Source organism: Arthrobacter sp. JUb115, from assembly GCF_004365035.1.
Classification (GTDB): Bacteria; Actinomycetota; Actinomycetes; order Actinomycetales; family Micrococcaceae; genus Glutamicibacter.
This window is the reverse complement of sequence record NZ_SOBS01000003.1, coordinates 340,969-396,401: the sequence shown is the minus strand read 5'-3', so window position 1 is coordinate 396,401 and position 55,433 is coordinate 340,969. Positions and strand designations below refer to the sequence as shown.

The window sequence follows — 55,433 nt, the reverse complement described above, 5'->3', positions numbered from 1 at the left end:
GGAATACCCGCCATGGCAGCGTACCCCACGGAGGGTCCAGTTCCTTGCCGCCCAATGCGCAGATGATCCCCAACGCGTCCTCCATGCTCTCGGCCTGTTCTAGACGCAGGTCCAGATGGATCGCATTCTTCCCCGCAGTCTTGGGCGAAGCTTCCCGGACAAGGACCAGCCGCGGGCCCGCGCCTGATGGATGAGCCAGAACCGCTGGAGACCGCGCAACGATGTCCCAGCCCAGCAGCTGCTTCCAGAATTCTGCATCTCCAGCCGGGTCAATGCAGGCCAGTTGCAGGGCTTCAAGCACCAAGCCGCTTGCGTCCTGGTCGTGGGCACGGAGCAGAAATTCGTTACCTGCGGCATCGAGCCTGGACTCCATGGCATCCGGGTGCCCGTCGCCAAGGCGTTCGCTGAAATGGGTGCCGGATCCGAGGATCAGGTGCACGCGCTGTTGAGCACGGTCCGGGTCCCGGACAGCGGGGAAGCACAAATCCAGGTATCTCGGTCCGGCCAACTGCAGCCGGGTTTCATAGCCGTCGGCGTTATCGGTCAGCATCTGGCATTTGAGCAGGACCTCCCAGAATTCCCCTTGCTGTTTCGGGCTTTCGGCATCGAAGACGATATTTTCCCAGTACATGTTTCCAGCCTACCGCTGGGGTGATGCCGGTCACTTCGCGCATTCGTTGAACCGGTCAATAATATCCACATATGGAAATTGATTATCGTTGACTTAGGCAATAGAAACAGGAATTCTTTTCGCAGGATTTTCACTAGAATTAGTTGCAATGCCATTTTCTAACACTATGATGACATGCTCGAATTTGAACAAGTCGTTTATTTTAGTGGCATTAATTGCAATTCCAAGATCCTCCTGGCGGAAATTGGAGCATTTTCCGCCGGCATTATGTTGCCATGAGCAACACGGATTTTCCCCACCTGATGTCAGAAGGCCGGATCGGGCCTATGAGCACCGCCAACCGCATTGTCCTTCCCGCTATGGACATGAACGTTTCCGAAGGCGGTGAAATCGAGCAGTCGGAAATCGACCACTATGTCGCGCGTGCCGCCGGCGGAGCCGGACTTGTCATCACCGGCGCATGCGCTATCGCCTTCCCTTACGGAGCGGCCTCGATGAAAGAACCGGGACTGTCAGAGGACAAATACGTCCCGGGCATCAAGGCACTGGCCGACGCCATCCACGCTGCAGGCTCCAAGCTGTGCATCCAGTCCACCCACCATGGCAAGGTAGCGCGCGTAGACACCGCCAACGGACGTCCAGTCATGGCGCCGAACAAGCCGGACTACAGCTACTCCATGAGCGCGCTGGCCGACTGCACCCCCGAGGAACTCGCGAAGATGGGTGCTGCCACCAAGGGCAAGCAAGCCAGCTACCACGAGATGGCCCAAGAGGACATCGACTGGCTGATCGCCGCATGGGCCGACGCGGCAGAACGCGTAGCCAAGGGCGGAGCAGACGCCATCGAGATCCACGCGGCGCACGGATACATCCTTGGCGTCTTCTTGAACCAGCGCGATAATCTGCGCACCGACCAGTACGGCGGCTCGCTGGAGAACCGTGCCCGCCTGGCCTGCCAGGTCATCGCCGCCGTCAAGGAACGTGTGGGAGATTCCTTGGCGATCCTGGTGCGCGTAGCCGGAGAGGAATACGGCCAGGAAGGCGCGTTGAGCCTTGCCGAATCCATCGAGGCGTCCAAGATGTTCGAAGCCGCAGGCGCTGACGGCATCCACGTGACCGGTTGGGGACGCAACCCCTTCGACAACTTCACCGACGGGCCGCTGCCGAACAAGGTCGGGGCCTACCTGGAGAATGCCGCAGAGATCAAGAAGCATGTTTCCATTCCGGTGATCGCCGCGGGCCGCATGCTCCCGGACATTTCCGAGAAGGCGATCGCCCAGAACAAGGTGGACTTCGCTGCCATGGGACGCCAGCTGCTGGCCGACCCGGAGCTTCCCAACAAGCTGCGCGACGGAAAGCTTGACCAGGTGCGCCCATGCATCAATTGCTACCTGTGCGTGGCGGAGAACTTCTTCGATGACACCCCGTTCTGCGCAGTGAACCCGGCACTGGGTAACGAGAAGCTGCTGCCGTTGAAGCCGGCAAGCGCCTCGAAGCATGTGGTTGTCGTTGGCGCGGGCCCTGCGGGCATGGAGAGCGCACGCGTGCTCACCGAGCGCGGGCACCGGGTGACCATCGTCGACAAGGCCGACCGCTTGGGCGGAACCATGTGGTTCTCCACCATGACCACCCCGGATAACGAGCGCCTGCTGCGCTGGTTGAAATCCGAGCTCAAGCGCCTGCGGGTTGCGGTGAAGCTCAATACCCCAGCCACCGCGGAAACCATCCGCGAGCTGAACCCCGACCACGTCATTGTCGCTACCGGCGCCGTGCGCCCGAAGCCGGACATGCCAGGCGGCGACCTGCCCAACGTGCAGACCGGCGACACCCTGCGCGCCATGATGCTGGGTACCGCTACAGCCGAGGAAGCCGGACTGGTGCTGAGCACCATGGGCAAGCTCGGACGGCTCTCGGGCTTGACCAAGTCCCCGGAATTCGTCCGCCAGTTCACCAAGTTCTGGCTGCCGATGGGCAAGGACGTTGTAGTCATCGGCGGCTCGCTGGTGGGACTGGAACTGGCCGAGTTCCTGGCCGAGCGCGGCCGCAACGTCACTCTGGTCCATGAGAGCCAGCAGCTGGGCTTGCCGCTGGCCATGCCGCGCCGCTGGACCGCCGTCAAGGAGAATCTCGCGCATGGCGTCAAGATCCACCGCAATGTCTCGGTCACCCGCATCACCGAGAAGACCGTGGAATGGACCGAAGGCGAAGAGCAGTTCAGCGCCCCGGCCGACATGGTCATCTACGCCGATGGCACCACCAGTGCCGCGCCGGTAGCCGATCAGTTGCGCGGTGCCGGATTCAGCGTCGATGTCATCGGCGATGCCAGTGCGGTCAACTACATCCACGGTGCCGTGCATTCGGCGTGGAAGGCCACCGCCAACCTGTAGTCCGATGCAACTTGCACGCCCATAGGCAGCGGGCCAGCAGCATCCGGCGGATGCTGCTGGCCCGCTGCCTGTCGCGAACCCTTGTCCCATGGCAGGCCCAGTGCTTGAATGGGGCAATGGGCCTTAGAATGCTTACCCCCGCCGCGGCGCAGGTTGCCGACCTCGTCGATGAGCTCGCCCGCTGGCAACGCGATGGCCTGCCCCTGCAGCTGCATCCCGGGGATGTGGGCTGGTACGCAATGCGGGGACTGGAAATCACTGCGCAAAGCCTGCGGGTCTGGGCGGATCGCGAATCGATTTATGCCATTGGCCTGCTCGATGGCCCGGATCTCATGCGAATGGCCCTGCATCCGGACTACGTCGGCATCCAGCCGCTGGCCGAGCAGATCCACACCGACCTCCTCTCGCCGCAACAGCGGATCTTCCCTTCCTCATCCGCCAGCATCGAAGCCCGCGGCGCGACGGCCTTGGGCCAGGTCCTGCAGGCCAACGGGTGGGTTCCGGGCGAAGCATGGACTCCCTTGCGCCGTTCGCTGGACACTCCGGTGCATCTGCCGGAGCTTACCTTTCGGCGGGTCGATTCCGCCCAAGCCAGCCAATGGATGGAAGTCCACCTCAATGCCTTTCGCGGCGCCGATTTCTCAGCAGAAGACTTGGCGCGTGCGGTGCAGCGCTGGCATACCATGGCCAGTACTCCCATCTATGCCCAGGGGCAATGCCTGACCGCCTATGACAGCGACATGAACCCGCTGGCTGTCGCAGCGGTCTGGTCTGCTGGTCCCGGACGGCCAGGGCTGCTGGAGCCCATAGCGGTGCATCCGGCATCCCGCGGCCAAGGGTACGGCACGGCGATCAGCCTGGCGGCCGCTGCAGAGCTGCGATCCATGGGAGCATCCAGCGCCTTGGTATGCACTGCCAGCGACAACACTGCCGCCGTTGCCACCTATCTCGCCGCCGAATTCATTGCCGATAACGAATCCTGCGACTGGCATCGCGGGAAGAACGAGGAATCATGAAAGTCTCCGAGCTCCTGTCAGACTTGGCCCAGCGGACAATTGACGCGGTACGCGCGCTTCCGCAGCTGGGCAGTGAACAGCTCAACGCGCACCCGGGCAACCACCCCAACTCCATTGCATGGCTTCTATGGCATTCAGGGCGCGAAGCAGATATCCAGCTCTCGGCGCTGAGCGGTCAGCCTGAACTCTGGGAGCAGTTCCGGGACCGCTTCAATTTGGGCGAGCTCGGCGATTCGATGGGCTTCGGGCACAGCGCCGAGCAGGCTCGCTCGATCATCGTCAACGACCAGCAGCTGCTCCTGGACTATTTGGAGGCGTGCTTTTCCGCGCTCGGCGGCTACGCCTCAAGACTGCGCGAGGAAGAACTCGACGAAATCATTGATCGAAGCTGGGACCCGGCGGTTACCCGTGGGGTGCGCTTGGTATCGATCATTGACGACGCCTCGGTCCATGTCGGGCAGGCTGCCTATGCCGCTGGCGCCTTGGGCTAGGCTGCAGGCAGGCTTTTGGCCCTCTTGGCGATCCACCAGAAGATCACCAGCTGGAGCACCAGTACGATAGCCGAGATGCCGGCATCGCCCCATCCCATCGAATACCCAGCCTGCAAGGTCCCGATTCCACTGGCTACTGGGTAGAACAGCGGCCACAACACCGCGAGGTTGCGCATCATGGCAAAGGCAATCGCGAACAAGATCGCGAAAGCACCGAATCCTGCTGCAGCTGCCGCCGGAACCGAACCGAGGTGCTGAACCATAAAGCCGAGGCCAGTCAGCGCAATAGCTGGCAACCATCCGAAAGCGCGTTCCCACCGCAGATACAACCATCCAAAGACAAAGAACGGTTCCCACAAGGCCAAGAAGTTCGCCGCCAGATGGCTTGCGATATCGGCGCCACTGGCGTTGGCCAAGGTGACCAGCTGGTAGGCGGACCCGGCACCCAGCACCAGGGAAATAGCGAGGGATGCCAGCAGGAGTTTTCTCGTGATCCCCACCCCTGCAAGAGTCTCTCGGCGCCGGTGCAGCACCGTCCAGAGAGGGACAAAGGTTCCGAAGACCAAGATGCCGAGCCATAGAAAAAGGCTATTAATCGCGGTCCCCGCGTAGTAGCACAGGGAAAACGCCAGCAACGTGGCCAAGGCAATGAGCGTATCGGCTTCAGGTCGCCACGCGAATGCACTCCGACGGTGGCCCATGGCTGTTTCAGATCGAGCAGAAAAAGCATTCATGTTGACGTGCCTCGGTGCCGTGGGTTGGTTTAGCTGGCTCCGTCCGAGAATAGCAGTTCCTCAACCGTCCGATCATAAAAAGCATGAACAGATACGGAATTGAAACAAAATACTACTTGCAAATATTGCAACTAGTTGCAAAGATTGAGGCATGAGCCAAGATTCCAGTTCATCCACCCCGCTATCGCCCGGCAAGGCGCAGCAACTGCTAGGCTCGGTCCCCCACCGCCCCCGCCGAGAACTCAAGGCCGTCGATCATGCGATAGCGATCTTGGTCGTTGCCGCATCATTGGCGGCAGGACTGCTGGCGCTGTCCGGATACGGATGGATCGCCGTAGCGCCAGCAATCATTGCCTTATTGTCAGCGAATCACTGGTTCTCTGCGCGGCAACGCCGCATCAATGAACCGCGTTATCGCGGTGCCCGCACGATCCTGGTCCTTTTTGCCACCTGGTTGTTCCTGCCTATTTGGCGAAGCATCGTCCATCATGAAACCGCACCTTGGCCTGAAGCACTGCTGCTGGCAGGCCTCGCACCGGTGCTGTGGCTTGGCTACTACCTCTTCCTGTTAATTCGGCGCTGAGCTCCATGAATTACCAAGAACTTGATCCCTTGCTTCTGGCGCCCAAAAGATTCGTTACGCTGGCGCATCTGAGCCAGGTCGAACGGGCGGATTTCGCTGGACTCCAAGCAGCCACGGGGCTGTCCACCGCCGACCTTTCAAAGATCCTCAAGGATCTGGAAAATCGTGAACTAATCCACCTGTCAAAGGAACGCAAAGACCGCTACGGCATCACCCTCGTGTGCCTGTCGGAGACTGGCCAGCGCACCTTCAAGAAACTGATGAAAACTCTCAACCGTATTGCGGGAGAATAGTGCAGGGCACCTGATGCCTTCACGCTTCAAGGAAAGAACTCATGAAACTCGTTATTATCGGTGGCAACAGCGGAACCGGCGCTGCGCTGGCTGAACTCGCGCGCCAGGCATCCCATGAAGTTACCGTCGTCTCGCGAAGCGGTTCCCGCACCGCGCATGGGCAAATAATTCAGCTCAACGGCGATGCTTCTGATCCTGAATTCGCGGTGCAGGCGATTGCCGGCGCCGACGCCGTAGCTATCACCGTGGGTGGCAGCAAGGGAAAGAAAAATGCCCGCACTAGCGTGACTCGCAGTGTTGTCCACGCGATGCAGGCGAACGGTCCCCAGCGCCGGTTGATCCAGTCTTCCCTGGGCGCCGGAAACTCCGGTTCGCAACTTCCCGGCGTCATCGGTTTCCTCTCCAAAATGCTATTGGCCAAGCCTTTGGCCGACCACACCGAGCAGGAAAAGCTAGTGGAAGATTCTGGCTTGGATTGGAGCATTGTGCGCCCCACCGGATTGGGCAGCAAGCCTGCCCTCGGCAAGTGGACCGCACTGCAAGTTGGTGAACCAGGCCGGCTGGGTGGAAGCATTACGCGTGATGATCTTGCCGCGTTCATGCTCGAAACACTTCAAAGCAACCAGAGCATCAGCAAGGCCTACGGCATCAGCAACTAGTTCGGCTGCGGAAAGCCAGGGGCCCTTGACACCCGTTTGGTGCGGGCCAGTCCCGGCAATGCCGGAGCCTGCCGCCAAGGCGAAATGCCCTGGCGGCAGATTTTCCAACTATTCACAGAACACAAATGTCCTGAGAGGTACCGGGCTGTGCCCGGGTTGCCGTTCCTTGATGCAACCCGCGTGTGGCCGTCGCCCGCCTGGCGCGCACTGCCTGATCCGCGGAAGGCCTAGAGCCAAGCTCCGAGCTGCTTGCCGGACATCTCCGCCAACCACATTTGCCACAGCGGTCCGAAGCTCACGCGACGAACCCCTAGCTCACGCAAGGCTCCGAGGTCACCGGCGGGGTGCGCGTTGACTGGGTGGGCCGTCACGTTCACCGGAATGCTGACTGCTCGCACGGCCTGAGCAACCTGATCGGCATTGGCCAGGGCCACCGGATACACGCTACGCGCACCAGCCTGCTCCATCAGCTTGATGCGCTCGATTGCCTCGCCCAGCGGGTCTGCGAACTTATCGGCCAGCTTCACTGCATCGGTGCGTCCGTTGATCACGAATTCGATGCCTGCTGCATCTGCTGCTTGGCGGACGCCGTTAATGTAGTCCGCATGCTCATGGCGTTCACGGACACGGCCGCCTTCACGGTGGAGAACATCTTCGATATTCACGCCGACAGCGCCCGCTGCCGCAACGCGTTCGAAGAGTTCCTTCGGATCCAGGCCGTAGCCGGATTCAACGTCAGCGCTGACCGGCACATCGACACTGCTGGTGATTCGCTGAACCGCGGCCAGATAGTCTGCGAAGTCCATCTTCTCGCCATCTTCACTGCCCAAGGCATCGGCGACGGGGTGGCTTCCGACAGTCAGCGAGGCGAAGCCAGCGGATGCCGCGATGTTGGCGCTGAAGGCATCCCACACGGTTGGCATGACCAGCAGTTCACCTGAGGCGTGCTGCTTGGCGAGGTTCTGGGCGAGAGCTGAAATTTCAGTCAAGGATATCTCCTAGAGTCGTGACGGGATCCACCCAGTCTACGGCTCGGAGTCCACGATGGAAACAACTGGAAGATGAACTCCCAGGATTCGGCATGAGCGCTGGAACCAGGCATCATTTCAATCCTATTGCTACTTGCCAGGTAGCGGTTTAACCATGATCAAGCAGGGCGTCCCAGCTCCCCAGAGGCTAGTTTCCTCCAGGGGAAGGAAGCCCTGCTTTTCATAGAATCGCCGAGTTTTCGCGTAGCCGGCATCCGGGTGCGAAGGACCCAGGGTCTTGACCTGCAAGAGCTGCACTCCGCCGGCGAGCGCCTCGGCTTCAATGGCTGCGCACAAAGCCGAACCGATTCCACCGCCGTGGTATCCACGGTCGACCACCATCAGATGGATCTCAACGGAGTGGTGGTAGTGCCGTTCTGCCAAGAGCACACCGAGCACTGCGCCTTGGGCATTGCGAACGGTCCAGGTTTCCTTGGTCCGCGCGGACTGGATGTACTCTGCGTTTGATTCAGGTTGGCCAAACCATTCAGGAACGGTGGCAAGCAACCGCGCAACGTCGTCTGGCACGGGATGGTCCCTGGTTGCTGCAAAGCTGGATTGTTCCACGATGGCTCCTGACCGGATAGTACTTGCGCTAGCTAGATGGGGTCATGATTTCCAGACGATTCCCGAAACCGTCGCGGGCATGGAACCGCAGATATCCTTCAAAGGTTTCGCGCTCTGCCCAAGACAGTTCATAGCCCATGGAATCGATACGGCCAGCGAGGGTTTCCCACTCCTCTACCGAGTTGCAGACCATTCCAGGATGCGCTTTCTTGGCTGGAATGAATGGATCGTCTATGCCCAGATGGATTTCCGCCACAACGGCATCTGCGTTGAAAGCGCGGAACCAGCAACCTCCCCTGCCGGCAAGGGAAGGCGGCTTGGGGACTTCGCTTAGGCCCAGGGCTTCGCCGTAGAACCGGCGGGCTTCAGCTTCCTGGCCGCGTGGCATCGGCAACTGAACGTGATGGAGTCTCATCTGGGCCTTCCTCGTCGCTGTTGCTGCCAATATACCTGCAAGGAGACTGCCCAGGGCTAGGTTCGGCCAATATTGAAGATCAGGGTTTCAGCCCGTGCTGCGTCACTGTCTGGATCTTCAACCCGGCGTCCTTCCAGCTTGAATCCGGTCTTTTCAAGGACTCGGATGGAAGCTGCGTTTCTCGCATCGCAGGTTGCACTGATCCGTTCCAAACCAAGATCCTCGAATCCCCGACGGAGCAGGAGTCCAGCGGTTTCGGTGGCGTATCCGTTTCCCCAGTATTCTCGATTCAGGGTGTAGCCGATCTCCCCTGCCTTGGCTTTCCGGTCGGTGACCCACACCGACGCTGAACCGATGAGAACATCACCGAGCATGACCGCCTGCAGGACCCTATGCGGTTGCTCGAGCAGTGCATCGGCGAGAAATTCCCGGGTGTCGGCCAGTTGGTTGGGTCCCCATGTCGAGTACTGGCACACCACTGGGTCAGCGGCAAAGGCATGGATTGCAGGCAAGTCCTGCGGTTGAAAATCAGCCAAGCGTATTCCGTGCCCAGCGGCACTCCTGCCGCTGGCTGCCTGAGCATCGCGCATTATTTCTCCTTTGCAGGGCAACGCCAGTCTATGTGTTGGGGCGGACCCTATCGGGCTGGCGGGGTTCAAGTCCAAGCATGTTGCGCAGCTGTTAAGCGGTGTTGAGATTCGTTGCGTTTTTTGGAATCGTGGCACCCACATGCCCTGAACTTGGTATGTCCTCAACCGGAAGGAGAGCCTCGTGCTCGCACTGACCGACCAAGCAGCATCGATCGTGACCGCGATCGTCACCAACCAGGCCGAGGAAGAAACCGCTGGTCTGCGCATCATGCAGGCAGACAGCACCCACCCGGAAGATGCCGCTTTCGGCCTGCAGATTGTCCCCGCTCCCGAAAGCACCGACGGCGTCGTGGCTTCCGAAGGCAGCCCAGTCTACGTGGATGAAGCGATTGCCGACGCTTTGGAGGGCAAAGTACTCGACGCGGCGGTGGATGAGCAGGGTGGCGTAAGCTTCCAGCTCCTTGAGCAGGGCTAATTCTGCACCCTGCCCTTTAACTTTGGCTGCGGGGGCCGTCCTTCGGGACGGCCCCCGCAGTTCGTTAACAATCTCCCTGCACCGGTACGCTGGACGGATCATATTTGCAGGCCAGATGCCCCGCACCCTTGTATATTGCGACGCAGTGCGTCATCGTTCAACTAAGGGAAAGGGGAAAGCAGTGGAAACGCGCGCGGTACGCAAACATGAGTGGGCGACGATTCCGAACGCCATCACGATTATTCGCTTTCTCCTGGTGGTTCCCATCGTCGGCTATTTGCTGGCCGATACCGAACCGGCACTGACAGCGGTTCTGCTTCTCGCCTTCGGCCTGAGCGACTGGGTTGACGGGTTTATTGCCCGCAAGTTCAATCAGGTTTCGCATCTGGGCGTCCTGCTGGATCCCATAGCTGATCGTTTGGGCATCGTGGCTATCGCGATCGCCCTGGTGGCCAATGGGGCGATCCCCTTATGGGTTGGCCTGGCCATTTTCATCACCGACCTGATCCTGCTGTGCACCTATTTCTTCTTGCGCCTGGGCTCCCCGCCAGCTTCCACGTGGCTGGGAAAGATCCGCACCGCCATCATGATGCTGGGGCTGGCCTGCGTGGCGTGTGGCAGGATCCCCGATTTTTCGGTGCTGGCAACACCGGGCGTAGCCATTTTGACTGCCGGTACGGTGCTGCATTTATTTGTCGGGTTCGGCTATCTGCGCATCATGCGTGCTTCTGCCAAAGAGCAAGCTGCATCGGCCAGCTAGTCGCGGTTTTCCTGCTGCATTGCTCCGGCCAGGAGCGTCAGTTCGGGTATTCGCGGCTTCCACAAGGCTGCCCGGCAGGCAGTCAGTTCCCTGAGCTGCGTTGAGGCCAGCTCTTCAAGTGCCCGGATATAGTCGGGAACAATTTCGCGTGGCAGCCGCAACCCCATGGTCAGGTGCGGGGTCCACCGCGGTCCCCGCCCATCGGGATTCAGCGCGCTGATTTCCCGGGCTGCCATTTCCAAGGCATCCGTGGTTTCCAGCAGCCACGCAACCGTCTGCTTGCGCTTCGTGCCAAAGACAATAGTGCCCACCCGTTGGAAGCTCGCGGGGATGAGCGCAGGCAGTAATTCTGCCGCCCGCTGCGTCACGACCTCGCTCATGCTGGGCGAAAAGGTAATGGTGATATGCGGAGTCTGGTGTTGCGCGGGGAAGCCGCGCATCTCCAACTGGGCAAAGACCTCCTGTACTTGCTGCTCCTGCTCTGCTGGAAGGTGCAGCAAAATGTTGTCCGGGGACCTACTCATCAAGGTTCTCCTTCCTCATGCTGGTGATCGGGCGCGACCACGTGCGCGCCCATGACTGCTTGTCCCCCACCGCGTAGGTGCTGATTTCTCCGGTCGGCGCATAACCAAGGCTCTTCCAGAACGGTTCAACTTCAGCAGCATTGGCATCGACTATCGAAATCCGGCAGGCGGTGATCAACGGATGATCCTGGATCACATCGAGCACCGCTTCATGGATCTGCTTCCCCAGGCCCCGTCCGTGCCTGGCACCATCGACCATGAGCAATCCGATGTGGACCGTATCTGGTCTGGGCCAGCCGACGATCAGATCCGCGAATCCGGCCAGTTCTTCGCCTTCCCATAGGCCAAGATCAATTTTCTGCTCGGATTGCGCCTTCGGCGGCAGGGCGCTCAATGCCTGAATTGCGGCATCGGATGCAGGCCCGGCACCGGTGACACGTTGCGAATATCCCGGGTTGCTTTCCATCAGCCGTTGCAGGCAAGCTGAATGCTCGATGGAAAGCACGGTAACCGGCAACTTGGAAGGTTGCCTATCCATGAGCAGTCTCCCCGGCCACTTTCCTGATCGCTTCCGCTTCGAAGATCATCAGGGGTTGTTCTCCGTTGAAGCGGTTCTTCTGCCAGTCACCCCAAATTGCGCGAACTTTGAACCCTGCGGCAACTAGATCTGCACTGATCTGCTCGGCGCTGCGGAAAGCCAGGTCCAGCTTTTCGACCAGTACTTCCTGCGAGTGCTCAATCTTGGCATAGGATGTCAAGCGCACGAGTCCCGCACTGGTTTCTTCCGCATCGCTCCACTCGGTCAGCGGACCGAATTGCGTGTCCCGGGTTGCGGTTTCTTCGTCATTCCATTGCTCCCAGGCGCGAGTCGACGGGTTCCTGCTTTCAAAGGCCAGCACGGCCCCGGTCGCCGCGGCAGCGCGGAGTTGTTTCAGGGTTTGCGCCCACTGCGGATCCGGGATGTGCTGGGCTACGTTGCCGGTCATCACCATCAGGTCAAACGGCCCGCCGTCGATTGCCGAAGCGTCGCCGTCAATCCATGTGACTCGCTCAGCGTTGGGCCGTTGTCTGGCGTAGTCCATCATTACCGGTGAGGGGTCAACTCCAACGACAGTTCTTTGCGCAATGGCAAGCGTAACCGTCAAAAGGCCGGTGCCGGAGCCGAGATCCAGAATCCGGTGCGCTTTGGTTTCAGCCGCTAAGGCACGGTAATAGTCATGATCCGGTCCGTCGGGATTATCCGTATCGTAGAGCGCAATGATTCGTGGATCGTAGTCAGCGAAGCTCACTTGGGCCTGTTCCGTTCTCAAAATTTCCGTCGAGGTGCAGTGTGCTCCATCAATTCTTGCATTGCCTAGGTGCAGCCCGCCCATTGGCAAGTACTTCCATCAGGCGTGTTCAATTCGCCGGACACCACGCCGAGTACTCGCGCCAACACCGAGGGCACCGCGCTCCTGCTTTGACCTTCCAGGACTCCAGCCTTGGCAAAGCGCGGAACCGAATTGGCTGCCTTCTATGCCCTGTCTCCACCTGGCAGCACCCGGAATCACGCCACGAGTTGACCGCGGCCTTGGGCACCGCAGGTCCAGCGGAGGCCGGATGAGTCCCGGCAATGGTTGCAGGCTTCCCGAAGCAAAAACGATCAGACGGTCTTGTGCCCGTGACTCGGCGACGTTTAGCAGGTCCGGGTTGGGGTCGCTGAACCTGGACTGGGCGCTAATCCGGTCGCAGGCAATTTCCCGGCTCGCTTCGCCCGCGCATCCGTTTTCCATTCTGGAGCATATTCTCCAGCCAAGCCGCGCCTATCGGTAGCGAATTTGGAGCTAGTGGCATTTTCCCAAGCCAAGCGTGGCAATTGTGACCTAGACAACCGTTGATGAATTGGGCATTGTTGGTTCAGCAGACGTTTCCTGTCAAAAACTTCCTGGAGGAGCCCATGCCCGAGGCCTACATCATCGATGCGCTGCGTACACCTGTCGGACGCCGGGGAAAGTCTCTGGCGCATATGCATCCGCTGGACCTCGCCGCCGCGCCGCTGGCCGAACTGGTGAACCGCAACAACATTGATTCCGAGCAATACGACGAGATCATCCTCGGCTGCATCGACCAGCTGGGACCCCAGGCCATGGACATCGCCCGCAACGCATGGTTGGCCGCCGGCCTTTCCGAACACGTCCCCGGGACAACGGTAGAACGCCAGTGCGGCTCCGGGCAGCAGGCGATCTCCTACGCGGCCCAAGCAGTCATGAGCGGAAGCAGCGACCTCGTGGTTGCCGGTGGCGTCCAGTCCATGTCGAGCATTCCCCTGTCCTATTCCAACTCCGCCGCCAAGGACTTCGGCTTCCCCGATCCCTACACCGGCTCCACGCTGTGGGCGTCCCGCTACGGCGAGCAGGAAATCTCGCAGTTCCGCGGCGCAGAGATGATGGCAGAACGCTGGAGCCTCACCCGCACCCAGCTAGAGGACTTCGCTGCGGCCTCCCATGAGCGGGCATTGAACGCCCAGGCGCAAGGATACTTCGACCGCGAGATCCTTGCTTTGGATTCCCTGGCTGCAGATGAGGGGCCACGCCCCGTGGACCGTGCCAAGATGCAGTCATTGGCACCGATTGCCGAAGGCGGCGCGCATACGGCAGCCACAGCATCGCAGATGTCTGACGGCGCCGCGATGCTGCTCATTGCTTCCGAGGCCGCGGTCAAACGCTATGGGCTGAAACCCCGCGCCCGCATCCACCACATCTCGGCCCGAGGCGATGACCCGGTCATGATGCTTTCGGCCCCGATCCGCGCCACCAAGCATGCCCTGGCACGCGCCGGGATGGGCATCGAAGACATGGACCGCATTGAAATCAATGAGGCCTTCGCCGCGGTAGTGCTTGCCTGGCAGCAGGAAACCGGCGCCGACATGTCCAAGGTCAACGTCAATGGCGGCGCCATCGCCCTGGGCCACCCCATCGGTGCCACCGGTGCACGGCTGATGACCTCCTTGCTCCATGAGCTGGAACGCAGCGATACCCGCTTCGGCCTGCAGACCATGTGCGAGGGCGGCGGCCAAGCCAACGTCACCATCATCGAACGCCTCTAGCTACCCGCACCCGCCGCAAAGGAAACTACCATGAGTGCATTGCGAGCCACCTCGGCGATGAATTCCGATGACCAGAACACCATTGGCGCGCTGCTGCGCCGCTCGGTGGCCCGCTGCCCCGCGGACAATGCTCTGGCCTTCGGGGAACGGAACTGGACCTACAGCCAGCTGGCCGACGGGGTGAATCGGGTGACTGCCCGGTTGCGGCAGGCCTGCCGGCCGGTTCGCGAGTTGCTGCCTATGCAGCGACCAGCGACGCCTATGCCATCTTGTTCCTCGCCTGCGCCAGTGCCGGGTTGGTCCACGTGCCGGTGAACTTCGCACTCAGGGGCGACGAGTTGCGCTACCTGCTGCACGATTCCGGGGCCGCACTGGTCATCGCCGATGAGTCCCGCCTCGAACTGGTCCAGGAACTGCGCGATGCCGGCGGCCTGCAGGCAGTCAAGGATGTTTGGCCGCTGCTGCCCGGAACCGGAAACAGCACCAGCGTGCTGGAAACGGCGATGGATGAAAGCGTGGAGGCCGCGCCGCCTGGAGCTGCGGTGGCCGGCACGGATCTGGCCCAGCTGCTCTATACCTCCGGAACCACCTCGGCACCCAAGGGCGCAATGATGACCCATTCGGCGCTGGTGGCCCAGTACGTCTCAGCCATTATCGCCCTGGATCTGGAGGGCACGGACCGGCCCCTGATCGCGATGCCGCTCTACCACTCGGCGGCCATGCACGTGTTCCTGCTTCCCTATCTGTCATTGGGTGCCAGCATCCGCTTGCTCGCCAAACCCGATATCGGCGAAATCCTGGAACGCGTCGAATCCGAACGCATCGGCTCGCTGTTCTTGGCGCCCACCGTCTGGGTGCCTCTGAGCAATCACCCGGATCTGGACACCCGCGACCTGGGCTCGCTGGCCAAGGCGCAGTACGGTGCCTCGATCATGCCGGTAACCGTGCTGGCCCGCTTGCGCGACCGCTATCCGCAGATCGGGTTCTACAACTGCTTTGGCCAGTCCGAGCTCGGCCCGTTGTGCACGGTGCTGCGCCCCGAGGAGCACGATGCACGCCCCGCGTCCTGCGGCCGCCCGGTGTTCTTCATCGAAGCGCGCGTGATGACCGCCGAGGGGAAGCTCGCCGATGCCGGTGAGCCCGGAGAGATCCAATACCGTTCTGCACAGGTCATGAGCGGCTACTGGAACAAGCCGGCGGAAACCGAGCAGGCATTTGCCGACGGCTGGTTCCGCTCCGGGGACCAAGTGGTCAAGGACCAGGGCGGCTACATCCAGGTGGTGGATCGCATCAAGGACGTCATCAATACCGGTGGGGTGCTGGTAGCCCCGCGCGAAGTGGAGGACTGCATCTACGAATTGCCCGAAATTGCGGAAGTCGCGGTGGTGGGCATCGATGATGAACGCTGGATCGAGGCGGTGACCGCGGTCATTGTGCTCAAGGCCGGCGCCACGCTCACCGCCGAAGAGGTGCGCGAGCACGTCAAGTCCAAGCTGGCGCACTACAAGGTTCCCAAGCGGGTGGACTTTGCCGCACAGCTGCCCCGCAACCAATCGGGCAAATTGCTCAAGCGCCAGCTGCGTGCCGAACGCAACAAGACTTCGGGCGGCACCCATTGACCCGGGACCCATGGGCACCCTACGACCTGGCCTCGGCTTTGGACATCGATTATCTATCCGCTTTCGATGCTGCCACCGACGAGGATCGCAAGCATTGGGCCCGCGCCCGGCACTACGGAGTAGAGATCCTGCCCAGCATCAACCAGCATTGGGAGAACGCGCATTATCCGCTGGATCTGGTTCGCCGCATGGGCGAACTCGATTTGTTCACCGACGGTCTTCGGATTCCAGGCCACGCCCACTTCTCCCCGCTGGCCGCGGGCCTAGTGGCCATGGAGCTTTCGCGCGCAGACGGTTCGATGGCCGCGGCCGCCGCGGTGCAGGGCGGCCTGGTGCTGCGCAGCCTGAAATTCTTCGGCAGCCCCGAACAGCAGGAGAAGTATCTGGAACCCGTGGCCTCCGGTGAGCTGCTCGGTGGTTTCGCCCTCAGCGAGCCGCATCATGGCTCGGACTCTGTTGGCCTGGATTCCAGTGCCCGGCGCGACGGGGATCACTGGATCATCAATGGCCATAAGAAATGGATCGGCAATGGAGCCGCCGGAGGCATCACCATTGTGTGGGCACGCGACGTCGCCGACTCCCGGGTCAAGGGGTTCATTCTCGACCAGCAGGCCCCTGGCTACGAGGCTTCCCCGGTGCGCGGCAAGGGCGTGCTTCGCGCGATCGAACAGGCAGAGATCCGGCTCACGGACGTTCGCGTTCCTGAATCCGCCAGGCTCACCGGGGCCGGCGCATTCAAGGATGTCTCGCGGGCACTGGTTGAAACCCGGGTGAATGTTGGCTGGTCGGCGCTAGGCCATGCCCAGTTCGTCTTCGAAGCGGCCCTGCAGTACGCCAAGCAGCGCACGCAGTTCGGCAAACCCCTGGGCGCGCACCAGATGGTGCAGGAACGGCTGGCGCAGATGCTCGCCGAAATCACCAATATGCAGTTGCAGTGCATGGCCGTGGCCGGTGCCCAGGCTGCCGGCCGGTTGAAAGACACGCAAGCTTCGCTGCTGAAGTACCACAACACCCGGGCTGCCCGCCGGGTGGCAGCCACCGCCCGCGACCTGCTCGGCGGCAATGGAATCTTGCTGGAAAATCACGTGATTCGCCATTTCGGCGATATCGAAGCCTTGCATACTTATGAGGGAACCGAGTCTGTGCAGGCATTGATCCTCGGCAGGGATCTGACCGGATTCAGTGCCTTCGGCTAGTTTCGCGGAGTACGATAACAACGAATTACCGAATCCACGGGGCCAACGCCCGAAGGGATGCCCATGCCATACCTTGTTGATTTCAAAGACGTATCCACCCAGGGTCTTGAGACTTCGCCTGTTGCTGACGCGCTGGCAGGCTTGCGCGCCAACGAAGCGCGCTATCTGAAGAACAAGTTCAACCACGACTTTGCCGTGGAGCAAGCAGACGACGCTAGGGAAGCCATAGCTTGGGTGCACACGATTCTGGCGCAGGAACGCGACTTGCACATCGCATCGAAGCCATTGCAGGCAGCTGTGTTCGAGGCGGATGGCGCCAAGCGCGCCTATGTCTTCTACGAGTCCGGCTTATCCATCAATGTTCTCTACGGCCTGGATCCCGGCGAGAAGCGCGCAGTGGGCTTCAAGCTTTCCGATGGCATGGCTGTGCCCAGCGAGCTGGAAGGGAAGTTCAAGTTCGCTCGCCAGAAGTCCAAGCTTGCAGGGACCATCCGCGGCTCGTACTTCGTGATCAAGAACGAATACTGACATTTCGCCCATTCCGCCGCTGCCCTCAGTCACGTGCCGGCCATGAGGTCATTTAGTGCTCTGGCTTCATGCGCCGCGTTTTCCTGGTTCCTTCGCGTTATCCGGCAGCTGCGCGTAGGCATCCTTGGCAGCTTCGAGAAGGAAATCGGCAGGCCACAGTTCTTGCAGTTCTGCAGGGAACGCAATGTCCTTGATTGCCGCACCGTTCCCATGAGCCGAACCCAGGGTCGCGGCGAGCAGCTCGAAGCAGTGCATTTGCCGAACGACGAATTCCCGGTCGACGGGCTCTCCATGGCCTGGAACAATGACGTCTCCCGGCTGGATGCGCGCTAGCAGGGATTGGAGCACCACAGGCCACTTCATCGGATAGGCGCCCGAGCCGAACATCGGTGGACCAGACTGCTCGATGATGTCGCCAAGGAACCATGCCTTGGCATCAGGAATATGGATCGCAAGGTCGGTGTCGGTATGCCCGGCACCCAGCGGGATCAGTTCAACTTCCCGTCCGCCTAGATTTGCCGTGCAGGGTTCGGCCAGCAAGTGGCTAGGCGGCGTCAGCGTTACACCGCCCCAATTCATTTCAGGTTCGAGTTCCGGCGAGCGCTGCACCATTTCAAGCCGGGGCTTCTCGAACTGCTCGAAGTGCGCGGGGATCCGGTGATGGCCGTAAATCGGGATTCCCCGCTGGGCAAAGAGCTGGTTGCCGAAGGTGTGGTCATAATGCGCGTGGGTGTTGATCACGGCAACGATTGGCAGTCCGAATTGCGTTGTGGCTTCGTCAAGGATTTCTTGTGCTTCGGGTGCGTTGTTGCGGGTATCGATGATCGCCACGCCTTGCCCGCCGAGCACCGCGCCCACGGTAATATCCAACGGATCATATCTGCGCTGGAATACTCCCTCGGCAACGTGCTTCCAGGGTCCTTCAGCCATCTTTTCCCCTCGTGCCAGCCTTGCTTGGGCTATAGCCCCGCCTTCAGCAACTGCTTCCAGCGCTGCGGCATGGGTGCCTCGATCACCAGTTCCTGGCCATCGGGCTTGGGAATCACCAGCTTAGTCGCATGCAGGAACAGCCCGCGACCCCCAAGCTGTTCGACGCGGCGGTTGAACTTCGCGAAGCCATACCGGTCGTCTCCTGCAATCGGATGGCCTTCGCTTTGCAGGTGGACCCGGATCTGGTGCTTGCGCCCGGTCATCAGTTGCACATCCAGAATGGTGGCGCGCTGGCCTACGCGCTGCTTCACGGTGACATGTGTTTCGGCTCGCTGCCCGTTCGGATCAACCACGACCTTGTCGGCACGGCGCAGCAGCGGCGAGTGGATCGATTCGGTCTTTTCGCTCCAATGCCCTGCAACGAGCGCAAGGTAGTGGCGTTCTATCTCCTCTTCGCTCTCCCGAAGCATCTCATGCAGGTAGCGCAGCATGCTCGGGGTCTTCGTCAACACCAGCAGCCCGGAAGTATCGCGATCCAGCCGGTGGCTCAATTCCAGGTCCGGCAGCTCGGGGCGCAACTGGCGGAAAGCTTCGATAACCCCCGCAGGAATATCGGTTCCCCGGTGCACGGCGACGCCGGCAGGTTTGTCAATCACCAGGACGTCTTGGTCTTCGTGCAGGACGCAGTTGCGTAGCCGCTTGAGCAAGGGTGCCGGGACATCGAAGGCTGGTGCCACGCCCTGTTCTGCATATAGCGCCGGCAGCGTGATCTGGTCGTTTACGGCTAGCCGGTAGCCTTCCTGGACTTTCCTGCCGTTGACACGCAGTTGCCCTTTGCGCATCAGCCGGAAAAGCTGCCCGGCGGGCACCGTCTTGAGCTGGACCCGGAGGAACTTCTCGATCCGCCGGCCAGCATGCCCGCCGTCGACAAGGATGGTGCGTGTCTTGGAATCAGACTGCTGTTCTGACGCTGGCTGCTGGAGGACTCCAGACAAGAATTATCACTCCGTTTATAAGGCCACATCCAGTGGTGGATCATGGCGTCGCCGCTTTCGACGAGTCATTTGCAAGGGACTTCCGGGAGCTGCCGCCCCCGAATTGGCCAACTTTCATGGTACCCCGATGCCGTGAGCCGGTACGAGCAAAGGCGCTGTTATGAGGACTGAACTCACACCTCGCCCGGCGCTCATCGAGCCATAGCGTTCGCTCGGCGAACCGATGAACAGCCCTGGCCCTCGCGTTGCAGCAAGGGTGCAACGGGTGAAGGTACCGCACCTCCAGAACCTGCCGGGCTCTTCGAAGCCCCGGACCTGTTTTCAGCCCAGGAGTCGCTTGCCACCATCTCCATGACTAGGCTGGGTTCATGGCCACAGTAATCCTTGTGCGGCACGGACGCACTACCGCCAACGCCACCGGCGTACTGGCCGGACGCACCCCCTCAGTATTCCTCGACCAAACCGGCGAAGAACAGGCGATTCGTACCGCCGAACGCCTAGCAGCGCTCCCCTTGGCTGGCGTTGTCTCAAGCCCGCTGGAACGCTGTGTGCAGACGGCGGAGTTCGCCATGCAACGGCAAAGCCCAGCGGCGCATTTGCTGATTGAACCCGAACTCTCGGAATGCGACTACGGCCAGTGGCAAGGCCGCACGCTGCAGGACTTGGCCGCCGAAGACCTCTGGAAAGCAGTGCAGTCAGCTCCGTCCTCGGTGACCTTCCCGGATGGCGAATCCATGGCCGGGATGCAATCCCGGGCAGTAGCAGCCATCAGGCGCCATGACGCGGCCATCGAGGCCGAACATGGTGCCGGAGCAGTATGGGCAGCCTTCAGCCATGGCGATATCATCAAATCGATACTGGCTGACGCGCTGGGAATGCATTTGGATCTGTTCCAGCGACTGAATGTGGGCCCGGCTTCCGCATCAATTGTGCACTACGGGACCGGTGCGCCTCGCGTGTATTCCATCAACACCGACGCCGGAGACCTCTCCTGGCTAGCCCCAGGAATCAAGACAACCGACGCCCCAGTCGGCGGCGGAGCAGGACACTAAGGAGAGCGAAATGACGGCAACAGTCAACGAATTCAATTGGCCAGACCGCATTGTCATTGGCACCATCGGCGAGCCCGGGTCCCGCACCTTCTACCTCCAGGCAAGAGCCGGCAAGGAACTGTCCAGCATCGCCTTGGAAAAACAGCAAGCCGCGGTGGTTGCCGAGATGATTGACGAGATTCTCGATCAGCTCTCTACCGTCAAGGGCAACCCCTTCAGCGTTCCCGAACATACTCCGGTGGAACTGGTTGACAACGATCCGCTGGAAGAAGTCAACGAGTCCTTCCGGGTGGGTTCCATGAATCTCGGATGGGATGCCACCGTAGCGCAGGTAGTTCTGGAAGCCTTCTCCTTGAACGAAGAAGATGAAGCCGACTTTGATCCAGATGGACCGGGCGCGCTCCTGCGCGTGCGCATGCCCGTAGGCACTGCACGCGCTTTCGCCATGCGCACCCATGAGATCGTGGCTGCTGGGCGGCCTATGTGCGCCAACTGCGGTTATCCGATTGATCCGGATGGGCACACTTGCAAAGATGAGAATGGCGAATGAGCTCTCCCGATCTGCTGACCGCGCAGCTGGAACTCACCGGCCGCATCACCACCGCCTCCAACGCAACTTTCCTGGGCAGCATCGGCGAGAACAGCGTGGTCTACAAGCCCATTGCTGGCGAGAAACCCCTCTGGGATTTTCCCCATGGCACCCTCGCATACCGCGAAGTTGCCGCCTTCCTCGTATCTGAAGCCCTGGGCTGGAACCTCGTCCCGCGCACTTGGCTGCGCGAAGGGCAGTTTGGCGAAGGCATGGTGCAGCTATGGCAAGAAGTTGATCGAGGACAGCACCCAGTAGACATCGTAGCCGCGGACATGGTGCCAGCTGGCGGTTGGAAGACCATTCTGCATGGGCAGGATGAATCGGGGCGGCAGATGACCTTGATCCACGAGGATACACCTGCGCTGCGGCGCATGGCGGTCTTCGATGCACTGGTCAACAACGCAGACCGCAAGGGCGACCACGTTCTAGCCATGCCCGGTGGCCACCGCTACGGAGTCGATCATGGGCTCTGCTTCAACGCAGAGCACAAGCTGCGCACCGTGCTTTGGGGTTGGGTTGGCCAACCGCTGGGTGAAGAAGAACTGGCCGGCCTCCGAACAGTCAGCGATGCCCTGGACGCAGAACTTGGCCAAGAACTGACCAACCTGCTAGACGATGAAGAAATCGCGGCGCTCGCCGAGCGCTGCGCTACCCTGCGCAGCGAAGGGCACTTCCCTGCTCATAGGGGGCAGATGCCCGCCGTGCCCTGGCCGCTCTTCTAGAACTCCGATTCCTATTGACCCCAGGACGGCAGGCAAGCCATCCTTGGATTCTGATAGCAAAGGCAGGTCGCGCATGGGAACGGTTGAAGCCAACGGTGTGGAGCTCGGTGCCGAATCCTTCGGCAGCAAAAGTGATCCATTGGTTCTCCTCATCGGCGGAACCACTATGCTTGCTTGGCCAGATACCCTGTGCCAGGCTCTGGCCGCTGGCGGGCGCCATGTGGTTCGCTACGACCTGCGGGATTGCGGTGAATCAACGGCCGGGAACCCGATGAAACCCGATTACAACCTGCGCGATCTGGCCTCGGATGCCGCAGCGCTGGCCAGATTACTGGATAACCGTCCAGCGCATGTAGCCGGTATCGGAGTCAGCGGCATGATCGCGCAGATTGCGGCGCTGGATCATCCCAAATCATTTGGCGCCCTGACGCTGATAGGCACACGACCAGTAGCTCCCGGTCCGGTAGACAAAGATTTGCCAGATCATGACCAGGCAACCATGGGCAAGCTGTTTTCCCGCCCTATGCCGGATTGGGCAGACCGCGCGGCCGTTGCCCAATTCTCCACCGAGGGTTCGCAAATTCTAGGCAATGATCCAGAAGTTGCCATGGACTTGGCCTCCCGCATCTGGGACCGTACGGCCAGCGCAGAGCCCGAAGCCCATCTGGCAAACCAGATCGGGATCGTCTTTTCCAAGCTGGACTGCACTCCGCGCTGGCGCGAGCGGCTGTCCGAGCTCGATATCCCCACCTTGGTGGTTCACGGTGCAAAGGATCCGTTTTCCCCGTCGGCAACGGTATAGTGCTAGCCGAAGAAATCCCGAACGCTTCCTTGCTCGTCCTTGAAAACGCTTCAACTGCCATTCCGTCTTCGGCGATCTCCGAGGTAGCTTCTTCGATGCTGCTGCTCTAGGAACGTAGCGATGCAATTCCTAGTCACAGGGCAATATAGGCTGTCCCCATGGATAACCGACCTAAGCGAGTCCCAGGCGGAGAACTTCGACCTGCTGAACTAGAGCTGCTGGCCTTGCTCTGCAGCGGCACAGATGCTGAATCAGCAAAGGCTCGACAGCAACTGAAGTTTGCGCGTTGGGGCGGCTACCAGTTCAAAGAATGCGAGTGCTTCTCGATTTCCTTCACAAGCAAACTCGATTGCCAAAGCGTCCGGCATGGTGGTGGCCCATTCTCCACTGTTCTCGTTTCAAAAGATGGCAAGGAGCTGGGGCATCTGGATCTCTGGGTTGTTGCCGGATACCTGCATTCAGTCGATTACATGCCGTTTGAAGACGATCCCGGGCACCTGCCAACGGCGGAGAATTACACGTTGGAATTCAGCGAACGGAACTAGGCTTCAGCACTTGCGGGCAGCTGTTCTCCACTGTCCCGAGGCATGCGTCTTTACTTGCCTGCGGGTCATTTCAACCAGCCTGGTTGCTGCCGATCAGGGCGCCATCACTGGTGGCGATTAGACGCGGAAGGCCGCAAGGATGCCAGTCGTGGAGCACACCGTGGTTCTCGTGCGCTGGCCGCGTGGCATCCTCCGGCTACTACTTCTATGCGCGGCGTGGGATTCGGTCTAGTATTCGAGGCACCTATTCATGCCTTCGAGAGGTTTCTCCATGTCATTTCAAGCCTATCTGGACACCATAGAAATGAAGACCGGGCTCACTGCTCGCCAGCTGATCGAGATCGCCCGTGAGAAAGGCCTTGGCCAAGAAGGGGTCAAAGCAGCAGAGATCCTGGCATGGCTCAAGGAGGACTACCAGCTGGGCCGGGGCCACGGCATGGCGATGGTCCATGTCATTCAAAAGGGACCGAATATCTCCAGCAAGCACGTTGGATCCGGAGGCAAGCACAATGACGAATCAGATGTTCTGTGGCTCGACGGCATCGCAACTAAGCCTTCCAACTGAACCAGCCGAAAGGCAGGGGCTATAGTTCCGGCTCGGAGTACTCGGTTCCAGTGTCTTGCCGTTGGTCGCGTACCGCAGTGATAGCGGATGTAGCAAGAGCAATTGCTATCGCGATCCAGAAGCTGCCAAGAGCCTCGGCGAGCGACCGGCCGGAAATCATGCAATAGCACGCAAGGAACAAGGCCAGCCCCAAAATCGAGATGCCAAGGTACACCGAGACTCGTAGCCAGGCTACCTTGGGAAGTTTCCTCATTCGATCTGCCTCCACTTCCCTAGCGCTCGATCCTTTTTCTTCCAACGGTATGTTGAGCTGTGGGGATATACAACATCGACCGTGAAAAATAGCCCGGGCTATCGCCAAGCCCGGTCATATCCTGCGTAGGATATCGCTTGGGCGTCACCACGCCCGCCCGCGAAGGTCGACTTCCCCTTGTGGCCAGGAAGCAAGCTGGGACTCGATGGGCAAAATGAGCAGGGGTTGGCCCGCCGGGTCGTAAATTGCTTGTCCTCCACGGCTAATCGAACGCTCGGCAGCGGAAATCCGAGTCCATCCACACGAGCTGTAGAAAGCGGCCACCTCCTCGCGGCAACCGAGATAGCCGAACGCAATACCGCCGGCATCAACCATCGATGAAGCCACGAGATTCATCAGGATTCCGCCTAGGCCGCGGCCCCGCGCGCGCTCGGAAACCAACACTCCACCCACACCTGCAACGACAAGGTCGCGGCCTCCCACACCGATCGTGCGTCGCGCCCACCCGACATGGCCGACAACCTCGCCTTTGCACCGGGCCATGATGTGGAAATCATGCGGGGCATAGCCATATGGCAGATCCGGATCCCAGATGCCGGCATCCCGCAGGTACTCGGCATCGAACAGTCTGCGAAGCTCCGCGGCATCTTGCTCTGCCAGTTCTGCGTGCGCAACAATCTCCAGCGCAGTTTCAAGTATCGTGGCTTCGCTCGAATCGTCTGCTCGCGTCAACGACAGGCCTCCTTTTGGATTCCGGTAACTGCTTCAAGTATCAGGGGTATGCGTGGGATATGGATTACTGTCTCCTGCCATATTTCCCTTGCCAGTATCCCGCACCAATGCGCGGATCCTGCCCTCTGTCTGGCGCAGCTCATCCAGTAGTCAACGTGAAACGCGACTATACATTATCCCTGGACTCCACGAGGTTCCGGCACAGGCCAACCTCTGCTCTCGCGACCCGCAATCAGACGAGCGGCGCGACCAGCGGCACCCGCACGAGCGAGTTCGCAGGCATCCGATCAGGCGTGATCACTTCAGCCAGTCGCCGAGTCCGTACTGGCCGGGGACGCCGAGGTTCTCGCGCAACGTGGAGCCCACGTAGTCCTCGGGATAGAGGCCGCGTTCGCGCAGGATCGGCACGACCTCGTCGACGAACGCGTCAACGCCGTCCTCATAGACATCGGGCGACAGCCAGAAGCCGTCGGCAGCACCGGCCTCGAACCATTCCTGCAGGTGATCGGCGTGCACCGTTCCCGGCCCCACGGTCACGGGATGGTAGTCGATCACGCCGTGCGCGAGGATGTCGCGCGGCGACCACCCCTCGCGCGCCACCTTGAGCGCGATCCCGGAGCGCGGGTCCTGCGGCGAGGCGTGAGCGCTGGCCAGCTGTTCGGGCGTGAGCGGCTTGTCGATGCGCTCGGACAGGATCGGCACACCGATCATCGCGCTGAGGTGCGGCAGGCGCGCCTCCATGACCTCGCCTGACATCGACAGGCGCCGGTCGAGCCCTTCGCGCACCGTTGGGGACACTGTGGTCATGATGCCGACGATGAACTTCACGTCGTCGGGGTTGCGGCCAGCTTCCTCGGCGGCCCGGCGCAGCGCCCTGCGCGCAGCGCGAGCCTCGTCGATCGTCCACACCTCCGTGATGAAGCCGCTCGCATAGCGCCCCGCCAGCTCGAGCAGATGCGGGCTCGGTCCTCCCGAGGTGAAGACGACGGGCTGCCCTTGCTCCGACGGCGGCAACGCGAGCGGCCCACGGGATGCGACGTACTCGCCGCTGAGGTTGATCGGCTGCAGCTTCGCGGGGTCGATGAAGCGGCCCGATTCCTGGTCCTTGATCCAGGCATCCATCTCCCAGCTGCCCCAGAGCGACTGCACGATCTGGATCGATTCATGGGCGCGCTGGTATCGCTCGGCCCGGTCCGCGACGGGCTTGCCGTAGTTCGACGCGACGAGCTGGTCGCTCGTCGTGACGGCGTTCCAACCGGCGCGGCCACGGCTCATGATGTCCAGCGTCTTGAACTGCCGGGCCGTGTTGAACGGTTCCTGGAACGTTGTGGACCCCGTGAGCACGAAACCGATGTTGTTCGTCGCTTGCGAGATCGCGGCCGCCTCCATGAGCGGATCCATGATGTTGCTGACGGTCGAATGCTCCAGGCTGCCCCGCACGGCCGGGAAGTCGGGCGTGAATACGAACGAGAAGCCACCGCGCTCGGCGGCTTGGGCGTAGCGAATGTTCGCCTCGACCTTCGAGTAGTTTCCAGGGTCGACGTGCGGTGCCCGCCAGGCACCGGGCAGGGTGCCGTAGCCGTCAGTCAGCGCCAAGCCGAGAATCATCTTGCGTTGTTCCTTGTCCATGGAACCATCATCGAACATTGACATCCATGTAAAGGTCAAATTACCTTGCCTGCAGGCCCGCGGACTCTGGCACCATGGCCGATTGCGCGCAGCCTGCGGGCGGATTCGATGAGGGCTGCCGTGGCCGGGAGGCAGTTCCGACCCGTATCCTTGACATGGATGTGAAGGAGAACGGGAATGCGGATCGGCGAGCTGGCCAATCGAACTGGGGTGCCCACGCGCATGCTCCGGTACTACGAGGAGCAGGGACTCATCACGCCGCTGCGCTGGAGAACGGGTACCGCGACTACGACGAGTATCTCGTGGAGCGCGTGCTGAAGATCCGCAGGCTGCTCGACTCAGGGGTCCCCACCCGGATCATCCGCGACATGCTGCCGTGCCTGAACGACATTGGCAGCACGATCGTTGCCGATCCCGATCCTGAACTGCGCGCGATGCTCGTCGATCAGCGCGACAAGCTGGCCGAGCGCATCGTCCTGCTCCAGCAGAACCGCGACGCGCTGACGCGATACATCGACGCGATGGATCACGCCTGACTTCCGCACGCACAAGGTGCCGGAGAATCCCGTCCTCTGCGGGGCATGATCGGCAGGGCAGCTCCTTGCGCGCCGCGGGCAGTGGCCGCAGGGAGCTCAGGCCGATACTTGAGTGCCCATGAACTCAACAGGTCCCTAATCGCGCCTCGGGGCTCCACCCAAGTAAGAGCTCTAGAGCGCACGGCGGAGTCCGACCGGAATGCCTCGCGGATCCGGCTCCCAGACAGTCGGTTAGATCGCCGTAACGCGGGGCCTGGTGCCTTAGCCTGCTTGCGGCGTTGCCCCATAAGGGAAATGGCCCATGCACCTTGAACGGCATCGCTAATGTGGAGGAGCTTTCCTTCCGGCGCCACTTCGTGATGAATCAAGGGCACGATGCAAAAAATCGCCCCCGGCTCCAAGAGAAACCGAGGGCGATTGAGACATGAGAATTACACGTTGAAGCGGAACTCCACCGAGTTCTGGCACGAAGTAACCTTAGAGATCGCCATCGATACCGATGCTGCCAAGTCGCGCGCCAAAGCCAGCACAGAGAACGTGGGCATCGCTCAGCTTCATCCACCAGCACGTCCAGCTGACCGGTTGCCCGCCGTCAGATGCATCGTTCTCACCGCACTTCCACCTAACTTGAACGTCCGAGTCCACCAGCTCAAGTTGAAAGAAGTGCCGTTCGTGCACCTCAGGCTTCGCAGGCCACATGTCGTACGACTCGACGCCCAGCGAGCGAACGATCCTGGCTGCGAGGCCGGTCTCTTCCCCCACCTCGCGCACGACGGCATGCGCAGGCGACTCGCCCTCGGCGATTGACCCAGCGGGCACCTGCACACCAGTGACTTCCACCGGGTAATCGTCGTGTGTGAACACGAGCAGGTTTCCGTCGTGGACGACGTACCCGACTGCCTTTTTGACCGAACGTCTACTCATGCTCACGATGGTACAGCTTGTTGTACGGCAGACCACACCGTGCGTTTGAATCCCCTAGATTTGGGGCAGCCTTTGTTCTCGACTTCCGATTTACCCGACGATACGCGTTGGACTCTGAGATCAGACCAGCGAGAGTGGGATCACTTCATTCGCCTGCTAGGCAAAGCACTGTCGGAGAATCTCAGACATTCGGCTTTCGATGCAGCGGGCGTTCCAGGGAAAAACGACACGAGCCAGCATCCATTCGGGACTATTGGACGTCTTCAAGAACTCATGACCATGAATCATGTGACTCCGGAACAAACGGAGCGGGCTGTCACGCCTCGCAAGTTGGTGAGGTCGGCTCGCCAGAAACCGGCGCACGCGCTACGCAAGAACGTGACTGACCGCACTCTAGTTCGGAAGTAGGCGGATCTGCTCCGATTCGTAAATGAAGTTCTGGTCAACATACGACAGTGGCTATCGAGTCAACCCAAGAATAAGGACTGGGAAGAAAACTGGCCGGACGCTAACGACTACTTCCTCTGACGCCTTCAGCCAGCGATCAACGCCGATCTTTGGCACAGACATGGCGCAAAGGGCAGTTTGACACATTTATTTTGTGTCAAACTGCCCTCAAAAAGCGCGGGATTGCGCGCAACTACACGTTGAAGCGGAACTCAACCACGTCGCCGTCCTTACCAACCTCTCAGTACCCGGCGAATCCCCGAAGCGTCGACCCTCTCCTGGCCCAGCGAACACCAAACTCGCCGAGCAATTAGGCAACCCAGGTTGACATCCGGCCACTTAGCAACATAGGTTGACGACATGGAGTCTCCGCGGATCGCAGCAGTAGCAGCCGATACCAGCGACCCGAAAGCAGGATTGCGGGCCGTAGCGTCCTTGCGCGTGCTCGCTGACACCTTGGAACTCCGGCAGGTCGAGGCCGCGTTGCGTTCGGGCATGAGTTGGCAGGAGATCGCCGACGCGCTCGGAGTGACGCGACAAGCTGCCCACAAGAAGCACTCCAAAAGAATTGACCCCGCGATCTCGACACCCAGGAGGAACAAATGAACAAACTCGTCCGCGCCGCTCAGACCAGCCAATCGCTTTCCCTGGCCGCCATGGAGGAAGCATCCCGGCTCGGGCTCCGCGAAGCCGACATCGACCACCTGTTCCTCGCATTGGTCATCAACGACCAGTCTGCCGGCTGCGCACTGCGCGAGCTGGGTATCGACATTGACAGCGCCCGTCTCGCCGTCGAGGACCAACGTGATGCACAGCTGACTTCACTCGGCATCGAGGCGTCGTTCCCCGAGGCCGGGCGCATCGTGTTCCATGAGACGGATGGGTACGAGTGGACTCGTCGCGCTCGGGACCTCATCGCGAAATCCAGCAGCAAAGGCAAGTCGGGCGACGCTGCCGCCGTTCTCCGGGAACTCGTCGCAGAGCCCAGCGGCCTGATCACGGATATCCTCGGCCGCCTTGGCACGACATCCGATGCGCTCATCGAACGCCTCGATCGGGCCGTCTCGCCCTCTATGAAGTCCATGCCCCTCGCAGCGAAAGTGAAGGGACGGACCACGGGAACGATTGAGACTTTCGTATCCGCACCACTGGACGAAGTGTGGGCGTACCTCACAGATCCCGCACGTATCCCCGACTGGGAACCGAGCATCGGCACCCTCGACCAGACCGCTCAAGAAGCGATGCCGGGTACGGTCTGGGAGGGCACGGCACCCGCAATCTATCCAGACGGCAAACCTGTGAAGATCAAGCCTCAGTTTCGTCGACGCAGTGTTGAGCTCATCGCAATTCACCAACCGGACAGGATCGCATGGAGCTTTGGCTATCCCGACGTCGCGCAGGGTAATTCGATTCTGACTGAATTCACCTTGGCGAACGCGACCGGTGGCACACAGCTGCGGATCAGCAGGTCCTGGTCGCGACGCCAAGGGTGGCGAGGACTTGTCGCATGGCCGCTGCGTCCAGTCCAGAAGTTCCTGGTGTGGATCACCCTGTTCCAGACCGGCAGCGCGATCAGCCGAACATTTCGCTAGTCCCAGGCACGGCGACTCGCCTGCTGGTCGCACATAGATCAAGTGCCCGGATCTCCACAGGGAGATCCGGGCACTCGAGCGGGACACTGAAGCGGAACGCGACTACACGTTGAAGCGGAACTCCACGACGTCGCCGTCCTTCATGATGTATTCCTTGCCTTCGATGCGGGCCTTGCCCGCAGACTTGGCATTAGCCACCGAACCAGCGGCAACGAGGTCTTCGAAGCCGATGACCTCGGCCTTGATGAAGCCGCGCTGGAAGTCGGTGTGGATGACACCGGCTGCCTCAGGCGCGGTGGCGCCCTTGGCGATGGTCCATGCGCGGGTTTCCTTCGGGCCAGCGGTCAGGTAGGTCTGCAGGCCCAGGGTGTCGAAGCCGACGCGGGCCAGCTTGCCCAGGCCGGACTCGACGATGCCGGCATCTTCCATCATTTCGGCCGCTTCGTCTTCTTCCAGTTCAGCCAGTTCGGATTCGAACTGGGCATCCAGGAAGATCGCCTCGGCAGGGGCAACCAGCTCGGAGAGCTTGGCCTGCATCTCGGTATCGGCCAGGCCAGCCTCATCGGTGTTGAACACGTAGATGAATGGCTTGGTGGTCATCAGCTGCATCGGCGCGAGCTCTTCAAGGTCCACGCCCTTGGTCTTCGCGGCGGCGAACAAGGTGATGCCTTCTTCGAGCACCTTCTGCGCGTTGAGCACTGCGTCCAGGAACGACTTCTCGATCTTCTTGGTGCGCAGTTCCTTTTCCAGGCGAGGCAGCTGGTTCTCGATGGTCTGCAGGTCCGCGAGGATCAGCTCGGTAGCGATGGTCTCGATATCCGAGGCCGGGTCCACCTTGCCGTTCACATGGATCACGTCGTCATTCACGAATGCGCGGGTGACCTGGCAGATCGCATCAGCTTCGCGGATGGTCGCCAGGAACTTATTGCCCAGGCCTTCGCCTTCCGAAGCGCCCTTGACGATGCCGGCGATATCCACGAAGGAGACGGTCGCAGGCAGGATGCGCTCGGAATTGAAGATTCCGGCGAGCACCTTCAGCCGCGAGTCGGGCAACGGCACGACACCCACATTGGGTTCGATGGTTGCGAACGGGTAGTTGGCTGCCAGCACCTGGGCACGGGTCAGCGCGTTGAACATGGTGGACTTGCCGACGTTTGGCAGTCCGACGATTCCGATAGTAAGAGCCACGGGAGGAAATTCTACCTTTTACTAGTGATGAGCGCGCAATGGTGTACTGGCGCTTGAATTCTTATGGAGAAATCAGGCCTGCGGGCGGGCGTGTCCGCCCAGGGCACGTTCCTCGTCCCCGGCTTCCTTGAGCTTTCCGCGGATTTCCTTGGGCAGCGAGAAGATGATGTCTTCCTGCGCGGTGGTGACCTCGGAAACGTCGGTGAAGCCGTACTCTGCCAGCAGCGCCACGACTTCGCGGACCAGCACCTCTGGCACCGAGGCACCGGAGGTCACGCCGACGGTGGAGACGCCCTCGAACCAGGCCTCGTCCACTTCGTTGGCGAAGTCCACGCGGTAGGAAGCCTTTGCCCCGTGGTCCAGTGCCACCTCGACCAGGCGCACCGAGTTCGAGGAGTTCGCCGAACCGACCACGATCACCAGATCCGACTGCGGCGCAATGTTCTTGATCGCGGCCTGGCGGTTGGTGGTTGCGTAGCAGATGTCATCGCTGGGTGGATCCTGCAGGTTCGGGAAGCGCTCGCGCAGCCGGCGCACGGTTTCCATGGTCTCGTCCACGCTCAGGGTGGTCTGCGAGAGCCAGATCAGCTTGTCCGGGTTCTTCACCTGGACGGTGTCGGCTTCCTCGGGGTTGTTCACGATGGTGGTGACCTCCGGGGCTTCGCCGTAGGTGCCCTCGACCTCTTCATGGCCTTCGTGGCCGATCAGCAGGATCTCGTAGTCGTTCTTGGCGAAGCGCACGGCTTCGCGGTGCACCTTGGTGACCAGCGGGCAGGTGGCATCGATGGTCTGCAGGTTGCGGTCCGCCGCGGACTGCACCACGGCCGGGGAGACGCCGTGGGCGGAGAAGACCACCAGGGCGCCCTCGGGCACTTCCTCGTTCTCCTCGACGAAAATCGCGCCGCGGGATTCCAGCTCGGAGACCACGTGCAGGTTGTGCACGATCTGCTTGCGCACGTACACCGGCGGGCCGTAGTGCTCCAGCGCCTTTTCAACGGCAACCACTGCCCGGTCCACGCCTGCGCAGTAGCCGCGAGGAGCGGCCAGCAGGACCTTGCGCTCGGTGACCGTTGGGGAGGCAGCTGCAATCTCGGCCGGGGTGCGGCGCACCCGCGGGATCCGAGGCATTGACAGCGAGACCGTAGTGGAAGTGGAAGTAGCCATACCTCTAGTCTACGAAGTGCATGCAAGTTAGCCCATGCTCATATGATGCGCGCCACCCTCCGGGGACTGTGAGATCTGCCTCCGAAGGGTGCATGCCGGTTCAGCAGGGCAGCGAACTGGGCAGCAGCACCGGGGTGCGCACCACCGCGCCGGTGCCATCGGACCCGCGGTAGGCCCGGCACACGCCCACCGAGCGGGCGCCGAGGTTCGCCTTGATCTGGCGCAGCGCATCGGGCGAGAAGCCATACCACTGCATGTGCATCAGCACGGTGTCCCCGGGCACCGCGGCCGAGGCCCGCGAGATGGTGATCGACTTGGATTTCACGTCCCAGTCGCGGGTGTCGCGGGACCAGGTCCAGATGGCCATCCCGCGGCTGTCGTAGCCGCAACGCACCGAAGCGTCGATGGCTCCGAAAGGCGGGCGCCCGAAATTCGTGTGCACTCCGGAGCCGCCCAGTTGCGCACCGGCCTGCTGGCAGGACAGCGGGCGCAGATCCGGGTGGCTGATCGAATGGTTGATCACCCATTGGCCCTTGGCCCGGGCCAGCGCGGCCAGGTCCACGCCGTAGCGCGACTTGAACGAGCCGAGGCAATCGCCGGTGGGAGCGATCACCAGGCCGATGTTGCTGCTGGCGGCGTAATCCATCACCGAGGTGAAGGCGCTCAGCGTGCGCGGGCAGTCATCGAAGGTGAGCACCACCCTCGATGTCCGGTTGGGACCGGTGGACTGCGGTGCGGAGGGCGGCTTCGGATAGGTGGTCACGTAGCTGCCGCTGACCCAGCCGGTGTACCCTCCGTAACTGGCCTTGTACCATCCGTTGGAGGCGCGGGCGTAGGCGGGCACCGTCTTCCCTTTCGGGATGCTCAGCAGGACCCGGTAGCTGGTGGATGTGCCGGTGCGCAGATTCAGGTCATCGAGCGTGCGCACCGAAGCGGCGACCACGTAGTAGCCGCTGACGTACCCGGTGTACCCGTTGTAGCTGACCTTGTACCAGCCGTTGGAGGCACGCCCGGATACCGGAACCGAGGTCCCCGTGGGTATCTGCACCAGGATCCGGTAACTGGTCGAGGCGCCGGTGCGCATATTCAGATCCGCCGTGGTGCGCACCCGGACCGGCAAGTCGATGGATATGGCACTGGCAACGTGCACCGTTGCGGCCGGCACTGCCGCAGCCGCCAGCGCGGGCATCGAGGCCGCGGCGGAGAGCGGAATGGAACCGGCCAGCAAGCTGAGCGCTGCCACCCAAGTCCACCCCGAACGCGCAATATTCTTATTCCCCAATGCCCCACGCATGGCCCTGCATCCTTCTCGAGTGCTTCCCCAATGCTCAATAGTGTCCACCCGCACATTGCCCCTCGCAATGCCCGCAGGCAGGCTTGTCCCAATCGTTGGAAAACCCCGTTTCCCCGGGTCTTGCGGGGCCAATCGGGTATGAAAATCGCCCATTGCGATACCTGCGCTCCACCTGCCGCGGCCTAGCCCCAGCCCCCGGGGATCCGGCCAGCCGTCGGTGCCATGCGGTAGTCTCACAGATGCACCAGAGATTCGACTTTCCAAGGAGCGGCACCGATGGATCCCCAAGCCCCCGCCAGTTTGCCGGCGACCGCCGGGCAGACCACCGCGGACAATCCTTGGCCGCTGCGGCTGCTCTCGGAGAAGCTGAAAATCCATATCGAGAACTCTCCGGTGGTTTGGGTTGAAGGCCAGTTGCTGGAAGCCAATGTGCGCAACGGCCACGCCTACCTCACCCTGCGCGATGTCGATGCGGACTTCTCTTTCTCGGTGACCATTTGGGCCTCGACGATGCGCAAGCTGGATGCCACCCCGCAGGTGGGCTCCCGCGTGGTGGCCCAGGTGAAACCGAGCTTCTACGCCAAGACCGGCCGGCTTTCCTTGAATGCCACGGACCTGCGCCCAGTTGGCTTGGGCGAGCTGCTGGTGCGCCTGGAACGATTGCGCCAGGCGCTGGGAGCAGAAGGCCTCTTCTCCCCTGAGCACAAGCGCCCGCTGCCGGTTCTTCCCCACCGCATCGGCCTGATTACCGGGCGTGATTCGGATGCGGAGAAGGACGTGCTGCGCAATGCCAGCCTGCGCTGGCCATCGGTGCAGTTCAAGGTCATCAATACCGCCGTGCAGGGAATGGATGCCGCCAACCAGGTCATCGCAGCCCTGCAGCAGCTGGATGTGGACCCGGACATCGATGTCATCGTCATCGCCCGTGGCGGCGGGGCCCTGGAAGACCTCTTGCCCTTCTCCAATGAGGATCTGGTGCGTGCGGTCTTCGCCGCCCAGACGCCGGTGGTTTCGGCCATCGGCCACGAAGCGGACCGCCCGATCCTGGACGATGTGGCCGATCTTCGCGCGTCGACCCCCACCGATGCAGCCAAGCGCATTGTCCCGGATCTGCAAGAAGAATTCGCCGGCTTGGAAATCGCCCGCAATCGCTTGGACCGTTCCATCAACAATCTTCTCCAGCGCGAAGCCCAGCTGCTGGCCTCGGTGCGCGAACGCCCGGTGCTGGCCAACCCGCAGGTGATGGTCACCTCCCGTGCCGAAGACCTGGAGCGCTGGAAGCAGCGCTCGACGGATCTGCTGCGCCACCGCGTGATGCGCGCCAACGACGAGATCAACCATCTGAAGAACCAGATGCGTGCCCTGTCCCCGCAGCAGACCCTGGACCGCGGTTATTCGGTCACCCAGCTGGAGGACGGAAGCATCGTGCGCGAGGCAGCCCAGGCGCCAGCAGACAGCAAGGTGCTCATCCGGGTGGCTTCCGGGCAGCTGGTTGCACGAACCCTTGAATCCCTCCCTGCCGGCGACAACGCAAGTTAATCACCACGAATACCAATTTGGAGTAATCATGACTGCACAAATCCCTGAAGACATTGCCAAGCTTTCCTACGAGCAGGCTCGCGAAGAACTGCTGACCGTGGTCAACCAGCTCGAGACCGGCGGAGTTGCGCTGGAAGCCTCGCTGGCATTGTGGGAGCGTGGCGAAGCACTGGCAGCCCACTGCGAGAACTGGCTCAACGGTGTCTCTCAGCGTCTGGAGCAGGCTCGCGCCAAGCACCAGCAGGCCGCCGGCGAATAGCCTGTCCTCACCCGGACCTACTTCGCGGCCGCCAGCCGGGCCTTCTCCTGCTCCACATCGAAGGTGGCAACGGGCCAGTCCGGAGCGACACGCTCCAGGGTAGCCAGCAGCAGCTCAGCGACGCACAAGCGGGCCTTCCACTTCTGGTCAGCGGGAACGATATGCCATGGTGCGCCCTGGTTATCGGTGCGGTTAATCGCCACCTCGTAGGCGGACTGGAAGTCATCCCACAGCAGGCGATCATCGACATCGCCCGGCGAATACTTCCAATGCTTGTCGGCACGTTCCAGGCGTGCCGAGAGGCGCTCGAATTGTTCTTCTCGGCTGATATGCAGCATCACCTTGATCGGGTGGATGCCCTGCTCGATCAGCTGCTTCTCGAAGTCGACTATTTTCCCGTAGCGGGACTCGACCGCATCCGGGGTGGCGAAGCCCTTCACTTTGGCCACCAGAACGTCTTCATAGTGGGAACGGTCAAAGACTCCCACTAGTCCCCCGGCGGGCAATTGCCTGGTGATGCGCCAGAGGAAGTCATGGGCTGCTTCTTCCTCGGTTGGCGCCTTGAAGGCATGGTGCTTGACGCCCTGCGGATCCAGCATGCCAAGGACGTGGCGAACAGTCCCTCCCTTGCCGGACGTATCCATTCCCTGCAAAATGAGCAGGACTGCTGGGCCTTGTCCGCCAGCTACCGAGGCGGCGAAGAGCCTCTCTTGCAGATCCGAGAGCAGTTCAGCCAGCTGCACCATGCGCTTCTCGGCGGCCTTCTTATCCTGCGGGGCGTCCCCGGGCCACCAATCAGCATCCTTGGTTGCGCGCTCTGAAAGCTTCACGCCCGGTTCTGCACGTAGCGCTTCTAACAGGTTGGCAGGATAGGCGCTCATCATTAAGTCCTCACGCGTGTGTCGAAGTGATGCGATTCGTTGTTGCCAGCCTACTGCCACTGCAGGCGCCGTGAGAAGCGGTATTCGTCAACGGCGAAGCACCCATCACGGCTCGATGCACAGGATCGCTAAGCCTCGCGAAAGCGCCGGCAACGGGCCGATACGCCAAATCCTCAGGACACCAAATTCTCCGGTCGCAGTCGCTGGCAGGCGATACCCCTGAAGTTCCCGGGACCGCATTCCCCGGTGGCCGCGTTAACGCACAACCGGCCCAGAATCACGTGGGTGATTCTGGGCCGGTTCCGCATCCGGGCAGCCTATGCGCGAGCGCGCCAGTCCTCCAGGAACTGTCCGATGCGTCCAACCGCATCAGTCAGGTCGCGCACGTTGGGCAAGGTGACCAAACGGAAGTGGTCCGGACGGATCCAGTTGAAGGCAGTGCCCTGGGAGATCAGGATCTTCTGCGCCTTGAGCAGCTCAAGGGCGAAGGTCTCATCGTTGTGGATCGGGTAGACCTCGGGATCCAGCTTCGGGAACATGTAGAGCGCGCCCTTGGCCTTCTGGACGCTCACGCCAGGAATCGCGCTGAGCAGGTTGTAGGCCGCATCGCGCTGTTCAAGCAGCCGTCCGCCAGGCAGGATCAAGTCATTGATCGACTGGTACCCGCCCAAGGCGGTCTGGATTGCGTGCTGCGCCGGCACATTGGCGCACAGGCGCATGTTGGTCAGCAGGTTGATGCCCTCGATGTAGTCGCCGGCCTGGTGCTTGGGACCGGAAATGGCCATCCACCCAGCACGGAAGCCGCACACGCGGTAGGCCTTGGACAGGCCGGAGAAGGTCAGTATCAGCACGTCATCTGCCAACGAAGCGGTGTTGATATGCACGGCGTCTTCGTAGAGGATCTTTTCGTAGATCTCGTCCGAGAACACAATCAGGTTGTGCTTGCGCGCCAGCTCGAGGATTCCCTCCAGGGTTTCCTTGGGGTACACCGCACCGGTCGGGTTATTGGGGTTGATGATCACGATGCCCTTGGTGCGATCAGTGATCTTCGCTTCCATGTCCTGAAGATCTGGAAGCCAGCCTTCTTCCTCGGTATTCATGTAATGCACCGGGGTGCCGCCGGCCAGCGAAACCGAAGCGGTCCACAGCGGGTAGTCAGGGGCGGGAATCAGGATCTCGTCGCCGTTATTCAGCAGCGCATTCAACGAGAGAGTGATCAGCTCGGAGACACCGTTGCCCAGGTAGACGTCATCCACGCCAATGGTCTGGATGCCACGGGTCTGGTAGTACTGCGAGACGGCGGTACGTGCCGAGAGAATGCCGCGGGAGTCGGAGTATCCTTGGGCGTTAGGCAGGTTGCGAATCATGTCAACGAGCACCGCGTCGGGCGCCTCGAAGCCGAACGGCGCGGGATTGCCGATGTTCAGCTTCAGGATGCGGTGTCCTTCGGACTCCATGCGCGTGGCGTGCTCAAGCAGCGGGCCGCGGATGTCGTAGAGGACGTTGTGCAGTTTCGTTGATTGTTTGAATTCTGCCATGGTTACACTTTCTCACGTCAGGTGCGATCGACACACCTTGTTACTCGACCGCTATGGTCAGCGGTCGAAATCCTGGGAGAGCTGGCTGGGGCCTACTCTTCGATGATCCATTCCCAACGGGTGGCCGCTTGCTCTGGGCTCAGTCCGTCGGCCTGGCTGACCATCCGGTTCAGGTCCACGAGGGACTGCTGCGAGAATTCGCCGGTGACCTTGTCCAGTTCTGCCCGGGCCTTGTCATCCACGTCGCCGTTGGCCAGCACCATGTACTGCTCGGCGTTGAAGAAGGCGGCGCTTCCCGGAATACTGTAGAAGCCTTCATCTGACATGACGGCATCTCCCGACCCGAGCGCCACTGCGCTGTCCACCGAGGCACGCAGCTTGCTGGCCAGTTTCGCCGGCTCCTCAGCCACGACCTTCGGCTTCCCGCAGCCAGCGTCCTCCAATGATGCCTTCAAGGATGCGGCGTTGGCTTCATCGCTAATGATCGTCAGATCTGTGCAAGCCGCAATCAGGGTTTCCACCGAATCGACCTTGTGCAAGGTTGCCTGGGCCTGGCTCATGACCAAGACCTTTCCCGCATCAGCTGGGCTGAGTTCCAAGGCAGAGAGCTCCCCCTCAGCGTCATTGATGGCGCTGCGCAGGTTCTTGGATTCCTCGACGCTCAGCAATTGATCTTCACCAGTGATGGCCGCCGGGTCAGCAACCAGGGGCAGCGCCTTGGCCGCTTGGTCCACCGCCAAATCGGCTTTTCCGTCGACCACCTGCTGGTAAGGATCAGCACTGGGCTTGTTCAACGACACCTTATAGCCTTCGGCTTTCAGCGCATTGGCATAGACATGGACCAAGGCCTGGTCTGCAGGTTGAGAACCGGCAGCAATCTGCAAGGTGATGGCCTTGCTTGGCTCGGCCGTCGGCGTTGCCTCTTCGGTGCAAGCAGACAGGGTTAGCAGCAGGGTTGCGCTGAGTGCGCCAACGGTGATGGTATTTCGCAAGTTCATGTCCCTATTGATTCTAGGGCAGGCCAGCGGCGATCCGTCGCTACTTGCCGGGTGCGGTCAGTCGCAAGATGCTCTCAACGCGTTCAATGCAGTTCAGCTTGGCAATCTCCTCGCGGGTAAACCAGGCGGCCTGGCTGGTAGAACCGTTGACTTCGTGGCGCAGTTCTCCACCGGTCAGTTTGGCCCGATAGGTGACCGCCACCGTTTGCATGGCATGGCCTTCGCCCGAGTAGCGCTTGGAACCGGGAATAACTCCCGTGCTGACATCCAGGAGCCCCAGCTCGCCCACCGCGTAGCCGGTCTCTTCATAGACTTCACGGCGCGCGCCTTCTTCGATAGGCTCCCCCAAGTCGATGCCGCCGCCGGGAAGGGACCAGCGCGGGGTGAAGCGTGGATCGCGATGACGCATATCCCAGAGCGTAAGCAGTACCTTTCCTTCGTGTTCCACCAAGCAATAGGCCGCCAGCCTGGTATCAAAGGATTCACCGGTGTGCTCAGAACGACGTGTCATATCCCCAATATATCCGTTTGTTCACCGATTATTTACTCGTACGCGGACGGCATACACTGATTTTTCTGCCAAAGATCCCACTGATATCTCGCGAATATGATGAAATATTCTTATGGCCCAGCAATCAGAGCTTTCATCAAACGTCGATCTGGACGAAATCGATCGAATCATCATCGACGAATTGGTCGCTAATGCACGTATCTCCAATGCGACCCTCGCACAGCGTGCGGGCATCGCTCCATCCACCGCACTGTTGCGCACCCGTTCGCTGGTCGAGCGCGGCATCCTCACCGGCTACCACGCCGAGGTATCGCTGGGCGCTGTAGGCCGTACCGTGCAGGCACTGATCTCGGTCAAGCTGCGCGCCCACGACCGCGAGAAGATTGACGCTTTCGTGGCACGCATCCCGCAGCTGCCCGAGGTGCTGTCCATGTTCCATGTTTCCGGCGGCACCGATTACCTGCTGCATATCGCGGTCGGTTCCACCGATGCACTGCGTGACTGGGTGCTGGACAACCTCGCCACCGACGAGTCGGTGGGCCATACCGAAACCACCTTGGTCTTCGCGCACCACCGCGGCAACCGCGGCCCGCTGCCATTCGACGACATGATCAGCTAGCAGCGCTTAAGCGACTTGTGGCCCGGACCTCGCGAGGTCCGGGCCACAAGTCTTTGTGCTTGGAATGCTTATGCGCGGCGGCGCTGCATGACCGCGTCCAGGTTCAGGCGAGGCTTGGTACCCGCGGCAGCCACGGGTGCGGCTTCCGGTGCGGGGGATGGCGCTGCAACGGTTTCCTTGGCAGCTGGTGCGCTCTCGGTACGCTTGGCAACTACCGAAGCGACCGCTGCGCGCTCTTCGGCCGAAACTTCGATGGCCAGGCGCTTTGCATCTTCCGATGCCTTCAGGCTGATCTGTTTGCTCGGACGCAGCGGTTCTTCCACCGGCAGTGCTGCCTTGTGGGTCCGCTTGGCACCCTGTTCAGCTGCCAGCTCCGCGGTCTTGGCGATGCGCTCGCTGGCTTCCACGTAAGTTGGCTTGGGCACGTGCGTTGGTTCCCAAGTACCTGGCTGCTTTACACCGCCATAGCCGTGGGCCACTCGCAGCGCTTCGGCGCGCAGCTCTTCAGCGGTAATCGCTGGAGCGCGGCGGGACGAACCCGGGCGAGCGTCGAAGACCTCGTCATCATCATGCTTGCGCGAGATGACCTGGTTAGCCGCGTCGTCAAAAGCGGGAGTCCGCAGCGCCTGCTGCCGGGTGGCTTCGAGGTGCTCGAGCAGCTTGCGGTTGCGGTCGCGGACAGCCAGCCCGCGCAGGGTGGCGAAGGATGCTACAGCAATCAGCGCGAACAGGCCTACGGTGCCGAAGGTCAGAGCAGTGAAAGGAGCCAGAATGAGACCGAAGACGGTCGCGAGGACTGCCAAGGCACCGACGAGCGCGACGGACAACCGGCCATAGCGCACACGAATCTTGAGTTTGGTCGCAGCACTTTCCTGCGAAGCGCTCTGTGACGTGCCAGCCATGTGGGTCCTCCATCACCGATTGAGTCGGTCAAATCCTCGTGGAACTAAATATGGTTCCTTCGAATCAACACTATGCAACCTTGGGTGCGCGCTCATGCACATCCCTTGGCGTGTCTGCATGTTTTCAATGCAGTTCTCTCATATCAGAGCTCGATTGAACGAAATAGCACGAAATCCGCCTCAGTATTCGTAGATGCGTTCGAGCAGCGTCGTTTCCACCTCTTCACGGGTCAACGCAAAGGTGCGGTGATCCCGCCACTGCCCATCGATGTGCAGATAGCCTTTGCGCAGCCCTTCATCGCGGAACCCGAGCTTGTCCACCACCCGCAGGCTGGCCGAATTCTCCGGACGGATGTTGATTTCCAGGCGGTGCAGCTGCAGTTGCTCGAAGCAATGGTCTATGACCAAGGCGCAGGCTTCGGGCATCAGGCCGAAGCCGGCATGGTTGCGATCCAGCCAGTAGCCGATGGACGCTGTACGCGCGGCACCATATTGCACCGACGCCACGGAAACCTGCCCGATTAATGGCGGGCGCCCCTTGTGCAGCTGGGGAAGAGCCAAGGCCCAGGTGAATCCGCTGCCGTCAACTGCTGATTCATCCTTGGCCCTGAGCATCTCGCGAAAAGTCATGGCTTCTGGCGGGCCCAAGGGACTGGTGGGATCCCATGGCTTGAGCCATTTGGAATTGGCGTAGCGCAGATTGATCCACTCGGCTTCGTCACTGGCAGTCAGTTGGCGCAACAACAGCCGTTCCGAGGCCAGATCCGGAACCAGGCGCTTTGCTCGACGAGAGAAGAACATGTGCACATCGTATTACTTCGTCATGCTTGCAGCTGGCAACAGCGCTAACAGGCAGCGTTTCGTTTCTTGCACGTAAGCTGTAGGCATGAATCCCACCGCTGATCTGAATTCTGGCGCCGGCAAGAAGGCCGCGCGTGCCGCTGTGCGCACTTGGCGCAGGGCACTTGATCCGAGCAAGCGTGAGCAATTCGGCCTGGATCTGGCTCACACGGTGATTGGCTATCTGAGCCAGAGCACCGGAGTCGTCCAGAAGGTCGCGGCCTATTGCTCGGGTCCGGATGAACCGTCCACCGAGGCGCTCTTGGATGCTTTGGCCAAGGAAGGCATTGAAGTCTACCTGCCGGTGTGCGAACCGGAGTACGCGCTCTCGTGGGTTGAGTACTCCCCCGGCATGGAATTCCAGCCAAGTACCTTGGCCCCGGTGATGGAGCCGGTGGGCAAGCGGATGGGCACAGAGCTCTTTGACGAGATCAATACGCTGATCATGCCTGCGCTGTCCATCGATTCGAACGGGCTGCGTTTAGGCCAAGGCGGTGGCTACTACGATCGCTTCCTGCCCTTGATCGACGATGCGCCGGTCCGTGTGGCGGCCGTGATTTATGAGCACGAGTATGTTCCGGCCGGTTCCTTCCAGATCGATGAGCATGACCAACCCGTGGACTTGGTGTTCACTCCGCAGCAGGTGCATCAAATCATCTGATTTACCCACAGCTCGCGGGCAGCTCGCAGTGGGCCGCTGGACCTGAAGGTTGCATGGGGTTATGAGCTTCTTCTCCAGACCGCATGCTGCCTCCCGGCCCCCGGTGATTCCCAAGCCGAAGATCCGTCCCGTGCGCAACCGCAATGAGTTGTTGCGCCGCTACCGGAAGCCTTTGGCCATCGCCTGCGCGCTGCTAGCCTTGGCGGGCGTGCTCAATGTGTTTTCCTCCGGGCAATTAGCGCAGCGCGAGGTCGTGGTGGCGCTGAGCGACATTCCTGCCGGGTCCCGCATATCCGCCAACCAGCTGACGGTGCAAACGGTGCGGCTTGCCCCGGAAGATGCCGAAGTCTTTGAAAGCATCGATGCCATCTCGGGGCAACGGGCAGCCGTGGCACTGACTGCCGGAACGGTGCTGCGCAACTATTCCTTGGTGGGGCCGCAACTTTTGACCGGTTCGCCGGAAGGCACCGTGGCCGTTCCCTTGCGCTTGAGCGATCCTGCCACCGTGACGCTGCTCCATCCAGGGCAACTGGTGGATATCGTATTGACCACCGGAGATGGCTTTGAAAAGGACATCAGCTCGCAGACCATCGCCAAGGCGGTGCCCGTGCTCTGGGTTCCGGATAATGCCAGCAGCTCCGAATTCGGCATGCTCAGCGGCGCGGCTCCGACCGGTGAAGGAATTGTGGTGGTCGCGGCGGCCAGCAGCCTCTCGGATGATCTGGCCGGGGCAGTATCGCGCGGCAAGGTTTCAGCCGTCTTGGTGAATTAGGAAATCAGCCCCAGTGCGGCGGCTTCTCGCGCTTCATCATTTCAGCCAGGTCTTCCTTGGCGTCGCCCCAGTTTCTCGGGTCCTGGTCTTTGGCCAGCAACTCGGACAGCGGATCGGCGGCCGGCTGTTTGGCGCGGGACGCCGTCGCCGCAGCAGAAGTCTCGGCGGGCTGGTGGCCGGCTAACGCCCGGTTCACGGAGTCTGAATGCGGCACTGGCGCGTAGCTGCCGGTGAGTTCAACGCGAGCAGTCAGATGCTGTGGGGGTGCGACAACGCGCGGCCGCTTGCGGCGGCCGCGCGTTGGTTCTTGCTCAGAAGTCATTACTTCTTTGGCTCCGGATCCTCGTTCTTGCTGGTAGCCGGGACAGGGGCTGGAGTCAGTGGCTTATCCGCGCTGTCCTTTGCAGGAGCTTGGGCAGCTTCAGCTTTGGCACCGCTTTCAGCAGCTGGCGCTTCCTGCTTGGTCTCGGCCTTTGGTTCCAGTCGTGCCTTGGCCGACTTGAGCAGATTGGACTTTTCCTTCGGCGTTTCCGCCTCGGTGGTGACTTCACGGGCCGACACCGGCCGAGCGGCGGCCACACCGGTACGGGTCGAAGCCTGGGCTGGGGCCGCAGGCTTTTTCAATCCCAGTGCATGGGCCAGGCGATCGGTGACAGCACCCGGATCGGTGAAGACGTCAATGGTCCACAGCGGAACATAGCGCCAGCCGTGCTTCTCGAAGAATTCCGGGCGCAGTCGGCTGCGTTCACGCACGGTCAGTCCGGCATAGTGCTCGGTGCCGTCGTAGACCACAGCCAATGGGCGGATGCCGCTGTGCGCAGAGTCGTAGGCGTGAGCCGACAGGTCCAGCACACCGCGGTAGTCCTCGGAAACGATGGCACCGCTTTCGCGCAGGCGGCGGGCCAGATCGGAGACCAATGGATCGAAGCGCGGATTGCGCATCGAGCTGACTCCGGAATCCCCTGCCTGCACGCGTCCGAACAGTTCGAAGAACTGGCGGGCACCACGGTAGACGCGGTTCAGGTCCACGTCTTCGGGCAACAGGCTGGACACCAAGGTCATGCGGGTCCGCGATCGGGTCATGGCGGCGACGAACAGCTGTTCGCCGCCCTCGCGGGACAGTGCACCGAATTCGTGCAGGGTCTTGCCGTGCGGAGTACGTCCGTAGCCCCAGGCGAAGATGACCGAGTCCCGGCGCAGGCCGATCAGTCGGTCCATGGTGGTCACCACGAATGGTTCGCGCTTGGAGCGCAGGTGCTCCATCGCGTACTTGTGGTTTGGCAGCTGGACACGGATCGCTTCGGCGATGGCCGAGGCATGGCTGCGGTTCGAGGCAATGACTGCCAGCGATTCGCCCCCGTGGTTCTTGAAGTGGGCGAAGACCAGATCCACCACGCGCGCCACTTCTGCTGCGGTGGTCTGCACACCGTCTTCGCTGCTGGACAGCGAGCCGGTGGCATCTGGCACGTATTCGCCGCGCAGCAGCGAGGAGTCGCCGGTGAGGTTCACCGCCATTGGCAGGCGCGAGAGCGCCGAATCGTAGTAGGTGGCGGACAGCTGTTCCACCAGGCCTTCGTCAATGCCGCGGTACACGGTGGACAGCGAACCGGTCACCAGGACCTTGTTCAGGGCTTCCAGCGCGGAACGGTCCACGCTCTGCTCGCGAACTCGTGCGGTCGGGTCTACGGAGACCTCGAAGCGCTTCGGACCGCCCAGCATTTCATCGCCAATGGCAATGACCTGGCCGGAGCGGCGGATCGCATCCAGGACTTCACGCAGGGTGAGGTAGTTGGCTTCCAGCAGGATGACCGCATCGAACTTCGTGTCCTCCGGCAGGGCGCTGCCCAGCAGCAACGGAGCCGAGACGATGACCGGGGTCAGCGAATTGGCCAGCGGTGCTCCAAGATCCAGCAGCCCGGCAATGCTCGGGGTTCCGCCCTTGAGCATCTCGCGCAGCGCGCGGGAACCGGCTCGGTGGTCAGCCAGCGCTGCCTTCCAGTTGCGAGTCAGCGCCCAGCGGATGCGCTGCGGGCCGGCAGCGATGTGCGCGCCGTCAGCCAGACGGTAGTCAGCCTCGATCTTCTCCAGCTTGGAGCCGTCATTCATGGCCAGGAAGTCGTCACCGGAGATCATGGCATCCAGCACGGACTGCCACCAGGCAAGCTCCAATTCGCTGTCTACCTGGTCGGCGTCGATCTCGCGTTCGGCGAAGTCATCAAGCAGGTCGCCCAGCCCGGCTTCGGCCAGCTGCTCGGAGATCAACGTGCGCTCGGGCAGCTCGCCCAGGTCCTCGCGGCGCTCGACCAGCGCTGCAATCACCGAGAGCAGCTCCTTGATGGGCATTTCGCGCAGGCGCGAGCCCAGGGAAGACGGCAGCATTTCGGCCAGCTTGTCGATGCGGGCACCGGCGTCGTGGTATCCGGCTTCAACATCCAGCAGGCCGCCCGGGACCTGCGGGTTGCGCTGGCTGGTGGCAATGGCTCGCCAGGCATCGCGCTGGACCGCCACCGCCTGCAAAGCGGACTGCAGGTCAGCTACGTGCATGCCCGGGCGGACGTATTCCTTGGCAATCTTGCGCAGCCGGGAACGGACAATGGAGCCCATCTCCACGCCGTGCTCGCGGCGCCATGCGCTGGTTGCGGTAGCGGCGATCAAATCATCGATGTCGCCCTCGAAGATGTCGGCCTCGAACTTGTCCAGCGATCCGCGGACGGCGACCAGCAACTGCAGCTGGTCTCCCCACTTGTCGTAGCTTTCTTCCAGGCGGATCTGCGAACGCTCGGCGATCTGCAGCATGTGCTCATGCAGGATGGGCAGGTCGCGGCCCAGCCCGCTGGCCAGGTTCAAGGCCTTTTCGGTGGCTTCGGTGTTGCGCAGCGGTGCACCATGCCATGGGCTGGTGGTGTGCATCTTGGAGAAAGCGCCAAGCTGTGCTGCGCGCTTGAGCTGCGCGGCAACATGTCCGCGCTGGCCCATGGAGTCCAGCACCGAACGCTTCAGGCGCACGGTGGTGGATGGCGCTGGTTCCAGTGCGGAGAGCCGTGCCAGTTCCTGCATTGCCTGGTATGGCGAGCAACCCCAACGGCTGCGCACCGAGTGCAGCGACTTCACATGCTCGTGCAGTGCGTGGCGGGATTCGCGCAGGCGCTTGAACATGGAGCCCAGCTGCGGCTCGGCAGCGCGTTCGTTGCGCAGAATTGCCTTGGTCATCATCGCGCGCAGCGCTTCTGGATCCTCGTTGGGTTCCAGCAGCATGCTGCCTGCATCCAGGTGCTCGTTGAAGCGGGTCACGAATTCTTCGGCGGCAGAACGCTGTTCCGCAACCACCAGTACGCGCTTGCCCTGGGCGGCCAGCAGCGCGGCTGCGTTCAGCGCGGTCTGTGTAGCACCGGTACCGGCAGCGGCGTTGATGGCCACCGATTCGCCGGCAGCGATGTAGTCAAGCATCTTGGACTGGGACTCGTCCGCGTCCAGCAAGAACAGTTCATCTTCAGGATCACGGTCATCAGAAGACTTGGCAATGGTGGTGGTTCCGGTGTGGACCTTGCGGGCAGAAGATTCTTCGGAGGCAAGGCTCTGCTTACGCGAGCGCGCGGTTTCCTTGAGAATGTTCTTCACGCGGCTCAGGCGGGAGCCGGCAGCTTCATGGCCCTTGGCATCGGCGGCCTGCGCTTCAGGCTGCTCTTCGTCCTGCTTCTTTTCAGCGGCAGACTCGTCCTTGGCTTCTTCAGGCTTTGAGCCCTCGGTTTTGGAAGCGCCCGGCTTGGAAGCGACCAGGTTGGCCAGCGCTTCGGAGGTCTTGCTGCTTTGGCTGTTCCCAGCCTGCTTTTCCGCGGAGTCGTGACGAATTAGCGCCTCGATGACCGGGTGGGACCCATTGAGCTTGGCCGGGTCAGCTGGGTCCATCAGCTCGGAGAAGGTGGAGAGCAGCAGGCGGTGGCCTACCACTACGCCGGGAACCTCGGACATCTGGTGGCGCAGGGCATCCATTCCGCGGACCGGGTCGAAACGGGCGATGGAGTACGCTTCGGCGTCCACCGCGGCGACGTCTACCTTGGCGTTGTGGTCGGCTTCGAATTGGCGCACGAAGGCCGGGGATACGGTGGCGCGGCCGACCAGCTGCAGGTCGTAGTCGTCAGCATCAACGTGCTTGGTCAAGGTGATGCGGCCGAGCATGATGGGAGCCGAGACAGGCTCGCTCTTGCCATCGTGGACCGCACGCCAGTTGGCGACACCGGCGGCCAGGTAGCCGACGTCGATGCCGCGTTCTTCCCACAGTTCATTAATCTTGGCCGAGAGCGCACGGGCGGTGCGGCGCGCGGTAGCGTACTGGTCCGCATCGTGCAGCAGCGTGGACAGGCGGGTACGCCGTCCGGCAAGGAACTGGGCCAATCCCGATGGATTGGCATGGGTTATGTCGATGCTATTGGAGGTCGACGGAGCAAATCGCAGGGTGGTATCCGCCCCGGCACTCTGTCCCAGGGATTTCACCCAGGCAGCTACACGCTCGGCGGCAGCATTCTGTCCACTAGTCACGACAGTCATTCCCTTCACTGAACCGACCACATTCGGGCGCACCACAGGTGCAGATACGCCTCTTTCTAACGTAGTGCACGCACCGTGCAGAACCGGTGCGCGAAACACGTTTTAACTGCGGGAAGCGGAACCGGCGTACCGGATCCGCTTCCCATTCACCCGCCAAAGCGCAGTGAATTAGCAGTCTTGGGGATTTACTCCCACTCGATGGTTCCAGGTGGCTTGGACGTAACGTCCAGCACCACGCGGTTCACCCCATCTACCTCGTTGGTGATGCGGTTGGAGATCTTCGAGAGCAGATCGTATGGCAGGTGCGACCAGTCGGCGGTCATGGCATCCTCGGAGGAAACCGGACGCAGCACGATTGGGTGGCCGTAGGTGCGGTGATCGCCCTGTACGCCTACCGAGCGTACGTCAGCGAGCAGCACTACTGGCATCTGCCAAACTTCGTCATCCAGTCCTGCAGCAGTCAGCTCGGCGCGAGCGATCGCGTCAGCCTTGCGCAGGATGGACAGGCGCTCTTCGTTGACGGCACCGATGATGCGGATACCCAGGCCTGGGCCAGGGAATGGCTGGCGGCCAACGATTTCCTCTGGCAAGCCGAGCTCGCGGCCCACTGCACGGACCTCGTCCTTGAACAGGGTGCGCAGTGGTTCAACCAGCTCGAAGTCCAGGTCCTCTGGCAAGCCGCCCACGTTGTGGTGGCTCTTGATGTTCGAGGTGCCTTCGCCACCGCCGGATTCGACGATGTCCGGGTACAAGGTGCCCTGGACCAGGAACTTCACTGGCTCGCCCTCGGAAGCGGCCTCGGCGATGATCGCCGCTTCTGCCGCTTCGAAGGCGCGAATGAATTCGCGGCCAATGATCTTGCGCTTGGTCTCCGGGTCGGTGACACCGTCCAAAGCAGTCAGGAAGCGCTCGCGCTCGTCGGCAATGTACAGCTTGGCGCCGGTGGAAGCTACGAAGTCCTTCTCAACCTGCTCGGCTTCGCCTTCGCGCAGCAGGCCGTGGTTGACGAACACGCAGGTGAGCTGGTCGCCAATGGCGCGCTGCACCAGGGCAGCTGCAACAGCGGAGTCCACGCCGCCGGACAGGCCGCAGATGGCCTTGCCGGTGCCGACCTGGGCGCGGATGCGCTCGATCTGCTCGTCAGCGATGTTGTCAGCGGTCCAGTCGCCCTTCAGGCCAGCACCGTTGTACAGGAAGTTCTCCAGGACATCCTGGCCGAACTCGCAGTGCTTCACCTCTGGGTGCCACTGCACGCCGTACAGGCGCTTTGCTTCATTTGCGAAAGCGGCAACCGGAGCACCAGCGGTGGTGGCCAGCACTTCGAAGCCTTCTGGGGCCTTGGAGACGGAGTCGCCGTGGCTCATCCAGACGGTAGGGGCCTGAGCGGCGCCTGCCAGGATGGAGCGGGCATCGCCCTCAAAGTTGGTTGCGGTGCGGCCGTACTCGCGCAGGCCGGTTTCGGCCACGGTACCGCCCAAGGCGTTAGCCATGGCCTGGAAGCCGTAGCAGATGCCCAAGACCGGCACGCCGGCTTCAAACAGGTCAGCCCCGACGGAAGGGGCGCCATCGGCGTAAACGCTGGAAGGACCACCGGAGAGGATGATCGCTGCAGGGTTCTTGGCCAGGATGGCTTCGGTGGACAGGGTGTGCGGAACGATCTCCGAGTACACACGGGCCTCGCGTACGCGGCGAGCGATAAGCTGCGCGTATTGGGCCCCGTAGTCGACGACCAGAACCGGCTTATGTTCTGGATTGAGGGGAGCAGTAGTCACCGTTACAGTCTACGCGGTTCACTGCGCGCGAAACAGCCAAGGTGATGTCATCAGCGTCACCTAGTGGATTTTTGGCAAAGGCAAAGGGCAGATCTGTTCATTTTCGATGAACGGATCTGCCCTTTGGCAATGAATGCGGCCACGTGTCAGTAGCGCTTGGCGGCCTTTGGATGCGCGGCCAGCTCGCGGTCTACTTCTGCGTGCACCTTGGCTTCGGTCCAGAAGGAAAGGAACGGAACGACGCCGCCGAGCGCGATCGTAATGAAGCGCATGAATGGCCAGCGCATCAAGGTCCACAGGCGGAAGTCGGCAAAGAGGTACACCACGTATAGCCAGCCGTGGGCGATCAGGATGCCCAGCGAGAGGTTCAGTCCCCCGGCCACCTCGGCGCGGTTGTACATGCCGACGGCGTTGGAGGTGCCATCTACCAAAGTGCCACCCACGAAGAGTTCCAGGGACCAGAAGTACTTGAAAATCATTTCCAGCACGAGCAGCAGCAGCATCACGCCGGTGATGTAGGCGAAGACCTTGTAGAAGGTTGCGGCTGCACGGATCTGCTTAGGGGTGCCGCCGAATTTCCGGGGCTTCGGTGCCGGGGTGGTGCTGGACATCGTTAGTGATTCCTTCCGATTTCGGTAAGAAGTGCGGTGTGCGTGAAATGCTATTCGTTGCTGTTTCCAGCTTGGGTGGCGTTGCCGCCCTTAATATGTGTTTCGGCAGCGAGCTCAGCAATCTCGTCAAGATCCCGCTGGTAATCATCGCGCACCATGCGGTACCAGAGGAAGATGGCGAACCCTGCGAAGAGGACCCATTCCAAGCCGTAGAAAACGTTCAGCCAGTTGATCTGCGCTTCCTGGGGCTGCGGACCGACGTCGACAATTTCCAGGCCCGGCTGCGCTACGGCCTCGCCCTTGGCAGTGGTGATTTCGTGGGCCGTGACGAATCCTTCAAAGAGGACCGAATCCCAGATGTTCGCCAGCTGTGCCGAGGCGAGAGTCGGCAGCGTTGCGCTGCGCAGGTCTTCGCGGAATTCCGGGCCTTCGCTAGGCAGCAGGCGCCCGGTGATCTCCAGTTCGCCTTCAGGTGCCGGAGCTGGCTTGGTTGCTTCAGGCTGCCAGCCGCGTACCACCGCAATACCGGCGTCCTGGGCCGCGCCCTCGACCTTGAATTGGGTGATGACCCAGACACCGCGCTGATCGCCATTCAGCCGAGGCGCAATCAGCTGATCGGTGCCGGGGACGAATTCGCCCTCCATGGTGACGATCTGGTCTGCCTTGATGCCCAGCAGCTCCTTGCCGACTTCCTGATGCTCGATCAGCGCGACCGGCTTCTCGGTCTTGTCGATCTTGACCGGCGGCTCGGTTTCGGAGGCGCCGAACTGCCATCCGGACAAGAGAACGAATCCGGTGGCGAGAGCTAGCGCGGCAAAGAGGGCGCCGATCCATTTGGGCTTCAGAGCGGTTTTAAGCACACTCTAACGGTACTTCTATTTGGCGTAGAACTCGAAATGCGATGGCGTGAGATTAGCCCTGTTGCCTTATTTTCCGCTGGTGGAACCAACTTGCTTATTCATTCGTTGAGACCAAGCGGTTAAACGACACTGGCCCCACCCTTCGAAAGAAGAGCAGGGCCAGATCAGGATCAGCTAGAAGCGATCGGATTCGTACGGGGACAGCACGACGTCGACGCGCTGGAATTCCTTGAGGGTCGAGTAGCCGGTGGTGGCCATCGAGCGGCGCAGTGCGCCAACCAGGTTCGAGGTGCCGTTGGTCTCGTGCGATGGGCCGTGCAGGACCTTCTCCAGCGAGCCGACAGTGCCGACCTTGGCGCGGTCGCCACGTGGGCTGGCCTCGTGAACTGCTTCCATGCCCCAGTGGTAGCCGGCGCCTGGTGCTTCATCGGCGCGGGCCAGTGCGGTACCGAGCATCACTGCGTCGGCGCCCATGGCGATGGCCTTGACGATGTCGCCGGAGTTCCCCATGCCGCCATCGGCGATGACGTGGACATAGCGTCCGCCGGACTCTTCGATGTAGTCGCGGCGTGCGGCTGCAACGTCGGCAATGGCGGTAGCCATCGGCGCGTGGATGCCCAGGGTGCGGCGGGTGGTGGAGGATGCGCCGCCACCGAAGCCAACGAGCACGCCGGCTGCACCGGTGCGCATCAGGTGCATGGCCGGGGTGTATCCGGCTGCGCCGCCCACGATCACTGGGACATCGAGTTCGTAGATGAACTGCTTGAGGTTCAGCGGTTCGGTGGTCTTCGAGACGTGCTCGGCCGAAACAGTGGTGCCGCGGATGACGAAGATGTCCACGCCGGCAGCAACAACGGTCTTGTAGTGCTCCTGGGTGCGCTGCGGGGTCAGCGAGCCGGCAACGACAACTCCGGAGTCGCGGATCTCGGAGATGCGCGAGGTGATCAGCTCAGGCTGGATGGGAGCCGAGTACAGTTCCTGCAGCTTTGCGGTGGTCTTCGGGTCGTTGCGGGTTGCCGCCTCGGACTTCAGGCCGGCAATTTCAGCCAGCACTGCTTCCGGGTCCTCGTAGCGGGTCCACAGGCCCTCGAGGTTCAGCACGCCCAGGCCGCCGAGCTTGCCCAAGGCGATTGCGGTAGACGGGGAGGTCACCGAATCCATTGGTGCGCCCAGGATAGGGGTGTCGAACTGGAAGGCGTCGATCTGCCAGGACACCGATACGTCCTTCGGATCACGGGTACGGCGATTCGGTACGATCGCTACGTCGTCCAGGGAATATGCCTTAGTTGCCCGCTTGCCGCGGCCGATCTCAATCTCGTTACTCACCTAACTAGGTTATCAAGATTCCCGGATAATCCCGCTTTTGATAGCGCATTGGCTTTAGGCGATGTTTCTGCGCTGGCTCTGGCGCATGGGGCCGCAAGTGGCACACCGGGACAACAACGCCCTGCCATCCGGTGAGTAAGATCACCGGATGGCAGGGCCTATGTTGAGCCAGGTTTACCTGGCTGCCTTGGATGCAAGCTTCTTGGCGGTCGCGGCCAAGGAGGTGGCGGCCTGCTCTTCAGTTTCGGCAATGCGCTCAATCGCGTCAGCCAATACGGCGAAGTGCTCAGCACGCTTGGCGAACTCGGTCTCTGGATCAATCAGGTCCGCGAACGCATCCCACTGGGTGGAGAGCTGCTGGTAAGCATCTACGTGAGCTGCCAGCGCCTCCAAGCCTGGAAGTTCCGCCGCTTCCGAAAGGAACTCCGCGTACAGGCCGCGCAACGCCCCTTCGCCGCTGAAACGCGTGTCGGAGAAGAAACCTGCGAGCTGGTCCAAGCCGTTGGCCAGTGCTTGCTGGCTTGCGAAGATCTGGGACCAACCGGTCTTGGACTCGTTATCGCGCAGTCGCGTGGCCAAGGTGCGCATGCCGGTAATGCCGAAGTTCTTGGCAAAGTGCACTGGAACCCCGGAAAGCTCGCTGGTGCCCAGCAGGCGAGCGGTGGTTTCCCCAATCGCCTCGACAGCATTGGCGGCCAAAGTCTCGGCCTTCGGCGAGCGCGAGGACGGGATCCATGCCTGCCAATGCTTTTCCTTCTTGCGCATCGCACGGGCGATGGCCAGTTCCTTGGGGCTGATGAGGTTCAACGCACCTGAACCGTCATCTACCATCAGGTCCTTCTTGTGCTCGCCAACGACGACGAGATCCAGGGTCTCGGCCTCATCAACCGTGTTGCCGTCAATCCATGGCAGCGCGCTGATTGCCACGCGAACCACCACAGTGCGGCCTGCGTCCAGGGCAGCGTCCATGTATTCGACGGCGCGTTCGGCTGACCCGGTGGTACGTTCGGTCACCGTAGCACCGCAACGGGCCAGCAGGTTCTGGGTATAGGGTTCCGGGTTGTGGCGGGTCACCAGCGTTACTGCAGTCCCTTCGCCGCCTTCATGGGTGAAAGCCATGAAGCCGATACCGCCGGCAAGGCCAGCGAGCAATGCCTGGCTCAGCGGTTCGCCGGTGTGCTTGTTGGTGACGCCAGCTTGGACTAGGACTCGGTGCCAGAGCGCAGCATCGTACTGGATGACATCTTTTGGTGCTGGGTACTCAGGCAGTTCGTCAGCTGGCGAAGCAGCCGGAGCGTTCTTGCCTTTCTGCTCCTGCGCCTTGGCCTTTTCGCGTGCTTCCTTGGCGTAGTCGCGGGCGGCGGCAGCGCGAGCGGCCCGAGGGCTTTCAGGCTTGCCGGCCAAGATGTTCTTGCGCGCGGTGGTGTAGCTCTCCCCCGTGCGCTCCATACGCTGGCGGGTTTGCTTCTTCAGGTTGGCTGGCTGGCCCAAATTGATGCCCTTCGTTGACGGTCACTCACTAGCGGGTGGTTCCCGCGCACCGAGAGGTATTGCCTAGTTTTCATTCTACGTGGGGCCGTGTGTGCAGGTAGCCTTGCGCACTGTGCTTCTGGACAAGTCCCCAGTAAAGATCCGGTGAATAACGAAAAGGCGTCAACGCTCGTCTTTGCCGAGTATTCGTCGCTGCGCTCCCATAGACTCGGGTGCATCACCATGCCGCCCTTCTCGAGAAAGCCACCCGTGCGCAAACTTCTAACTTGCTTGCCCCTGATTGCCATCGCAGTAGTGCCACTGGCAGCTTGCACTTCATCCGGATCGGAGGAGCCCCTGCCTTCTGAGCCTGCAGCCGCTTTCGCTCCTGAAAAGCCGGAACCAGCAGAACTGCCAGCACCGGCAGAAAAGCCGGCCCCGAAAGCAAGCAAGGATTACTCGGATGAAGAACTGCAAGAGTGGGCCAACGAAAAGATGCAGCAATGGATGGACGACATCAGCAAGGGCTGGGAGGACGTTGTCATGGACATCGACGAGCCCAAGGACTTCCTGAAGTGGTACCCAACTGATCCGCACGGGCACATGCTTCCCTTCGAAGCCCCGGAATACGGTGAATTGCTCATTACCCTTGAACCATATGATTGGGAAGTCGACGCCCACTCCGATTTGGCATATGTAGGCAGCAATACGATGCTTCGAGTCGGCGAACGGGACAAGGACCTGCGCTCGGTCACCGTGGTAACCCAGGACGGTGAATTCGAGTACGTGGCAACTCGTGAAGAATGGCCATCCGCCGAGGGCTGATAACGCCCCCTGCGCCACAGCCCCGCATGGATGCATTGCCTGCGGCTTTGTTCCCCTTTGGCTCCCGGCATGCAAAAGATCCTGGCGGAATCCGCTCTGGAGCGTGGATTCCGCCAGGATCTTTTCAATGCGTCTTAGCGCGAACGGTAGTTCGGTGCCTCAACGGTCATCATGATGTCGTGCGGGTGCGATTCCTTCAGGCCTGCTGCGGTGATGCGGACGAACTTGCCGCGTGCCTTCAGCTCGGGAACGGTGCGTCCGCCCACGTAGAACATGGTCTGGCGCAGGCCGCCCACGAGCTGGTGGGTGACAGCCGACAGCGGGCCGCGGTAAGGGACCTGGCCTTCGATGCCTTCAGGGATCAGCTTCTCGTTCGATGGCGCGTCAGCCTGGAAGTAGCGGTCCTTGGAGTACGAGGTGTTCTTGCCACGGGTTTCCATTGCGCCCAGCGAGCCCATGCCGCGGTAGGCCTTGAACTGCTTGCCGCCCATGAAGACCAGATCGCCTGGGGACTCAGCGGTACCTGCCAGCAGGGAGCCGAGCATGACCGAGTCGGCGCCGGCCACCAGGGCCTTGCCGATATCGCCCGAGTGCTGCAGGCCGCCGTCAGCGATCAATGGAACGCCAGCTGGAATAGCTGCCTTGGCTGCTTCGTAGATAGCGGTAACCTGGGGAACGCCCACGCCGGCAACGATGCGGGTGGTGCAGATGGAGCCCGGGCCAACGCCGACCTTGATGGCGTCAGCGCCAGCATCGATCAGTGCCTTGGCACCGTCATAGGTGGCTGCCTGGCCGCCGATGATATCCACGTGCGCAGCCGCTGGATCCTTCTTCAGGCGTGCAATCATCTCCAGCACGCCCTGCGAGTGGCCATTGGCGGTGTCGACAACCAGTGCGTCAACGCCGGCGTCGATCAGGGTCATGGCACGCTCGTAGCCTTCGCCGAAGAATCCAACAGCAG

General features: G+C 61.5%; 57 protein-coding genes and 1 pseudogene (2 of these 58 only partly in view). 27 read left to right on the top strand and 31 right to left on the bottom strand.

Annotation, left to right across the window (positions count from 1 at the left end; genetic code table 11):
- Window positions 1-631, bottom strand: partial view of a VOC family protein gene (locus EDF61_RS07430; RefSeq protein WP_133833683.1) — the 5' portion only. 56 nt of this gene lie to the left of the window's left edge; only the first 631 of its 687 coding nucleotides appear in the window; its start codon is at window positions 629-631; its stop codon lies beyond the left edge, outside the window.
- Between the two features lie 275 nt (window positions 632-906).
- Between EDF61_RS07430 and EDF61_RS07425 the strand changes: the two genes are divergently transcribed.
- The 3 genes from EDF61_RS07425 (at window position 907) to EDF61_RS07415 (ending at window position 4,525) form a co-directional block, all read left to right on the top strand.
- The gene (locus tag EDF61_RS07425; protein WP_208294234.1) at window positions 907-3,018 is read left to right on the top strand and encodes an NAD(P)/FAD-dependent oxidoreductase; all 2,112 of its coding nucleotides are present in this window, start codon (window positions 907-909) and stop codon (window positions 3,016-3,018) included.
- 116 nt (window positions 3,019-3,134) lie between these two features.
- A complete protein-coding gene (locus EDF61_RS07420; RefSeq protein WP_166650722.1) occupies window positions 3,135-4,034 on the top strand; it encodes a GNAT family N-acetyltransferase in 900 nt (299 codons plus the stop codon).
- On the top strand, window positions 4,031-4,525 hold the full coding sequence (locus EDF61_RS07415) for a DinB family protein (RefSeq protein ID WP_133833681.1): 495 nt from the start codon (window positions 4,031-4,033) through the stop codon (window positions 4,523-4,525). The genes EDF61_RS07420 and EDF61_RS07415 overlap by 4 nt, the downstream gene beginning before the upstream one ends.
- Here the strand turns inward: EDF61_RS07415 and EDF61_RS07410 are convergent.
- A complete protein-coding gene (locus EDF61_RS07410) occupies window positions 4,522-5,259 on the bottom strand; it encodes a hypothetical protein (RefSeq protein ID WP_133833680.1) in 738 nt (245 codons plus the stop codon). The two genes, EDF61_RS07415 and EDF61_RS07410, sit on opposite strands and share 4 nt — an antisense overlap.
- A 151-nt stretch (window positions 5,260-5,410) precedes the next feature.
- On the opposite strand from EDF61_RS07410, the gene EDF61_RS07405 reads away from it, so the two are divergent.
- The 3 genes from EDF61_RS07405 to EDF61_RS07395 are packed head-to-tail and all read left to right on the top strand — an operon-like array spanning window position 5,411 to window position 6,794.
- Complete coding sequence (locus EDF61_RS07405; protein ID WP_133833679.1) at window positions 5,411-5,842, top strand: hypothetical protein; 432 nt, start codon at window positions 5,411-5,413, stop codon at window positions 5,840-5,842.
- A gap of 5 nt (window positions 5,843-5,847) precedes the next feature.
- Window positions 5,848-6,135, top strand: coding sequence for a transcriptional regulator (locus tag EDF61_RS07400; protein WP_133833678.1), 288 nt, complete (start codon window positions 5,848-5,850; stop codon window positions 6,133-6,135).
- A gap of 41 nt (window positions 6,136-6,176) precedes the next feature.
- On the top strand, window positions 6,177-6,794 hold the full coding sequence (locus EDF61_RS07395) for an NAD(P)-dependent oxidoreductase (RefSeq protein WP_133833677.1): 618 nt from the start codon (window positions 6,177-6,179) through the stop codon (window positions 6,792-6,794).
- A gap of 227 nt (window positions 6,795-7,021) precedes the next feature.
- Here EDF61_RS07395 and EDF61_RS07390 read toward each other — a convergent pair whose 3' ends face one another.
- From EDF61_RS07390 to EDF61_RS07375, 4 genes are all read right to left on the bottom strand, one after another.
- Complete coding sequence (locus tag EDF61_RS07390; protein ID WP_133833676.1) at window positions 7,022-7,783, bottom strand: isocitrate lyase/PEP mutase family protein; 762 nt, start codon at window positions 7,781-7,783, stop codon at window positions 7,022-7,024.
- 129 nt (window positions 7,784-7,912) lie between these two features.
- Window positions 7,913-8,389 (bottom strand): GNAT family N-acetyltransferase, encoded by a 477-nt coding sequence (locus tag EDF61_RS07385; RefSeq protein WP_133833675.1) that lies wholly within the window; start codon window positions 8,387-8,389, stop codon window positions 7,913-7,915.
- A 28-nt stretch (window positions 8,390-8,417) separates the two neighbouring features.
- Window positions 8,418-8,804, bottom strand: coding sequence for a VOC family protein (locus tag EDF61_RS07380; RefSeq protein WP_133833674.1), 387 nt, complete (start codon window positions 8,802-8,804; stop codon window positions 8,418-8,420).
- Between the two features lie 56 nt (window positions 8,805-8,860).
- A complete protein-coding gene (locus EDF61_RS07375) occupies window positions 8,861-9,340 on the bottom strand; it encodes a GNAT family N-acetyltransferase (protein WP_286172153.1) in 480 nt (159 codons plus the stop codon).
- A gap of 235 nt (window positions 9,341-9,575) precedes the next feature.
- Between EDF61_RS07375 and EDF61_RS07370 the strand changes: the two genes are divergently transcribed.
- The gene (locus tag EDF61_RS07370; RefSeq protein WP_105657563.1) at window positions 9,576-9,869 is read left to right on the top strand and encodes a Fe-S cluster assembly protein HesB; all 294 of its coding nucleotides are present in this window, start codon (window positions 9,576-9,578) and stop codon (window positions 9,867-9,869) included.
- A 181-nt stretch (window positions 9,870-10,050) separates the two neighbouring features.
- Window positions 10,051-10,629 carry a CDP-alcohol phosphatidyltransferase family protein gene (locus tag EDF61_RS07365; RefSeq protein WP_166650721.1) on the top strand — a complete coding sequence of 193 codons (579 nt, stop codon included), beginning with the start codon at window positions 10,051-10,053 and terminating at the stop codon, window positions 10,627-10,629.
- Here the strand turns inward: EDF61_RS07365 and EDF61_RS07360 are convergent.
- From EDF61_RS07360 to EDF61_RS07350, 3 genes are read right to left on the bottom strand one after another with little or no spacing between them, the layout of a single operon-like run.
- Window positions 10,626-11,153, bottom strand: coding sequence for a 2'-5' RNA ligase family protein (locus EDF61_RS07360; protein ID WP_133833671.1), 528 nt, complete (start codon window positions 11,151-11,153; stop codon window positions 10,626-10,628). The two genes, EDF61_RS07365 and EDF61_RS07360, sit on opposite strands and share 4 nt — an antisense overlap.
- The gene (locus EDF61_RS07355; RefSeq protein WP_133833670.1) at window positions 11,146-11,691 is read right to left on the bottom strand and encodes a GNAT family N-acetyltransferase; all 546 of its coding nucleotides are present in this window, start codon (window positions 11,689-11,691) and stop codon (window positions 11,146-11,148) included. Before EDF61_RS07355 ends, EDF61_RS07360 begins: the two co-directional genes overlap by 8 nt.
- A complete protein-coding gene (locus EDF61_RS07350; RefSeq protein ID WP_286172152.1) occupies window positions 11,684-12,442 on the bottom strand; it encodes a class I SAM-dependent methyltransferase in 759 nt (252 codons plus the stop codon). The genes EDF61_RS07355 and EDF61_RS07350 overlap by 8 nt, the downstream gene beginning before the upstream one ends.
- Before the next feature lie 647 nt (window positions 12,443-13,089).
- On the opposite strand from EDF61_RS07350, the gene EDF61_RS07345 reads away from it, so the two are divergent.
- From EDF61_RS07345 to EDF61_RS07330, 4 genes and pseudogenes are all read left to right on the top strand, one after another.
- Entirely contained in the window at window positions 13,090-14,238 is a 1,149-nt protein-coding gene (locus EDF61_RS07345) for an acetyl-CoA C-acetyltransferase (RefSeq protein ID WP_133833668.1), read from the top strand.
- A gap of 30 nt (window positions 14,239-14,268) precedes the next feature.
- A pseudogene (locus tag EDF61_RS07340) lies at window positions 14,269-15,857 on the top strand (fatty acyl-CoA synthetase).
- On the top strand, window positions 15,854-17,053 hold the full coding sequence (locus tag EDF61_RS07335; protein ID WP_133833667.1) for an acyl-CoA dehydrogenase family protein: 1,200 nt from the start codon (window positions 15,854-15,856) through the stop codon (window positions 17,051-17,053). Before EDF61_RS07340 ends, EDF61_RS07335 begins: the two are co-directional and overlap by 4 nt.
- 63 nt (window positions 17,054-17,116) lie before the next feature.
- Window positions 17,117-17,581, top strand: a complete 465-nt coding sequence (locus tag EDF61_RS07330; RefSeq protein ID WP_133833666.1) for a DUF8821 family protein — start codon at window positions 17,117-17,119, stop codon at window positions 17,579-17,581.
- A 66-nt stretch (window positions 17,582-17,647) separates the two neighbouring features.
- On the opposite strand, the gene EDF61_RS07325 is transcribed toward EDF61_RS07330, so the two are convergent.
- Together EDF61_RS07325 and EDF61_RS07320 are read right to left on the bottom strand one after the other, a co-directional pair.
- Window positions 17,648-18,511 carry an MBL fold metallo-hydrolase gene (locus EDF61_RS07325; protein WP_133833665.1) on the bottom strand — a complete coding sequence of 288 codons (864 nt, stop codon included), beginning with the start codon at window positions 18,509-18,511 and terminating at the stop codon, window positions 17,648-17,650.
- A 29-nt stretch (window positions 18,512-18,540) separates the two neighbouring features.
- Window positions 18,541-19,506, bottom strand: coding sequence for an RluA family pseudouridine synthase (locus EDF61_RS07320; RefSeq protein WP_133833664.1), 966 nt, complete (start codon window positions 19,504-19,506; stop codon window positions 18,541-18,543).
- Between the two features lie 368 nt (window positions 19,507-19,874).
- On the opposite strand from EDF61_RS07320, the gene EDF61_RS07315 reads away from it, so the two are divergent.
- The 6 genes from EDF61_RS07315 (at window position 19,875) to EDF61_RS07290 (ending at window position 23,784) form a co-directional block, all read left to right on the top strand.
- Entirely contained in the window at window positions 19,875-20,558 is a 684-nt protein-coding gene (locus tag EDF61_RS07315) for an MSMEG_4193 family putative phosphomutase (protein WP_133833663.1), read from the top strand.
- 10 nt (window positions 20,559-20,568) lie between these two features.
- Entirely contained in the window at window positions 20,569-21,108 is a 540-nt protein-coding gene (locus tag EDF61_RS07310) for a DUF3090 domain-containing protein (RefSeq protein ID WP_133833662.1), read from the top strand.
- Window positions 21,105-21,872, top strand: a complete 768-nt coding sequence (locus EDF61_RS07305) for an SCO1664 family protein (RefSeq protein WP_133833661.1) — start codon at window positions 21,105-21,107, stop codon at window positions 21,870-21,872. The genes EDF61_RS07310 and EDF61_RS07305 overlap by 4 nt, the downstream gene beginning before the upstream one ends.
- A gap of 73 nt (window positions 21,873-21,945) precedes the next feature.
- Entirely contained in the window at window positions 21,946-22,674 is a 729-nt protein-coding gene (locus EDF61_RS07300) for an alpha/beta fold hydrolase (protein WP_286172150.1), read from the top strand.
- 158 nt (window positions 22,675-22,832) lie between these two features.
- A complete protein-coding gene (locus EDF61_RS07295; RefSeq protein WP_133833660.1) occupies window positions 22,833-23,219 on the top strand; it encodes a hypothetical protein in 387 nt (128 codons plus the stop codon).
- 271 nt (window positions 23,220-23,490) lie between these two features.
- Complete coding sequence (locus tag EDF61_RS07290) at window positions 23,491-23,784, top strand: DUF4287 domain-containing protein (RefSeq protein WP_105657576.1); 294 nt, start codon at window positions 23,491-23,493, stop codon at window positions 23,782-23,784.
- Window positions 23,785-24,181: 397 nt separating this feature from the next.
- On the opposite strand, the gene EDF61_RS07285 is transcribed toward EDF61_RS07290, so the two are convergent.
- Both EDF61_RS07285 and EDF61_RS07280 read right to left on the bottom strand, forming a co-directional pair.
- Window positions 24,182-24,769, bottom strand: a complete 588-nt coding sequence (locus tag EDF61_RS07285) for a GNAT family N-acetyltransferase (protein WP_105657578.1) — start codon at window positions 24,767-24,769, stop codon at window positions 24,182-24,184.
- A gap of 297 nt (window positions 24,770-25,066) precedes the next feature.
- Window positions 25,067-26,398 carry an NtaA/DmoA family FMN-dependent monooxygenase gene (locus EDF61_RS07280; RefSeq protein ID WP_105657682.1) on the bottom strand — a complete coding sequence of 444 codons (1,332 nt, stop codon included), beginning with the start codon at window positions 26,396-26,398 and terminating at the stop codon, window positions 25,067-25,069.
- Between the two features lie 74 nt (window positions 26,399-26,472).
- Here EDF61_RS07280 and EDF61_RS07275 point away from each other — a divergent pair, with 74 nt between their 5' ends.
- Window positions 26,473-26,934, top strand: a complete 462-nt coding sequence (locus tag EDF61_RS07275) for a MerR family transcriptional regulator (protein ID WP_502699058.1) — start codon at window positions 26,473-26,475, stop codon at window positions 26,932-26,934.
- A 477-nt stretch (window positions 26,935-27,411) separates the two neighbouring features.
- Here EDF61_RS07275 and EDF61_RS07270 read toward each other — a convergent pair whose 3' ends face one another.
- Window positions 27,412-27,858: an NUDIX domain-containing protein gene (locus EDF61_RS07270; RefSeq protein ID WP_105657580.1), complete on the bottom strand. Its 447-nt coding sequence runs from the start codon at window positions 27,856-27,858 to the stop codon at window positions 27,412-27,414.
- Window positions 27,859-28,665: 807 nt separating this feature from the next.
- On the opposite strand from EDF61_RS07270, the gene EDF61_RS07265 reads away from it, so the two are divergent.
- Window positions 28,666-28,911 carry a hypothetical protein gene (locus EDF61_RS07265; RefSeq protein WP_105657581.1) on the top strand — a complete coding sequence of 82 codons (246 nt, stop codon included), beginning with the start codon at window positions 28,666-28,668 and terminating at the stop codon, window positions 28,909-28,911.
- Window positions 28,908-29,897 carry an SRPBCC domain-containing protein gene (locus tag EDF61_RS07260; protein WP_105657582.1) on the top strand — a complete coding sequence of 330 codons (990 nt, stop codon included), beginning with the start codon at window positions 28,908-28,910 and terminating at the stop codon, window positions 29,895-29,897. Before EDF61_RS07265 ends, EDF61_RS07260 begins: the two co-directional genes overlap by 4 nt.
- 102 nt (window positions 29,898-29,999) lie before the next feature.
- Here the strand turns inward: EDF61_RS07260 and ychF are convergent, their stop codons facing one another.
- From ychF to EDF61_RS07245, 3 genes are all read right to left on the bottom strand, one after another.
- Window positions 30,000-31,085, bottom strand: coding sequence for a redox-regulated ATPase YchF (ychF, locus tag EDF61_RS07255; protein WP_105657583.1), 1,086 nt, complete (start codon window positions 31,083-31,085; stop codon window positions 30,000-30,002).
- A 72-nt stretch (window positions 31,086-31,157) separates the two neighbouring features.
- On the bottom strand, window positions 31,158-32,249 hold the full coding sequence (locus tag EDF61_RS07250) for a 4-hydroxy-3-methylbut-2-enyl diphosphate reductase (RefSeq protein ID WP_105657584.1): 1,092 nt from the start codon (window positions 32,247-32,249) through the stop codon (window positions 31,158-31,160).
- A 100-nt stretch (window positions 32,250-32,349) separates the two neighbouring features.
- On the bottom strand, window positions 32,350-33,543 hold the full coding sequence (locus EDF61_RS07245) for an SH3 domain-containing protein (RefSeq protein ID WP_166650720.1): 1,194 nt from the start codon (window positions 33,541-33,543) through the stop codon (window positions 32,350-32,352).
- Window positions 33,544-33,819: 276 nt separating this feature from the next.
- On the opposite strand from EDF61_RS07245, the gene xseA reads away from it, so the two are divergent.
- Window positions 33,820-35,082 (top strand): exodeoxyribonuclease VII large subunit, encoded by a 1,263-nt coding sequence (xseA, locus tag EDF61_RS07240; protein WP_133833658.1) that lies wholly within the window; start codon window positions 33,820-33,822, stop codon window positions 35,080-35,082.
- Between the two features lie 28 nt (window positions 35,083-35,110).
- On the top strand, window positions 35,111-35,341 hold the full coding sequence (locus EDF61_RS07235) for an exodeoxyribonuclease VII small subunit (protein ID WP_133833657.1): 231 nt from the start codon (window positions 35,111-35,113) through the stop codon (window positions 35,339-35,341).
- Between the two features lie 17 nt (window positions 35,342-35,358).
- On the opposite strand, the gene EDF61_RS07230 is transcribed toward EDF61_RS07235, so the two are convergent.
- From EDF61_RS07230 to EDF61_RS07215, 4 genes are all read right to left on the bottom strand, one after another.
- Window positions 35,359-36,222, bottom strand: coding sequence for a PPK2 family polyphosphate kinase (locus EDF61_RS07230; RefSeq protein WP_105657588.1), 864 nt, complete (start codon window positions 36,220-36,222; stop codon window positions 35,359-35,361).
- 317 nt (window positions 36,223-36,539) lie between these two features.
- Window positions 36,540-37,760, bottom strand: a complete 1,221-nt coding sequence (locus EDF61_RS07225) for a pyridoxal phosphate-dependent aminotransferase (RefSeq protein ID WP_105657589.1) — start codon at window positions 37,758-37,760, stop codon at window positions 36,540-36,542.
- 92 nt (window positions 37,761-37,852) lie between these two features.
- Window positions 37,853-38,758: a glycine betaine ABC transporter substrate-binding protein gene (locus EDF61_RS07220; RefSeq protein WP_105657590.1), complete on the bottom strand. Its 906-nt coding sequence runs from the start codon at window positions 38,756-38,758 to the stop codon at window positions 37,853-37,855.
- A 40-nt stretch (window positions 38,759-38,798) separates the two neighbouring features.
- The gene (locus EDF61_RS07215) at window positions 38,799-39,269 is read right to left on the bottom strand and encodes an NUDIX hydrolase (protein WP_105657591.1); all 471 of its coding nucleotides are present in this window, start codon (window positions 39,267-39,269) and stop codon (window positions 38,799-38,801) included.
- Between the two features lie 112 nt (window positions 39,270-39,381).
- Between EDF61_RS07215 and EDF61_RS07210 the strand changes: the two genes are divergently transcribed.
- Window positions 39,382-39,888 carry an Lrp/AsnC family transcriptional regulator gene (locus EDF61_RS07210; RefSeq protein ID WP_105657592.1) on the top strand — a complete coding sequence of 169 codons (507 nt, stop codon included), beginning with the start codon at window positions 39,382-39,384 and terminating at the stop codon, window positions 39,886-39,888.
- A 68-nt stretch (window positions 39,889-39,956) separates the two neighbouring features.
- Here the strand turns inward: EDF61_RS07210 and EDF61_RS07205 are convergent, their stop codons facing one another.
- Both EDF61_RS07205 and EDF61_RS07200 read right to left on the bottom strand, forming a co-directional pair.
- The gene (locus tag EDF61_RS07205) at window positions 39,957-40,790 is read right to left on the bottom strand and encodes a hypothetical protein (RefSeq protein WP_133833656.1); all 834 of its coding nucleotides are present in this window, start codon (window positions 40,788-40,790) and stop codon (window positions 39,957-39,959) included.
- A 180-nt stretch (window positions 40,791-40,970) separates the two neighbouring features.
- Window positions 40,971-41,591, bottom strand: a complete 621-nt coding sequence (locus EDF61_RS07200) for a GNAT family N-acetyltransferase (RefSeq protein WP_105657594.1) — start codon at window positions 41,589-41,591, stop codon at window positions 40,971-40,973.
- A gap of 85 nt (window positions 41,592-41,676) precedes the next feature.
- Between EDF61_RS07200 and EDF61_RS07195 the strand changes: the two genes are divergently transcribed.
- A complete protein-coding gene (locus EDF61_RS07195; protein ID WP_133833655.1) occupies window positions 41,677-42,291 on the top strand; it encodes a 5-formyltetrahydrofolate cyclo-ligase in 615 nt (204 codons plus the stop codon).
- Between the two features lie 61 nt (window positions 42,292-42,352).
- Window positions 42,353-43,063: an RcpC/CpaB family pilus assembly protein gene (locus EDF61_RS07190; RefSeq protein ID WP_105657596.1), complete on the top strand. Its 711-nt coding sequence runs from the start codon at window positions 42,353-42,355 to the stop codon at window positions 43,061-43,063.
- A gap of 4 nt (window positions 43,064-43,067) precedes the next feature.
- Here EDF61_RS07190 and EDF61_RS07185 read toward each other — a convergent pair whose 3' ends face one another.
- The 7 genes from EDF61_RS07185 to EDF61_RS07155 form a co-directional block, all read right to left on the bottom strand.
- The gene (locus EDF61_RS07185; protein WP_105657597.1) at window positions 43,068-43,385 is read right to left on the bottom strand and encodes a hypothetical protein; all 318 of its coding nucleotides are present in this window, start codon (window positions 43,383-43,385) and stop codon (window positions 43,068-43,070) included.
- A complete protein-coding gene (locus EDF61_RS07180) occupies window positions 43,385-47,608 on the bottom strand; it encodes a DUF4011 domain-containing protein (RefSeq protein WP_286172143.1) in 4,224 nt (1,407 codons plus the stop codon). Before EDF61_RS07180 ends, EDF61_RS07185 begins: the two co-directional genes overlap by 1 nt.
- 185 nt (window positions 47,609-47,793) lie before the next feature.
- Window positions 47,794-49,380 (bottom strand): glutamine-hydrolyzing GMP synthase, encoded by a 1,587-nt coding sequence (gene guaA / locus EDF61_RS07175; RefSeq protein WP_105657599.1) that lies wholly within the window; start codon window positions 49,378-49,380, stop codon window positions 47,794-47,796.
- A 146-nt stretch (window positions 49,381-49,526) separates the two neighbouring features.
- Window positions 49,527-49,991 carry a DUF3817 domain-containing protein gene (locus EDF61_RS07170; RefSeq protein ID WP_105657600.1) on the bottom strand — a complete coding sequence of 155 codons (465 nt, stop codon included), beginning with the start codon at window positions 49,989-49,991 and terminating at the stop codon, window positions 49,527-49,529.
- Window positions 49,992-50,041: 50 nt separating this feature from the next.
- Window positions 50,042-50,851 (bottom strand): SURF1 family cytochrome oxidase biogenesis protein, encoded by an 810-nt coding sequence (locus EDF61_RS07165; protein ID WP_133833653.1) that lies wholly within the window; start codon window positions 50,849-50,851, stop codon window positions 50,042-50,044.
- A gap of 174 nt (window positions 50,852-51,025) precedes the next feature.
- On the bottom strand, window positions 51,026-52,177 hold the full coding sequence (locus EDF61_RS07160) for a GuaB3 family IMP dehydrogenase-related protein (RefSeq protein ID WP_133833652.1): 1,152 nt from the start codon (window positions 52,175-52,177) through the stop codon (window positions 51,026-51,028).
- 174 nt (window positions 52,178-52,351) lie between these two features.
- Window positions 52,352-53,668: a BtrH N-terminal domain-containing protein gene (locus EDF61_RS07155; RefSeq protein ID WP_133833651.1), complete on the bottom strand. Its 1,317-nt coding sequence runs from the start codon at window positions 53,666-53,668 to the stop codon at window positions 52,352-52,354.
- 249 nt (window positions 53,669-53,917) lie between these two features.
- Here EDF61_RS07155 and EDF61_RS07150 point away from each other — a divergent pair, with 249 nt between their 5' ends.
- Window positions 53,918-54,472 (top strand): hypothetical protein, encoded by a 555-nt coding sequence (locus EDF61_RS07150; protein WP_133833650.1) that lies wholly within the window; start codon window positions 53,918-53,920, stop codon window positions 54,470-54,472.
- A gap of 134 nt (window positions 54,473-54,606) precedes the next feature.
- On the opposite strand, the gene guaB is transcribed toward EDF61_RS07150, so the two are convergent.
- A protein-coding gene (gene guaB, locus EDF61_RS07145) for an IMP dehydrogenase (RefSeq protein WP_105657608.1) crosses the window boundary here: on the bottom strand, window positions 54,607-55,433 show its 3' portion. It continues 679 nt past the right edge of the window; 827 of the gene's 1,506 nt are visible here — the last part of the coding sequence; its start codon lies off the right edge, out of view — the gene reads right to left on this strand; the stop codon is at window positions 54,607-54,609.

Excerpts from the sequence above, each read along its gene's own strand:
- EDF61_RS07425 (WP_208294234.1), top strand. The coding sequence starts at position 907 with ATGAGCAACACGGATTTTCCCCACCTGATGTCAGAAGGCCGGATCGGG.
- EDF61_RS07420 (WP_166650722.1), top strand. The coding sequence starts at position 3,135 with ATGGGCCTTAGAATGCTTACCCCCGCCGCGGCGCAGGTTGCCGACCTC.
- EDF61_RS07415 (WP_133833681.1), top strand. The coding sequence starts at position 4,031 with ATGAAAGTCTCCGAGCTCCTGTCAGACTTGGCCCAGCGGACAATTGAC.
- EDF61_RS07410 (WP_133833680.1), bottom strand. The coding sequence starts at position 5,259 with ATGAATGCTTTTTCTGCTCGATCTGAAACAGCCATGGGCCACCGTCGG.
- EDF61_RS07405 (WP_133833679.1), top strand. The coding sequence starts at position 5,411 with ATGAGCCAAGATTCCAGTTCATCCACCCCGCTATCGCCCGGCAAGGCG.
- EDF61_RS07400 (WP_133833678.1), top strand. The coding sequence starts at position 5,848 with ATGAATTACCAAGAACTTGATCCCTTGCTTCTGGCGCCCAAAAGATTC.
- EDF61_RS07395 (WP_133833677.1), top strand. The coding sequence starts at position 6,177 with ATGAAACTCGTTATTATCGGTGGCAACAGCGGAACCGGCGCTGCGCTG.
- EDF61_RS07380 (WP_133833674.1), bottom strand. The coding sequence starts at position 8,804 with ATGAGACTCCATCACGTTCAGTTGCCGATGCCACGCGGCCAGGAAGCT.
- EDF61_RS07360 (WP_133833671.1), bottom strand. The coding sequence starts at position 11,153 with ATGAGTAGGTCCCCGGACAACATTTTGCTGCACCTTCCAGCAGAGCAG.
- EDF61_RS07355 (WP_133833670.1), bottom strand. The coding sequence starts at position 11,691 with ATGGATAGGCAACCTTCCAAGTTGCCGGTTACCGTGCTTTCCATCGAG.
- EDF61_RS07345 (WP_133833668.1), top strand. The coding sequence starts at position 13,090 with ATGCCCGAGGCCTACATCATCGATGCGCTGCGTACACCTGTCGGACGC.
- EDF61_RS07330 (WP_133833666.1), top strand. The coding sequence starts at position 17,117 with ATGCCATACCTTGTTGATTTCAAAGACGTATCCACCCAGGGTCTTGAG.
- EDF61_RS07325 (WP_133833665.1), bottom strand. The coding sequence starts at position 18,511 with ATGGCTGAAGGACCCTGGAAGCACGTTGCCGAGGGAGTATTCCAGCGC.
- EDF61_RS07315 (WP_133833663.1), top strand. The coding sequence starts at position 19,875 with ATGGCCACAGTAATCCTTGTGCGGCACGGACGCACTACCGCCAACGCC.
- EDF61_RS07310 (WP_133833662.1), top strand. The coding sequence starts at position 20,569 with ATGACGGCAACAGTCAACGAATTCAATTGGCCAGACCGCATTGTCATT.
- EDF61_RS07305 (WP_133833661.1), top strand. The coding sequence starts at position 21,105 with ATGAGCTCTCCCGATCTGCTGACCGCGCAGCTGGAACTCACCGGCCGC.
- EDF61_RS07300 (WP_286172150.1), top strand. The coding sequence starts at position 21,946 with ATGGGAACGGTTGAAGCCAACGGTGTGGAGCTCGGTGCCGAATCCTTC.
- EDF61_RS07295 (WP_133833660.1), top strand. The coding sequence starts at position 22,833 with ATGGATAACCGACCTAAGCGAGTCCCAGGCGGAGAACTTCGACCTGCT.
- EDF61_RS07290 (WP_105657576.1), top strand. The coding sequence starts at position 23,491 with ATGTCATTTCAAGCCTATCTGGACACCATAGAAATGAAGACCGGGCTC.
- EDF61_RS07280 (WP_105657682.1), bottom strand. The coding sequence starts at position 26,398 with ATGGACAAGGAACAACGCAAGATGATTCTCGGCTTGGCGCTGACTGAC.
- EDF61_RS07275 (WP_502699058.1), top strand. The coding sequence starts at position 26,473 with ATGGCCGATTGCGCGCAGCCTGCGGGCGGATTCGATGAGGGCTGCCGT.
- EDF61_RS07270 (WP_105657580.1), bottom strand. The coding sequence starts at position 27,858 with ATGAGTAGACGTTCGGTCAAAAAGGCAGTCGGGTACGTCGTCCACGAC.
- EDF61_RS07265 (WP_105657581.1), top strand. The coding sequence starts at position 28,666 with ATGGAGTCTCCGCGGATCGCAGCAGTAGCAGCCGATACCAGCGACCCG.
- EDF61_RS07260 (WP_105657582.1), top strand. The coding sequence starts at position 28,908 with ATGAACAAACTCGTCCGCGCCGCTCAGACCAGCCAATCGCTTTCCCTG.
- EDF61_RS07250 (WP_105657584.1), bottom strand. The coding sequence starts at position 32,249 with ATGGCTACTTCCACTTCCACTACGGTCTCGCTGTCAATGCCTCGGATC.
- EDF61_RS07245 (WP_166650720.1), bottom strand. The coding sequence starts at position 33,543 with ATGCGTGGGGCATTGGGGAATAAGAATATTGCGCGTTCGGGGTGGACT.
- xseA (WP_133833658.1), top strand. The coding sequence starts at position 33,820 with ATGGATCCCCAAGCCCCCGCCAGTTTGCCGGCGACCGCCGGGCAGACC.
- EDF61_RS07235 (WP_133833657.1), top strand. The coding sequence starts at position 35,111 with ATGACTGCACAAATCCCTGAAGACATTGCCAAGCTTTCCTACGAGCAG.
- EDF61_RS07230 (WP_105657588.1), bottom strand. The coding sequence starts at position 36,222 with ATGAGCGCCTATCCTGCCAACCTGTTAGAAGCGCTACGTGCAGAACCG.
- EDF61_RS07225 (WP_105657589.1), bottom strand. The coding sequence starts at position 37,760 with ATGGCAGAATTCAAACAATCAACGAAACTGCACAACGTCCTCTACGAC.
- EDF61_RS07220 (WP_105657590.1), bottom strand. The coding sequence starts at position 38,758 with ATGAACTTGCGAAATACCATCACCGTTGGCGCACTCAGCGCAACCCTG.
- EDF61_RS07215 (WP_105657591.1), bottom strand. The coding sequence starts at position 39,269 with ATGACACGTCGTTCTGAGCACACCGGTGAATCCTTTGATACCAGGCTG.
- EDF61_RS07210 (WP_105657592.1), top strand. The coding sequence starts at position 39,382 with ATGGCCCAGCAATCAGAGCTTTCATCAAACGTCGATCTGGACGAAATC.
- EDF61_RS07205 (WP_133833656.1), bottom strand. The coding sequence starts at position 40,790 with ATGGCTGGCACGTCACAGAGCGCTTCGCAGGAAAGTGCTGCGACCAAA.
- EDF61_RS07200 (WP_105657594.1), bottom strand. The coding sequence starts at position 41,591 with ATGTTCTTCTCTCGTCGAGCAAAGCGCCTGGTTCCGGATCTGGCCTCG.
- EDF61_RS07195 (WP_133833655.1), top strand. The coding sequence starts at position 41,677 with ATGAATCCCACCGCTGATCTGAATTCTGGCGCCGGCAAGAAGGCCGCG.
- EDF61_RS07190 (WP_105657596.1), top strand. The coding sequence starts at position 42,353 with ATGAGCTTCTTCTCCAGACCGCATGCTGCCTCCCGGCCCCCGGTGATT.
- EDF61_RS07185 (WP_105657597.1), bottom strand. The coding sequence starts at position 43,385 with ATGACTTCTGAGCAAGAACCAACGCGCGGCCGCCGCAAGCGGCCGCGC.
- EDF61_RS07180 (WP_286172143.1), bottom strand. The coding sequence starts at position 47,608 with ATGACTGTCGTGACTAGTGGACAGAATGCTGCCGCCGAGCGTGTAGCT.
- EDF61_RS07170 (WP_105657600.1), bottom strand. The coding sequence starts at position 49,991 with ATGTCCAGCACCACCCCGGCACCGAAGCCCCGGAAATTCGGCGGCACC.